The organism is Ammonicoccus luteus (assembly GCF_050880385.1).
Taxonomy (GTDB): Bacteria; Actinomycetota; Actinomycetes; order Propionibacteriales; family Propionibacteriaceae; genus Enemella.
Genome location: NZ_JBNZCI010000002.1, coordinates 225,461 through 281,906, shown reverse-complemented (window position 1 = coordinate 281,906; position 56,446 = coordinate 225,461). Strand labels below are relative to the sequence as shown.

Annotated in this window: 56 protein-coding genes (2 of these 56 cut by a window edge); 35 read left to right on the top strand and 21 right to left on the bottom strand. The window is 67.4% G+C overall.

Translation table 11 applies throughout. The annotated features are described in order from the left end of the window. Positions 1-1,869, bottom strand: partial view of a toll/interleukin-1 receptor domain-containing protein gene (locus ACQ260_RS06660; protein ID WP_432558635.1) — the 5' portion only. The gene continues 1,002 nt to the left of window position 1, outside the view; 1,869 of the gene's 2,871 nt are visible here — the first part of the coding sequence; it begins with the start codon at positions 1,867-1,869; its stop codon lies off the left edge, out of view. 173 nt (positions 1,870-2,042) lie between these two features. Here ACQ260_RS06660 and ACQ260_RS06655 point away from each other — a divergent pair, with 173 nt between their 5' ends. The 5 genes from ACQ260_RS06655 (at position 2,043) to ACQ260_RS06635 (ending at position 5,818) form a co-directional block, all read left to right on the top strand. Then, complete coding sequence (locus ACQ260_RS06655; RefSeq protein ID WP_432558634.1) at positions 2,043-3,185, top strand: acetoin utilization protein AcuC; 1,143 nt, start codon at positions 2,043-2,045, stop codon at positions 3,183-3,185. 122 nt (positions 3,186-3,307) lie between these two features. Then, positions 3,308-3,538, top strand: coding sequence for a helix-turn-helix domain-containing protein (locus tag ACQ260_RS06650; RefSeq protein ID WP_432558633.1), 231 nt, complete (start codon positions 3,308-3,310; stop codon positions 3,536-3,538). A 106-nt stretch (positions 3,539-3,644) separates the two neighbouring features. Continuing rightward, complete coding sequence (locus tag ACQ260_RS06645) at positions 3,645-3,746, top strand: 30S ribosomal protein bS22 (protein WP_142093922.1); 102 nt, start codon at positions 3,645-3,647, stop codon at positions 3,744-3,746. A 10-nt stretch (positions 3,747-3,756) separates the two neighbouring features. Next, positions 3,757-4,815, top strand: a complete 1,059-nt coding sequence (locus ACQ260_RS06640) for an NAD-dependent epimerase/dehydratase family protein (protein ID WP_432558632.1) — start codon at positions 3,757-3,759, stop codon at positions 4,813-4,815. Then, on the top strand, positions 4,808-5,818 hold the full coding sequence (locus ACQ260_RS06635) for a lysophospholipid acyltransferase family protein (protein ID WP_432558631.1): 1,011 nt from the start codon (positions 4,808-4,810) through the stop codon (positions 5,816-5,818). The genes ACQ260_RS06640 and ACQ260_RS06635 overlap by 8 nt, the downstream gene beginning before the upstream one ends. Positions 5,819-5,850: 32 nt before the next feature. Here the strand turns inward: ACQ260_RS06635 and ACQ260_RS06630 are convergent, their stop codons facing one another. Continuing rightward, positions 5,851-6,612: an HAD family hydrolase gene (locus tag ACQ260_RS06630; RefSeq protein WP_432558630.1), complete on the bottom strand. Its 762-nt coding sequence runs from the start codon at positions 6,610-6,612 to the stop codon at positions 5,851-5,853. Between the two features lie 78 nt (positions 6,613-6,690). Here ACQ260_RS06630 and ACQ260_RS06625 point away from each other — a divergent pair, with 78 nt between their 5' ends. From ACQ260_RS06625 to bfr, 9 genes are all read left to right on the top strand, one after another. Beyond that, positions 6,691-8,178: a class I adenylate-forming enzyme family protein gene (locus ACQ260_RS06625; protein ID WP_432558629.1), complete on the top strand. Its 1,488-nt coding sequence runs from the start codon at positions 6,691-6,693 to the stop codon at positions 8,176-8,178. 11 nt (positions 8,179-8,189) lie between these two features. Further along, the gene (locus ACQ260_RS06620) at positions 8,190-8,456 is read left to right on the top strand and encodes a glutaredoxin family protein (RefSeq protein WP_432558628.1); all 267 of its coding nucleotides are present in this window, start codon (positions 8,190-8,192) and stop codon (positions 8,454-8,456) included. A 117-nt stretch (positions 8,457-8,573) separates the two neighbouring features. Next, entirely contained in the window at positions 8,574-9,272 is a 699-nt protein-coding gene (locus tag ACQ260_RS06615; protein WP_432558627.1) for a redox-sensing transcriptional repressor Rex, read from the top strand. Positions 9,273-9,317: 45 nt separating this feature from the next. Further along, positions 9,318-10,613 (top strand): glutamyl-tRNA reductase, encoded by a 1,296-nt coding sequence (locus tag ACQ260_RS06610; protein ID WP_432558626.1) that lies wholly within the window; start codon positions 9,318-9,320, stop codon positions 10,611-10,613. Further along, positions 10,610-11,611 carry a hydroxymethylbilane synthase gene (gene hemC, locus ACQ260_RS06605; RefSeq protein WP_432558625.1) on the top strand — a complete coding sequence of 334 codons (1,002 nt, stop codon included), beginning with the start codon at positions 10,610-10,612 and terminating at the stop codon, positions 11,609-11,611. The genes ACQ260_RS06610 and hemC overlap by 4 nt, the downstream gene beginning before the upstream one ends. An 85-nt stretch (positions 11,612-11,696) precedes the next feature. Next, positions 11,697-13,283: a bifunctional uroporphyrinogen-III C-methyltransferase/uroporphyrinogen-III synthase gene (locus ACQ260_RS06600; protein WP_432558624.1), complete on the top strand. Its 1,587-nt coding sequence runs from the start codon at positions 11,697-11,699 to the stop codon at positions 13,281-13,283. Then, positions 13,280-14,257, top strand: coding sequence for a porphobilinogen synthase (hemB, locus tag ACQ260_RS06595; protein WP_432558623.1), 978 nt, complete (start codon positions 13,280-13,282; stop codon positions 14,255-14,257). The genes ACQ260_RS06600 and hemB overlap by 4 nt, the downstream gene beginning before the upstream one ends. A 122-nt stretch (positions 14,258-14,379) precedes the next feature. Then, on the top strand, positions 14,380-14,607 hold the full coding sequence (locus tag ACQ260_RS06590) for a (2Fe-2S)-binding protein (protein ID WP_432558622.1): 228 nt from the start codon (positions 14,380-14,382) through the stop codon (positions 14,605-14,607). Continuing rightward, positions 14,570-15,058 (top strand): bacterioferritin, encoded by a 489-nt coding sequence (bfr, locus tag ACQ260_RS06585; RefSeq protein ID WP_432558621.1) that lies wholly within the window; start codon positions 14,570-14,572, stop codon positions 15,056-15,058. The genes ACQ260_RS06590 and bfr overlap by 38 nt, the downstream gene beginning before the upstream one ends. Before the next feature lie 28 nt (positions 15,059-15,086). On the opposite strand, the gene ACQ260_RS06580 is transcribed toward bfr, so the two are convergent. Continuing rightward, positions 15,087-16,091: a DUF4272 domain-containing protein gene (locus ACQ260_RS06580; RefSeq protein WP_432558620.1), complete on the bottom strand. Its 1,005-nt coding sequence runs from the start codon at positions 16,089-16,091 to the stop codon at positions 15,087-15,089. Positions 16,092-16,224: 133 nt separating this feature from the next. On the opposite strand from ACQ260_RS06580, the gene hemL reads away from it, so the two are divergent. The 6 genes from hemL to ccsB are packed head-to-tail and all read left to right on the top strand — an operon-like array spanning position 16,225 to position 22,143. Continuing rightward, a complete protein-coding gene (gene hemL, locus ACQ260_RS06575; protein ID WP_432558619.1) occupies positions 16,225-17,535 on the top strand; it encodes a glutamate-1-semialdehyde 2,1-aminomutase in 1,311 nt (436 codons plus the stop codon). A gap of 33 nt (positions 17,536-17,568) precedes the next feature. Continuing rightward, positions 17,569-18,225 carry a histidine phosphatase family protein gene (locus ACQ260_RS06570; protein WP_432558618.1) on the top strand — a complete coding sequence of 219 codons (657 nt, stop codon included), beginning with the start codon at positions 17,569-17,571 and terminating at the stop codon, positions 18,223-18,225. Between the two features lie 5 nt (positions 18,226-18,230). After that, positions 18,231-18,803 carry a TlpA family protein disulfide reductase gene (locus ACQ260_RS06565; protein WP_432558617.1) on the top strand — a complete coding sequence of 191 codons (573 nt, stop codon included), beginning with the start codon at positions 18,231-18,233 and terminating at the stop codon, positions 18,801-18,803. Between the two features lie 6 nt (positions 18,804-18,809). After that, on the top strand, positions 18,810-19,574 hold the full coding sequence (locus ACQ260_RS06560) for a cytochrome c biogenesis CcdA family protein (protein ID WP_432558616.1): 765 nt from the start codon (positions 18,810-18,812) through the stop codon (positions 19,572-19,574). Between the two features lies 1 nt (position 19,575). Beyond that, positions 19,576-21,126, top strand: coding sequence for a cytochrome c biogenesis protein ResB (gene resB, locus ACQ260_RS06555; RefSeq protein WP_432558615.1), 1,551 nt, complete (start codon positions 19,576-19,578; stop codon positions 21,124-21,126). 39 nt (positions 21,127-21,165) lie between these two features. Further along, positions 21,166-22,143, top strand: coding sequence for a c-type cytochrome biogenesis protein CcsB (gene ccsB, locus ACQ260_RS06550; RefSeq protein ID WP_432558614.1), 978 nt, complete (start codon positions 21,166-21,168; stop codon positions 22,141-22,143). A 4-nt stretch (positions 22,144-22,147) separates the two neighbouring features. Here ccsB and ACQ260_RS06545 read toward each other — a convergent pair whose 3' ends face one another. After that, positions 22,148-22,945 (bottom strand): SDR family NAD(P)-dependent oxidoreductase, encoded by a 798-nt coding sequence (locus ACQ260_RS06545; RefSeq protein ID WP_432558613.1) that lies wholly within the window; start codon positions 22,943-22,945, stop codon positions 22,148-22,150. Positions 22,946-23,001: 56 nt separating this feature from the next. On the opposite strand from ACQ260_RS06545, the gene ACQ260_RS06540 reads away from it, so the two are divergent. Together ACQ260_RS06540 and ACQ260_RS06535 are read left to right on the top strand one after the other, a co-directional pair. Next, positions 23,002-24,417: a mycothione reductase gene (locus ACQ260_RS06540; RefSeq protein WP_432558852.1), complete on the top strand. Its 1,416-nt coding sequence runs from the start codon at positions 23,002-23,004 to the stop codon at positions 24,415-24,417. Between the two features lie 20 nt (positions 24,418-24,437). Further along, positions 24,438-25,655 carry a glycoside hydrolase family 3 N-terminal domain-containing protein gene (locus tag ACQ260_RS06535; protein WP_432558612.1) on the top strand — a complete coding sequence of 406 codons (1,218 nt, stop codon included), beginning with the start codon at positions 24,438-24,440 and terminating at the stop codon, positions 25,653-25,655. Between the two features lie 7 nt (positions 25,656-25,662). Here the strand turns inward: ACQ260_RS06535 and ACQ260_RS06530 are convergent, their stop codons facing one another. The 11 genes from ACQ260_RS06530 to ACQ260_RS06480 all read right to left on the bottom strand — a co-directional run bounded on the left by ACQ260_RS06530 (position 25,663) and on the right by ACQ260_RS06480 (position 37,606). Beyond that, complete coding sequence (locus ACQ260_RS06530) at positions 25,663-26,556, bottom strand: DUF2510 domain-containing protein (RefSeq protein WP_432558611.1); 894 nt, start codon at positions 26,554-26,556, stop codon at positions 25,663-25,665. A gap of 33 nt (positions 26,557-26,589) precedes the next feature. After that, the gene (locus ACQ260_RS06525) at positions 26,590-27,696 is read right to left on the bottom strand and encodes a substrate-binding domain-containing protein (protein WP_432558610.1); all 1,107 of its coding nucleotides are present in this window, start codon (positions 27,694-27,696) and stop codon (positions 26,590-26,592) included. Between the two features lie 62 nt (positions 27,697-27,758). Continuing rightward, the gene (locus ACQ260_RS06520) at positions 27,759-28,982 is read right to left on the bottom strand and encodes a substrate-binding domain-containing protein (RefSeq protein WP_432558609.1); all 1,224 of its coding nucleotides are present in this window, start codon (positions 28,980-28,982) and stop codon (positions 27,759-27,761) included. Between the two features lie 55 nt (positions 28,983-29,037). After that, the gene (gene pstB / locus ACQ260_RS06515) at positions 29,038-29,817 is read right to left on the bottom strand and encodes a phosphate ABC transporter ATP-binding protein PstB (RefSeq protein ID WP_432558608.1); all 780 of its coding nucleotides are present in this window, start codon (positions 29,815-29,817) and stop codon (positions 29,038-29,040) included. 21 nt (positions 29,818-29,838) lie between these two features. Next, entirely contained in the window at positions 29,839-30,939 is a 1,101-nt protein-coding gene (pstA, locus tag ACQ260_RS06510; protein ID WP_432558607.1) for a phosphate ABC transporter permease PstA, read from the bottom strand. Next, on the bottom strand, positions 30,936-31,937 hold the full coding sequence (pstC, locus tag ACQ260_RS06505) for a phosphate ABC transporter permease subunit PstC (RefSeq protein ID WP_432558606.1): 1,002 nt from the start codon (positions 31,935-31,937) through the stop codon (positions 30,936-30,938). The genes pstA and pstC overlap by 4 nt, the downstream gene beginning before the upstream one ends. 130 nt (positions 31,938-32,067) lie before the next feature. Further along, positions 32,068-33,180, bottom strand: coding sequence for a phosphate ABC transporter substrate-binding protein PstS (pstS, locus tag ACQ260_RS06500; RefSeq protein WP_432558605.1), 1,113 nt, complete (start codon positions 33,178-33,180; stop codon positions 32,068-32,070). Positions 33,181-33,316: 136 nt separating this feature from the next. Next, positions 33,317-34,204, bottom strand: a complete 888-nt coding sequence (locus ACQ260_RS06495) for an NUDIX hydrolase (RefSeq protein ID WP_432558604.1) — start codon at positions 34,202-34,204, stop codon at positions 33,317-33,319. Further along, positions 34,201-36,369: an RNA degradosome polyphosphate kinase gene (locus ACQ260_RS06490; RefSeq protein ID WP_432558603.1), complete on the bottom strand. Its 2,169-nt coding sequence runs from the start codon at positions 36,367-36,369 to the stop codon at positions 34,201-34,203. The genes ACQ260_RS06495 and ACQ260_RS06490 overlap by 4 nt, the downstream gene beginning before the upstream one ends. A gap of 4 nt (positions 36,370-36,373) precedes the next feature. Next, complete coding sequence (mshD, locus tag ACQ260_RS06485; RefSeq protein WP_432558602.1) at positions 36,374-37,312, bottom strand: mycothiol synthase; 939 nt, start codon at positions 37,310-37,312, stop codon at positions 36,374-36,376. A 42-nt stretch (positions 37,313-37,354) separates the two neighbouring features. Further along, the gene (locus ACQ260_RS06480) at positions 37,355-37,606 is read right to left on the bottom strand and encodes a MoaD/ThiS family protein (RefSeq protein WP_432558601.1); all 252 of its coding nucleotides are present in this window, start codon (positions 37,604-37,606) and stop codon (positions 37,355-37,357) included. Between the two features lie 28 nt (positions 37,607-37,634). Between ACQ260_RS06480 and ACQ260_RS06475 the strand changes: the two genes are divergently transcribed. Continuing rightward, positions 37,635-38,282 (top strand): response regulator transcription factor, encoded by a 648-nt coding sequence (locus ACQ260_RS06475; RefSeq protein ID WP_432558600.1) that lies wholly within the window; start codon positions 37,635-37,637, stop codon positions 38,280-38,282. A 14-nt stretch (positions 38,283-38,296) separates the two neighbouring features. Here ACQ260_RS06475 and dtd read toward each other — a convergent pair whose 3' ends face one another. Together dtd and ACQ260_RS06465 are read right to left on the bottom strand one after the other, a co-directional pair. After that, positions 38,297-38,725 (bottom strand): D-aminoacyl-tRNA deacylase, encoded by a 429-nt coding sequence (gene dtd / locus ACQ260_RS06470; RefSeq protein WP_432558599.1) that lies wholly within the window; start codon positions 38,723-38,725, stop codon positions 38,297-38,299. Continuing rightward, complete coding sequence (locus tag ACQ260_RS06465) at positions 38,722-39,585, bottom strand: CPBP family intramembrane glutamic endopeptidase (RefSeq protein WP_432558598.1); 864 nt, start codon at positions 39,583-39,585, stop codon at positions 38,722-38,724. The genes dtd and ACQ260_RS06465 overlap by 4 nt, the downstream gene beginning before the upstream one ends. 30 nt (positions 39,586-39,615) lie before the next feature. On the opposite strand from ACQ260_RS06465, the gene ACQ260_RS06460 reads away from it, so the two are divergent. The 7 genes from ACQ260_RS06460 to ACQ260_RS06430 all read left to right on the top strand — a co-directional run bounded on the left by ACQ260_RS06460 (position 39,616) and on the right by ACQ260_RS06430 (position 46,146). After that, complete coding sequence (locus tag ACQ260_RS06460; protein ID WP_432558597.1) at positions 39,616-39,822, top strand: hypothetical protein; 207 nt, start codon at positions 39,616-39,618, stop codon at positions 39,820-39,822. Next, positions 39,815-40,375, top strand: a complete 561-nt coding sequence (locus ACQ260_RS06455) for a heme-binding beta-barrel domain-containing protein (RefSeq protein ID WP_432558596.1) — start codon at positions 39,815-39,817, stop codon at positions 40,373-40,375. Before ACQ260_RS06460 ends, ACQ260_RS06455 begins: the two co-directional genes overlap by 8 nt. Then, complete coding sequence (ygfZ, locus tag ACQ260_RS06450; RefSeq protein ID WP_432558595.1) at positions 40,372-41,358, top strand: CAF17-like 4Fe-4S cluster assembly/insertion protein YgfZ; 987 nt, start codon at positions 40,372-40,374, stop codon at positions 41,356-41,358. The genes ACQ260_RS06455 and ygfZ overlap by 4 nt, the downstream gene beginning before the upstream one ends. 11 nt (positions 41,359-41,369) lie before the next feature. Next, positions 41,370-42,032 (top strand): FMN-binding negative transcriptional regulator, encoded by a 663-nt coding sequence (locus ACQ260_RS06445; protein WP_432558594.1) that lies wholly within the window; start codon positions 41,370-41,372, stop codon positions 42,030-42,032. A gap of 66 nt (positions 42,033-42,098) precedes the next feature. Beyond that, positions 42,099-42,806, top strand: a complete 708-nt coding sequence (locus tag ACQ260_RS06440) for an HAD family hydrolase (protein ID WP_432558593.1) — start codon at positions 42,099-42,101, stop codon at positions 42,804-42,806. Positions 42,807-42,821: 15 nt separating this feature from the next. Beyond that, positions 42,822-45,308, top strand: a complete 2,487-nt coding sequence (locus ACQ260_RS06435; RefSeq protein ID WP_432558592.1) for a glycoside hydrolase family 65 protein — start codon at positions 42,822-42,824, stop codon at positions 45,306-45,308. 61 nt (positions 45,309-45,369) lie between these two features. Further along, on the top strand, positions 45,370-46,146 hold the full coding sequence (locus ACQ260_RS06430) for a hypothetical protein (protein WP_432558591.1): 777 nt from the start codon (positions 45,370-45,372) through the stop codon (positions 46,144-46,146). 54 nt (positions 46,147-46,200) lie between these two features. Here the strand turns inward: ACQ260_RS06430 and ACQ260_RS06425 are convergent, their stop codons facing one another. Continuing rightward, complete coding sequence (locus tag ACQ260_RS06425) at positions 46,201-47,868, bottom strand: L,D-transpeptidase family protein (protein WP_432558590.1); 1,668 nt, start codon at positions 47,866-47,868, stop codon at positions 46,201-46,203. A 114-nt stretch (positions 47,869-47,982) separates the two neighbouring features. Next, positions 47,983-49,845 carry a translational GTPase TypA gene (gene typA / locus ACQ260_RS06420; RefSeq protein ID WP_432558589.1) on the bottom strand — a complete coding sequence of 621 codons (1,863 nt, stop codon included), beginning with the start codon at positions 49,843-49,845 and terminating at the stop codon, positions 47,983-47,985. A gap of 95 nt (positions 49,846-49,940) precedes the next feature. Here typA and ACQ260_RS06415 point away from each other — a divergent pair, with 95 nt between their 5' ends. The 4 genes from ACQ260_RS06415 to ACQ260_RS06400 are packed head-to-tail and all read left to right on the top strand — an operon-like array spanning position 49,941 to position 53,319. Then, a complete protein-coding gene (locus tag ACQ260_RS06415) occupies positions 49,941-50,321 on the top strand; it encodes a hypothetical protein (RefSeq protein WP_432558588.1) in 381 nt (126 codons plus the stop codon). Between the two features lie 42 nt (positions 50,322-50,363). After that, positions 50,364-51,530 carry a nucleotide sugar dehydrogenase gene (locus ACQ260_RS06410; protein WP_432558587.1) on the top strand — a complete coding sequence of 389 codons (1,167 nt, stop codon included), beginning with the start codon at positions 50,364-50,366 and terminating at the stop codon, positions 51,528-51,530. Further along, on the top strand, positions 51,517-52,155 hold the full coding sequence (locus ACQ260_RS06405) for a hypothetical protein (RefSeq protein WP_432558586.1): 639 nt from the start codon (positions 51,517-51,519) through the stop codon (positions 52,153-52,155). Before ACQ260_RS06410 ends, ACQ260_RS06405 begins: the two co-directional genes overlap by 14 nt. Before the next feature lie 42 nt (positions 52,156-52,197). Then, a complete protein-coding gene (locus tag ACQ260_RS06400; protein WP_432558585.1) occupies positions 52,198-53,319 on the top strand; it encodes a DUF697 domain-containing protein in 1,122 nt (373 codons plus the stop codon). 6 nt (positions 53,320-53,325) lie between these two features. Here ACQ260_RS06400 and ACQ260_RS06395 read toward each other — a convergent pair whose 3' ends face one another. Together ACQ260_RS06395 and ACQ260_RS06390 are read right to left on the bottom strand one after the other, a co-directional pair. Further along, entirely contained in the window at positions 53,326-53,892 is a 567-nt protein-coding gene (locus tag ACQ260_RS06395; RefSeq protein WP_432558584.1) for a YdcF family protein, read from the bottom strand. Then, positions 53,871-54,410, bottom strand: a complete 540-nt coding sequence (locus ACQ260_RS06390; RefSeq protein ID WP_432558583.1) for a YdcF family protein — start codon at positions 54,408-54,410, stop codon at positions 53,871-53,873. Before ACQ260_RS06390 ends, ACQ260_RS06395 begins: the two co-directional genes overlap by 22 nt. A gap of 69 nt (positions 54,411-54,479) precedes the next feature. On the opposite strand from ACQ260_RS06390, the gene ACQ260_RS06385 reads away from it, so the two are divergent. After that, on the top strand, positions 54,480-56,446 hold the 5' portion of the coding sequence (locus ACQ260_RS06385; protein WP_432558582.1) for a glycoside hydrolase family 65 protein. Its footprint extends 352 nt past the window's final position; 1,967 of the gene's 2,319 nt are visible here — the first part of the coding sequence; it begins with the start codon at positions 54,480-54,482; its stop codon lies beyond the right edge, outside the window.

Here is a 56,446-nt window from a genome sequence, read left to right as displayed (position 1 = left end):
CGGACCACTGGAGAAGCATCCGGCGATCGCCTCGGCGACGTCCCGCTCCTCGTACTGAAACAAGGTCTTGATGGCCTCGGCCAGCACGATATTGGCTGGGCCTCCCGCCGCGGCGTAACTCGCGAACAGTGGAACCAGGGATTCCTTGTCGTTCGTGCTCAGCATCTGCAGGAAGAACCGGGCCAGAAGGGGCCGGACCTCAGGATCGGAGCGAATCATGAGTTGGGCGATGGTCTCGTAGCGCTTCGCCTCCGCCAAGCGGCGCAGGCCGTATTCCGCAGTGAAATCGCTGACCCGATCCGGGGTGAGCAAGTCATGGGCGACATAATCGCAGACGCGTTCCAGGCCGCGCGCGAGGCTGATGTAATATCGGTCGGTGAGCTCGATGGAGCGCAGCCAATCATAGATGCTCTTGTGTCCGAGGGTAATGGCGTTCTCCCGAACATCGAGAAAGATGTCGAGGCGGCGGACGATCTTGCTCAATGCCAAGGTCTCCAGTCCAAGCATTTCGCACAGGACCTTCTGGCTCAGTGGAGTGCCCACGACCGAAATGATCTCCAGGAAAGGGGTGGCAACTTTCTCGTAGTATTCGGAGTCGCCGCCAAATATCCGGTCGAAATAGCTCTGGCACACCCCTTTCATGCCGATGGGGAACGCGACCTTGGTCACGTCATCGGTTCGCCGCATCTTGAGCTCGGCCAGGATGAACTTCGTGTACATGAAGTCGCCCTGACTCTGCTCGATGATGTTGGCCAGTGACTCAGCGTCCGAGGTGATGGCGTTGTGCGCCAGAAAGGTCTCGACATAACTCCGCATCGCCGGATCATTCACCGACTCGAACTGATCGACCACCTCAGCTCCGCTGGCATACAGATTGGGCACGGTCTCGGAGTCCTTGCGGGAGGTCACGACGAGTCGGCATGACTCGGCGATCTCCGTGAACCGGTGCAGCATGATCTGATTGAGGCTTCCGCGGGCGGCCGCGGGGCACTCGTCGAGCCCGTCCACGATCAGCAGGTAGGGATCAGCGAGCTCCAGTTCATCGAATGGGGCCAGAAAGAGAGCATCGAAGAGGTCGTCCGGCGCGAGCATGTCCAAGCCACGCTCGAAATCCACGGATCCGAGAACGAAGCTCCGATAGGCGGCGTTGGCCTGCGCTATCTGATTCGCCAGTGATTGCAGGATCAGGCGCGTGTCGGTCGACTTCTCGTTCGCATAGTTGCAGAAGTGGATGGCAGCCCGATCTGCATAGTGATCGTAGATCGCGGCCGCGGCCGTGCTCTTGCCGGATCCTGCGTTGCCCAGAATGGCAAGGTGCGGGGCCCAGCCGCGGAGCCATTCCTCCACGATCGGGAAGAGATGGTCGGTGGCTGCGCTGCCTCGGAGCAGAGTTCGCACGCGTGCGGAATTACGGAACGAATAGAGCGGCAGACCGGGTCCGTGCGAAGGAGCAGGGCGAGGCTCGCGCAGCGCCAATTGCCGGCGCAACTCGGCCACCGCCGGTTGGTATGTCTGCTCGATGACTTCGCCTGTTTCGGTCGCGCAGTGGACCATCGACAGCCGTTGCTCATGCGCGATGATGCTCGGAGCGGCCGCCTCGCCCACGGACACCACGAGGATGGGCTTGCCGACCTGGCGGGCATAGGCGAGTTCACCGAAACAGTAACTGTCCGGTCGGACCGAGTTCTTGCCGAGGAGGAATATCACGACATCCGCTCGGTCGAGTGCTTGATCGATCTGGGTCACCCAAGTCGCGCCGAGGGGGATCTGGTCGTCGACCCAGACCGTGTGGTCCTCTGCCAAATCATTGGTCAGTCGGGCCACGAGGGCAGGCTTGTCGTCGTGCCCATAGCTCAAGAAGATCTTCATATCGTGCGCGTGCTTCCCCCGAACTTGGCTGCAGTCTATCGGGAGCCGGCTCCCACGTTGATCCAACTGCGCCGGGGAGGTCCGCGGGGCTATTGTCAGCGGCGGGAGGCGGCGCCCCCGGAGTCGCGATCAAGAAGTAAGGTCTTCCTTGCGGCCAACCAATGGAGGTAAGCATGCGGGCGAGGCTGGTGCACTCCGATGAGCTGACTCATTACGACTTCGGAGAAGCTCATCCCATGGGGCCCGGGCGCGTGCGGATGGCCATCGAGCTGGCTCGCCAGCTGGGCGTGCTCGACCTGTTGGACCTGGTGCCCGCGCCGGCGGCGGACGACGACTTGGTGCGGTTGGTGCACTCGGAGGCGTACATTGCCGCGGTGAAGTCCGAAGAGCCTCAACTGCACTACGGGATCGGGACGCAGGACAATCCCGTCGTGCCCGGCATGCACGAAGTGGCCGCGCGGATCTGCGCTGCAACCACCGAGGCCACGCGGACCGTCTGGGCCGGGGAAACCAGCCGCGCTGCCAATATGTCCGGCGGGCTCCACCATGCCATGCCGGAGCTGACGAGTGGCTTCTGCGTCTACAACGACTGCGCCGTCGCCATCAAGTGGCTGCAGCAGCAGGGCGTCGAACGGATCGCCTATCTCGACATCGACGCCCATCACGGAGACGGCGTGCAGGCGATCTTCTATGACGATCCGAACGTGCTCACGATCAGCCTCCACGAGTCGCCCGTGCACCTGTTTCCCGGCACCGGGTTCGCGAGTGAGGTCGGGGGACGGGATGCGCCCGGCAGCGCCGTCAACGTCGCGCTGCCGCCCGGTCTCGACGACGCCGGCTGGCTGCGCGCCTTCGATGCCATCGTGCCGCCCATCCTGGAGGAGTTCCGGCCCCAGATCCTCATCAGCCAGCACGGTTGCGACGCGCATGCCGATGACCCCCTGACGGACCTCGACCTGTCGATCGACGGCCAGCGGGAGTCCTATGTGATGGTGGCGGATCTGGCGGAGAAATACTGCGAGAACCGGTGGGTCGCCACCGGTGGCGGTGGCTATGCCCTCGACACGGTTGTGCCGCGGGCTTGGGCGCATCTCCTCGCGGTCCTGGCCGGTCAGCCGATCCCGCTGGACACTCCGACGCCCACGGCTTGGCGGGAGCTCATGGGGCCCAGTGCGCCGGCGTCGATGGGAGACGGGCGGGGGGCGGACTTCGAGCCGGTCACCTGGGGCTACAACCCCTCCTCGCGTCTCGACCAGGCGATCATCGCCACGCGCCGCAGTGCTTTTCCGGAGTTCGGCCTCGACCCGGACTTCTGAATTCCGGGCCAGTCGCGCCGCTGCCCTTTCCAGCGGTCCCATTTACCACTACTGTCACTCCCAACTCGTGCAACACGCCGGAGGGGAAGCCGGCGGTTCGCGCGACTGGATAGGTGCGTGCAATGCCTGAGAACCAGGATGATCGGCGGAAGTTGGCGCCGGTGGAGGACTTGGCCGAGGTCAAGTTCCTGACGGTGGCCGAGGTCGCCGCCGTCATGCGGGTCTCCAAGATGTCGGTCTATCGCCTGATTCACTCGGGCAAACTCGAGGCCGTGCGGTTCGGCCGCAGTTTCCGGGTGCCGGAGAAGGCCGTCCACGACTATCTCCGCGGGTCGTTCTTCGACGTCGGCTGAACGTCCACCCCGCATCGCGTTTGGCGGCGCGTCGCGACGCGCACTAGACTGTGGTGCTTGGCTGGCTCCCGCCAGCGTTCACAATCATTTTCGAGAGGCACCACCTGTGGGTTCGGTCATCAAGAAGCGCCGCAAGCGCATGGCGAAGAAGAAGCACCGCAAGCTCCTGAAGCGGACGCGCATCCAGCGTCGCAAGGCTGGCAAGTAAAGGCCTCGCCATGTCACGCGTCGTCCTGGTCACCGGGGTGTCGCGTGACCTGGGTGCCCGGGTCGCCAGGTCACTGGCGGCGGACGGCCAGCATGAGGTGGTCGGCGTCGACCTGACACCCCCGAGACGTGATCTCGGCGGCGTCAGGTTTGTCCGGGCCGACCTGCGGGGGCCGACTCTTCTGGGTGTCCTCGCGCGACACGACATCCACACGGTCGTGCACTGCGGGTTGCAGATCGACGAAGTCATCACGAGCCCGGTGGCGGCCAAGGAGGCCAATATTCTCGGCACCATGCAGTTGGTTGCTGCATGCCAACAATCGGCGAGTGTGCGGCACGTCGTGCTCCGCAGTTCGGGCCAGGTCTATGGGGCATCGCCGCTGGACCCTGCCCGGTTCGCTGAGGACACGGTGCCGCGTCATCCTCCGCGTTCCGGTCCGGCACGGCACGCCTTGGAGATGGAGTCCTTCGTCGCCGGCCTCGCCCACCGGCGGGCCGATGTGGCCGTCACGATCCTGCGGCTCGCCAACATCCTGGGCGGCCATGTCGACAACTCGTTGTCCCGCTGGCTTTCGTTGCCCGTGGTGCCGCGCCCGATGGGCTTCAACGCCCGTCTGCAGTTCCTCCACCCGGCAGACGCGGTGCGGGCCGTGCAGGTGGTCGTGGACCGCGAGCTGCCCGGCACCTTCAATGTCGCCGCCGAGGATCCGCTCACGCTCACCCAGGTCCTGCGGATCATGGGGCGGCCCGGCATCGGGCTGACCGGCAGCAGCCCGGCGGTCCTGGCCGCGGGGCGCCGCGCCAAGTTCATCCGCTTCACCAGCGAGCAGGTTCGGGCGGTGACCTGGGGGCGACTGCTCGACACGCAGCGCTTCCAGGACGTCGCCGGATTCGTGCCGCACTATTCGTCGCGGCGGGCAGTTGAGGAGTTCGCTGCGTTCACGTCCCCGGGCATGCTCGACAGCGACCGGATCGATCGTGCGATCGCCCAGGCCAAGCGGGTGCTGAGCCCCGCCGTGGAGATGCCGGCCGTGCGCTGGCCGCGGGGGGTGCGGCAGGGGCATGGGTGACGAACGAGAACCCGGCCTGCTCGGTCCGGAAGCGCAGTCTGCGCTCGAGGACTTCCTGCGTGCCGGCGGGGTCCTGCTCGAGCGATTGAAGGATCTGCCGACCGACCAACTCGGGGACCTCCTCGCCGACCCGGTGGCGACCGCGGTCCGCGTGGGCAAGCGGCTCGGGGTGGAATGGCAGGGCTCGGTGGAGGAGCTGGCGGCGTACGCCCGTTCCCGGCTCACCGGCGACTATGCGGTTGACGAGTTCGGCTTCGACCCGGAGTTCACCGAGCAGATGTTCCTCCCGGTGCTGCGGCTGCTCGCCGACAAGTGGTTCCGGCTCGAGCTCCGGGGGATCGAGAACATCCCGCTGTCCGGCAGCGCCCTGCTGGTCTCCAACCATGCCGGAGCGCTCCCACTGGATGCCCTGGTGCTCCAGTCGGCGGTGTTCGACGCGACCGGCCGGCATTCCCGCATGCTGGGAGCCGATCTCGTGTTCACCACCCCGTTCTCCCACGACTTCGCCCGGCGCATCGGCGCGACGGTGGCGTGCGCGGAGGACGCAGCCCGGCTGCTCGAGGGTGACAACCTGGTGTCGGTGTTCCCGGAGGGGTTCAAGGGCCTGGGCAAGAAGTTCACCGATCGCTATCGGCTTCAGCGCTTCGGGCGCGGCGGATTCGTGTCGACGGCGGTCCGTTCGCAGGTGCCGATCGTCCCCGTGTCGATCGTCGGCTCCGAGGAGATCTATCCGCTCATCTCCGACGCCCCCAGCCTTGCGCGGGCTTTGGGATTCCCCTATTTCCCGGTGACGCCACTCTTTCCCTGGTTCGGCGTCCTCGGGATGATCCCGCTGCCGTCCAAGTGGATCATCGAGTTCGGTGAGGCGGTGACGACCGACGAGCTGCCTGCGGGAGCCGCCGACGACCCGGCGACGGTCCTGCAGATCACCGATCAGGTGCGGATCACGATCCAGAACACGCTTTACAAGCTGCTCGACGAGCGGCCGGGCATCTTCTTCTGAGCGCCGGGCTGCCAGGCCTCCGCCCGCGCGTGTCAGTTGTCCCGGCGGGCCAGAGCACGCGCGGCCAGCCGGAGGCTCGTGCCCACCTTGAGCCCACGCGCGACGCGGCTGCGCACCCCTCCGGGGTCGCGGAACTCGAGGGTGGGCCAGTCGTGGATGTCGGCGTGCCGGCGCAGGTGGGGGTCCGGGTTCACGGCGGTGGGGTGCCCGACGAGGCTCAGCATCGGCAGATCGTTGGACGAATCCGAATAGGCATGCGCGCGGGCCAGGTCATAGCCGTGTGTCTCCGCCAGCTTTCGGACCGCAACCGCCTTGGTCGCACCGTGCAGAAGTCCGTCCCGCAGGCGACCCGTGTAGCGTCCGTCGGCTCGCTCCGCGACTGTGCCCAACCCGCCGGTGAACCCCAAGTGCTGCGCGCACAACTCGGCGATCTCCACCGGTGACGCCGTCACGACCCACACAGCGTGGTTGAGGTCCAGGTGCTCCTGGGCGACCGCCACGGCCTCTGCGCAGAATCGACCGGCGATGTGCGCATCGAAAATCGCCGCGCAGTGCTGCCCGAACTCGACGACGTCTCGACCCTTGATCATCTCGAGCGCCGTGTCCCGCGCATCGCTGGTGTCGTCCAGGTGCTCGGAACCAGTGGCCCGGAACCGGGCCTCCATCAGCGCGGCGCGCAACATGGTCCGGCCGCTGACGAAACCCCGCTCGAAAAGTCCCCGGCCGAGCTGGATCATCGACGTGCCGCGCAGCAGCGTGTTGTCCAGGTCGAAGAACGCGGCGGTCCGGGTCATCGGGCCAGACTACCGGCCCGGCCCGGGTCCGCGGGGGCGACTGAAACCGCCGTGAGCTCCTGTGCCAAACTCGGGCGCATGCCCCAGACCGACCTTCCTCCGCCCCCACCACTGGCGGAACCCAACCTCGCTGCGGTCATCAGGCGTCATGCCGAGCAGCGTCCGGACGCGCCGGCCCTGGTCGAGGTCGGGGAACAAGGTCGGCGGTCGATGACCTGGGCCGAGTTCGACCAGGCTGTGACGGAAAGCGCGAGCGGGCTCGTCGAGCTCGGCTTGGTCGCGGGCCAGCGGGTGCTCATCCAGGCGAAGCCGACCCTGGACGCGGTCGCCACCTGGTTCGGGGCCCTCCGGGCCGGCATCGTCGCGGTGCCCGTCAATCCGGGCAAGACGCCGAACGAGTTGCGGAGGGTCGCCCTCCACTGCGGTGCCCGCGTCCTCGTCGGCGACCCGGAGACGGATCTGCCCGGCGTCCGGGCGGTGCCGCTCGACGAACTCCGCTCGCATGCCGGCTCGGCGCCCCTCGCCTCCCCCCAGGACCCCGAAGCGGTCGGGGCGATCATTTATACGTCGGGCACCTCGGGCAATCCCAAGGGCGCCATGCTCAGCCATCGTGCGTTGATCGCCCACTGCGTGGGCGCCTATCGTCGCGGCATCGCTCGCCGGGACGCGACCGTGCTGTGCTGCCTGCCGTTGTTCCATGTGTTCGGGCTCAACGCGGTGCTCGGCGCCGGTGTGTTCGTCGGTGCGACCACCGTGTTCGTCGAGGGCATCCCGGAGAACCTGGGCGAGATCCTGCGCGCCGAACAGATCACACACCTTCCGCTGATTCCATCTGTGCTCTATCGATTGACTCTCAACGAGGACCTCACCGATGCCTGCCGGTCGCTCCAGACCGTCACCAGCGGCGCCGCGCCCCTGCCGGCCGCGCTGGCCGCGCATTGGCTGCGGCTGACCGGGATCCCCGTGCATCAGGGCTACGGCCTCACCGAGGCGGCCCCCGGGGTGTCCAACACCATCGGCACGGACTGGCTCGGCAGCAATCACGTCGGCCGTGCGCTGCCCGGCGTGGAGATCCGCATCGGGGACGGCAGCGAGCCGACAGAACCGGGCGAGGTCATGATCCGCGGGGACAACCTGTTCTCCGGCTATTGGCCCGACGGCACCGACGGTGTCAGCGAGGACGGCTGGTTCGCGACCGGCGATGTCGGCTATCTGATGGGGGAGGACCTCTTCCTCGTCGACCGGTTGCGCGAGGTCATCATCGTGTCGGGGTTCAACGTCTATCCCGCCGAGATCGAGGACGTTCTCGAACAGCATCCGGACGTGGCTGCCGCCGCGGTCGTCGGTCAGGCCGACGAGAACACCGGCGAGCGCGTCGTGGCGTTCGTCACCGGTGACGCAGTGCAGGCCGCGGCTGTGCTGACATTCGCGTCGGCGCGCCTGGCGCGCTACAAATTGCCCTCCGAGATCCTCGTCATCAAGGCGATGCCGCGATCGGCGTCCGGCAAGATCCGCAAGAACATCCTGCGGGACATGCTGGATCGCACGGACGAGGACGATTTCTGAGTGGAGAACCCGTGACGACACACCCCGGCGTGCCGGATCAGCCGCGCGTGACGGTGCTGACTCGACAGGGCTGTCATCTGTGCGACCAGGTGCTGGTTGTCGTGCGCCAAGTGTGCGCCGATGCCGGCGTGGAGTTGGCGGAGATCGACATCGATCTGCCGGGGCAGGAGAGCCTGCACGTCGAATACACCGACCAGGTGCCCGTGACGTTCGTCGACGGTCGGCGGTTCGACTTCTGGCGGATCGATGAGGTACGCCTGCGCGCGGCTCTCGGCTGACGGCTCACGCCGGCCGTTGATGGCCCGGACTACTGTGAATGCAGGACAACGGTGTGCTTGTGCAGATATTCACAAGCACACTAGGGTGGCCTCCACGAACGTCAGGAGGGCCGGTCGATGGACGAGAACGAGTCCCGCGCGCCGCGCACGGGGCTGCCGTCGGCCACCGTCGAGCGTCTGGCGATCTATCTCGGGGTGCTCAACACGCTCGAGGAGCAGGGCGTCGCGACGATCTCATCCGGGGAACTTGCCGCCGCTGCCGATGTGAACCCGGCCCAACTGCGCAAGGACCTGTCGCACCTGGGCAGCTACGGCATCCGCGGAGTCGGTTACGACGTGCAGTCGCTCCGCTTCCACATCGACCAGAACATCGGCTCAGCAGAGGATTGGCCGGTGGTGATCGTCGGGGTCGGCAACCTCGGCCGCGCCCTGGTCAATCATTCGGGGTTCCTTTCCCGTGGGTTCCGGGTCGTTGCCCTGTTCGACGCAGATCCCGCGGTCATCGGCCGGACCGTCGAGGGGCACCGCATCCACCCGCTGACCGAGCTCGCCGCCGTGGTGACCGACCCGCAGGCGACGATCGCGGTGATCGCGACACCCGTGCATGCCGCCCAGCAGGTCGCCGACCAGTTGGTCGCGGCGGGGGTGGGGTGCCTGCTCAATTTCGCTGCGACCGGCCTCGACCTGCCTCCCCGGGTCACCGTCCGGAGGGTCGACCTGGGTTCGGAATTGCAAATTCTGGCGTACCATCGACTGCGGTCGCTCGCCGACACCGCAATGGCGTCGAACGTGACGGTGTCCGCGCTGGGCGACTGACGGCCGCCTCCGGCGGGCGAAAGCGCTATGGAGGTGGGCGGGTCCGTGAGCATCCTGGTCGTGAGCGTGTCCCACAAGACTGCTCCCATGGATTTGCTGGCCCGCCTGACCCTGCCGGCGGATGTGACGAGCAAGGTGCTGAGCTCCCTCCTCTCCTCCGAACACGTCGATGAGGCCGTGGTGCTCTCGACCTGCAACCGCACCGAACTCTATGCAGCGGTTACTCGCTTTCACGGCGGCCTCCAGGCCCTCACCGAGACGGTGGAGCAGATCGTCGGGATCAGCGTCGAGACGCTCCAGGACAACTGCGCCGTCTTCTATGACGAGGCCGCGGTGAGCCACTGCTTCTCGGTTACTTCGGGCCTCGATTCCATGGTGCGGGGCGAGCACCAGATTCTCGGCCAGGTCCGCCAGTCGCTCAACCATGCCCAGTCCGAGGGGGCGGTGGGCACTACCCTCAACGCCCTGTTCCAGCAGGCTCTCCGAGTCGCCAAGCGAGTCCAGACCGAGACCGCGGCAGGAACGGCCGGCAGGTCGCTCGTCACGGCGTCTCTCGCCGAACTCGCCGACCGTGGGATCGACGTCGGAGGTCTGCGCGCCCTCGTCGTGGGGGCCGGTTCGATGGCCGCGCTGGCGGCGCACACCCTCGATGACCGGGGTGCGGCGGTGACCCTGGTCAATCGAACGCTGGAGAAGGCCGACAGACTGGCGGACGCGGTGGGGGGCAGGGCCCGGCCGCTCGAGGAGCTCACCGATGCGCTTGATCACGCCGACGTTGTGGTCACCTGCACGGGCGCGCGCGGATTGCGCCTGACGGCCGACGATCTGCGTCACACCCCTGTGCGCGGGGTCGTGGACCTCGCGCTCCCCGCGGATGTCGCCGACGAGGTGGGGGAGTTGCCGGGCGTGGAACTCGTCAACCTCGACGTGCTCGCCCGCATCGCGCACGATGAATCGGGCGGCATCGCCGACGGACTTGGCGCGGGGGCCGGTGAGATCGCGGAGGCCGAAGCGGTCGTCGCTGAGGAGGTCAAGGATTTCCTCGGGCTGCGCAGAGCAGCGGCTGTCGCGCCCACTGTCGTCGCGCTGCGCTCCATGGCCCAGGACGTCATGACCGCCGAACTCGCTCGCCTGAACGCGCGCCTGCCTTATCTCGGGGACAAGGAGAGGGAGGAGATCCAGACTGCGGTCCGCCGCGTGGTGGAGAAGCTGCTCCACCAGCCGACGGTGCGGGTCAAGCAGTTGGCGGCGATGCCCGACACTCCGGACTATGCCGCTGCGCTGCGCGAGCTGTTCGCCCTTGATTCCGCCGCGATCGAGGCGGTGTCCCAGTCGAGATGAGTGCCTCGTCCCGCATCCGGATCGGCGCCCGCCGGTCGCCGCTCGCCGTCGTCCAGGCGCAGTGGGTGCTCAACCAGCTCACCGGCCTCGGCGCGGAGTGCGAGCTCGTGGGGATCGACACCCAGGGTGACACCGATCGCCGGCACCTCACCGAGATCGGTGGCACCGGCGTGTTCGCGATGGCCGTGCGAGCAGCGCTCCTGGACGGATCGATCGACGTCGCCGTCCATTCGATGAAGGACCTCCCGACTGCTCCGGCCCCGGGCCTCGAGATCGCCGCGGTGCCCGAACGCGAGGACCCGCGGGACGTGCTCGTCGGTTGCCGGGTCGCCGAGTTGGCCGATGGCATGGTGATCGGCACCGGGTCACCACGGCGCGAGGTCCAATTGGCGGCGTACGCGGCCGCACAGGGTATCCAGCTCGGGTTCCGGCCCATCCGAGGCAACGTCGACCGGCGGCTCGAGCTCGTCCGCACCGGCGAGATCGATGCGACCCTGCTGGCTGCCGCGGGCCTCTCCAGGCTGGGCCGCCTCGAAACACTGGACCTGCCACACGAGCTGCTCGGGCGCGAGATCATGCTCCCCGCAGCAGCCCAGGGCGCCCTTGCCGTCGAAATCGCCGACCCGGCCAGGCCGGGCGTACGCGACCTCGTCGCCCGGCTCGACCACGCGCCGACCCGGGCGCGCGTCTTGGCCGAACGCGAGTTCCTGCGCGTTCTGGAAGCCGGCTGTCTGGCCCCCGTAGGGGTGCTCGCGAGCGTCGACGAAGCGCATGATAAGGGCGCCGATTTGACTATGGCGGCCGTTATTGGGAAAACCTTAGTGAGCAGTTCTTTTGCAGATGGGTCGGGCGAGCGCCTGGTGCGGGTCTCCGGAGCCGTTGCGAGGGAACAGTCGGTCGAGTTGGGCGCGCAGTTGGCCCGGTCGGCACTGCTGAGCATCGATGACGATCAGACCTGTGGGCCCCGGCCGGGACCACGCGGAACAGAACGCGAGTGATCACGTGACCACAACCAGTTCCTCTCAGCCCGCCGAGAACGTTGATTCGCCGCCCATCGCGGCAGCGCGCGGTCGGGTGATCTTCGTGGGAACTGGACCGGGTGATCCCGATCTTCTGACGCTGGGTGCGGTGGCTGCGATCGGTGAGGCGACCGCCGTCATCCTGGATCGGGAGACCCTCCGCGGCATCATCGACCATCCGGCTGTCAGCATCCCCGAAAGTGCCGAGGTCCTCGATCTGCCTACCCAGGCCAACGGCAAGATGCTTCCGCCGTCTCAAAGGGCGAAACACGTTCTCAAATTCGCGGGAACCGGCGCGCGCGTCGTCCGACTGGTGATGGGCGACCCGTTCATGGACTCCGCGGTGGCGGACGAGGCGGCGGCCTGCGTGCGCGGCGGCATCGACTTCGAAATCGTGCCGGGGGTGTCGGCGCTGACCGCGGTGCCGGAGTACGCAGGCATCTCGCTCGCCAACGCAGGCGGTCTCCACTTCGTGTCCGCCACCGAGCGCATCGTGAAGTCCCAGGCTGCCCAGTGGGCCACCCAGGGGACCCTGGTGATCTCCACCCGCGCCGGGCTGCTGGTCGATGCGATCGAAGCGGCCCGCACGTCCGGCCGACCGGATGACGACTCGACGCTCGTGACCTATTTCGGTGGCTCCACCGAGCAGCACACGCTGGCCGCGGCGCTCGGTGACATGGCTGCTGCCGTCGAATCCCGTGCCGCCGACGGTGAGATCGACCCCGAGGAACCGGTCCACCTCATGATTGGCCCGGCGGTCGAGCAGCGCGACGATTTGTCCTGGTATGAAACGAAGCCCCTCTTCGGCTGGCGCGTGCTGGTGCCCCGGACCAAGGACCAAGCCGGTCCGATGACGAACCGGTTGCGGACCTATGGCGCCCACTCCGAGGAGGTCCCGACCATCTCGGTCGAGCCGCCGCGCAGCCCGCAGCAGATCGACAAGGCCATCCGCGGTCTGGTCGAAGGCAGGTTCGAATGGGTCGCGTTCACGTCCGTCAACGCGGTGAAGGCGGTGCGGGAGAAGCTCGAGGACTATGGCCTCGATGCGCGAGCCCTTTCGGGCCTCAAGGTCGCTGCCGTCGGCAAAGTGACTGCCGGTGCACTGCGCGACTGGGGCATCGAACCCGACCTCGTGCCCACCGGCGAGCAGTCCGCCGCCGGCCTCGCGGCCGAGTGGCCGCCCTATGACGACATGCTCGATCCGATCAACCGGGTCTTCCTGCCCCGCGCGGACATCGCGACCGAGACGTTGTCCGCGGGGCTGGCCAAGTTGGGGTGGATCGTGGAGGACGTCACCGCCTACCGCACCGTGCGGGCCGCCCCGCCGCCGGCGCCCACGCGCGAGGCGATCAAGACCGGACAGTTCGATGCGGTCGTGTTCACGTCGTCCTCCACCGTGCGCAACCTCGTCGGCATCGCCGGCAAACCGCACGCCTCCACGGTCATCGCCGTCATCGGCCCGGCCACCGCCCGCACCTGTGAGGAGCACGGGCTGCGCGTCGACGTGATGGCCCCCAGTCCCGGTGCCCTCGAGTTGGCAGATGCGCTGGCGACCTTCGCGGCCGAGCGGCGGGATGCCCTCGTGGCGGCCGGGGACAAGGTCCTGAAGCCCTCGCAGTTGCGGCGGACCGGCGGCAGGCGGCGTTCGTGACCTTCCCGGGGGTACGCCCCCGCCGGCTGCGTGCCCTGCCCGCCCTGCGGAGCATGGTCGCTGAGACGTCGGTGGCGCCCGGCCAGTTGATCCTGCCGGTGTTCGTCGGGGAAGGATTGAGCGAACCGAAGCCGATCACGAGCATGCCGGGCGTGGTCCAGCACACCATGGACTCGCTGAAGGCGACGGCCGTCGAAGCGGCTAGCGCCGGACTTGCCGGAGTGATGATCTTCGGGCTCCCCGAGCACAAGGACGCACAGGGCTCCCAGGCGCTCGCGCCCGACGGCATTCTCACTACCGCGCTCCGCGAGGTTCGCGCCGAGGTCGGTGACGCGTGCCTCGTCATGTCCGATGTGTGTCTCGACGAGTTCACCGATCACGGCCACTGTGGTGTGCTGACGGCCGACGGTCACGTCGACAACGACGCCACGCTCGAGATCTATGCCGAGATGGCGGTCCTCCATGCCGAGGCGGGAGCGCATGTCGTGGGCCCGAGCGGAATGATGGACGGCCAAGTCGGCGCCATCAGGTCCGCGCTCGACAGGGCCGGGCATCCGCAGACGGTGATCCTGGCCTACTCCGCGAAGTACGCCTCGGCGTTCTATGGGCCGTTCCGCGAGGCCGTCAACTCGTCGCTGTCCGGCGACCGCAGAACTTATCAGCAGGACTCCCGCAACCTGCGCGAGGCGCTGCGGGAGATCGAGCTCGACATCGCTGAGGGTGCCGACATCATCATGGTGAAACCGGCGCTGGCCTATCTGGACGTGATCGCGGCCGCTCGAGCTGCCTGCGACCTGCCGATTGCCGCCTACAACATCTCGGGGGAGTACGCCATGGTCGAGGCGGCGGCTGCCAACGGCTGGATCGACCGCGAGCGCGCGATCGAGGAGACGGTCACCGGCATCCGCCGCGCGGGTGCGGATGTTGTCCTGACCTATTGGGCCCTGGAACTGGCGCGCAGCGTCGGTCGCTGACCAGACTGCCGCTGCGTGCCCATGTTCCGGGGGGTGAGCGCTCCAGGAACAATGTGAGGAACGTCACGGACAGTTTTGGAGATCCCCTTTCCCCGGGAGCGAGGTAAGGCTAGCCTTATTTCATGATCGTGTGTCACTGCGAAGTGGTGAGTGACCGTCAGATCCGCAAGGCGATCGGCAATGGTGTCGCTTGCGCAGGTGCTGTCGGGCTCGTCACTGGTGCCGGAACCCAATGCGGCAACTGTCTGCCCTCCATCGAGGCGTTGCTGACCCAGTACGCTGGGGTCGCTCCGCCCGACCGAGAGGAACGCAATGAAGCCCCGCAGTGCTCGTGTTGTCGAGTTGCTTAATGACGCACTCACCTTCGAACTGACCGTCATCAACTCATATTTTCTGACGGCTCGCGTCCTGGACAACTGGGGTTTGCCGAAGCTCGGCAAAGTGTTCTATGACCTCTCGATCGGGGAGATGAAGGACGCGGACGAACTCGTGCAGCGGATCCTGTTCTTCGAGGGCCACCCCAACCTGCAGAAGCTCAATCCGCTTGCGGTGGGCGAGGATCCCAAGGAAATGCTGGAGCTCGCCCGCGATTCCGAATACGCCGCATCGAAGCAATTCAATGACTCCGCCGCCGAATGCCGTGAGATCGGCGATCATGCCACCGCAGAACTCTTCGAACGCATGGCCCTCGACGAGGAGGAGCACGCCGACTGGTTCGAGGCGCAACTCGATGCGATCAACCTCGTGGGTGCCGAGAACTACTTGGCGCAGCAGATCGACGCTGCGCAGGGTCTCGCCTGATCCGACTGCCCGCGAACGTCGCCGGATCTCACGCCCAGCTGGGGACGTCGTCCTCGACTTCGTCCCACGGCTGGTCGCCGGTGATCCATTCCATGGCGCGATAGCGCTGATGCACGATCTCCGGGTCGAGTTCAGCCGGTGGCCGCTCACCCTCTGCGCGCGCCACGCTGACCGTGTGGTGCAGGGCTCGCGCTGTTTCCCAGGCTTCGCACACCTCCGCGACGGGCAACAGTTCGAGGGTGCGCAGCAACTCCGGCTCCTCGATGCCGATGGAGGCGTTCCAGACCTGTCCCTGATCCGCGAAGTCACGAGGAAACGTCGGGGCCACCTGCCCGCACATCGCCAGCAACTGCGCGGCCGCCTCATAACCCCACTTCAACCGCGTCGCCACCGCCGGATCACGATCGCGGAACAGCGCGAGCTCGGTCGGCGTCCGCTCGGCGAGGGACCGGGGAAAGATGCGCTCCATATATTCGGAGTCCAGCGGCTCCCCGTCCAGCACCGACAGCGCGAAATCCGCGCTGACCACGAGCGCGACGGCGCGCTTTGCGATCTGGTCCGGTCGGCGGAGGAGGATCTCCTCGGTGCTGCGCACGGGGATCGCGCCGGCCGGGACGTGCACGTCGTGGGCGGTGAGCGCCCGGCGTACGCGCTCCGAACGCGCAAGCGACTCGTGATGGACGGGCACCGCGCCCGCCTCCGCCCCGTCGCCGATCAGGACCTGACCGGCCGGATTGACGATCTTGTCATCGACGACCAGCAGCGCCTGCGCGCCCCGGGCCCAGGGGCCATAGACCGAGAGGTCGGCGATGTCGGTCTCGATCGAATAATGCCACTGCACGTGGCGGAGGTGGTCCAGCACTCCGGGGAGTGCCGGGGAGCCCGCTCCCTGCTCAATGGCCCTGGCGCGCAAACTCACCAACTGCTGCCCCAGCACGTCGTTGCGCAAGCCGGCCGGGCCCACGAGCCGTTGCGCGGTCCCGCCGACCAGCGGGATCTCGCTCAGCAAGGTCGAATAGCCGTCCACCACCATGGGCCAAGGTTACGATGTCGCACGCACAGCACTCACCTCCGACCGCATGGTGTGTGAGGCCCCCCAGTGCGCAGCGCGCCCGCATGAACGCGATCTGCGCTGGGTGGTGGATGGAGCAACTACACTCACACGCGTGCAGACACGACGATCGACTGAGTTGTTCGACCGCGCCCAGAAGGTCATCCCGGGTGGGGTGAACTCGCCGGTCCGCGCTTTCCAGGCCGTCGGCGGCACCCCGCGGTTCATCGAGCGGGCCTCCGGGCCGCATCTTTATGACGTGGACGGGAACCGTTACGTGGATCTCGTTTGCTCCTGGGGGCCCATGCTGCTGGGTCACGCCCATCCCGAGGTGCTGGCGGCGGTCGGCCGGATCGCAGTCAGCGGGACGTCGTTCGGTGCCCCCACCGAACTCGAGGTCGAGTTGGCCGCCGAGATTGTCGACCGCACGCCGGTCGAACAGGTGCGGCTGGTCAACTCCGGCACCGAGGCGACGATGTCGGTGCTGCGGCTGGCCCGCGGCATCACCGGACGCGACAAGATCCTCAAGTTCGCCGGTTGTTATCACGGGCACGTCGATTCCCTGCTCGTCGCCGCCGGCTCCGGCGCCGCGACGCTCGCGATCCCGGGCTCCCCGGGAGTGACCGAAGCAACGACGACGGACACGATCGTCTGCGAATACAACGACCGAGCCGCGGTCGCGGCGGCGTTCGCCGAACACGGCGACGCCATCGCCTGCGTGATCACCGAGGCCGCGCCCGGCAACATGGGGGTGATCCCGCCCGCTGTCGGCCCGGACGGCGAGAACTTCAACGCCTTCCTTGCCCGGACGGCGCGCGCCCATGGCGCGCTCTTCATCTCCGACGAGGTCATGACCGGTTTCCGCGTCTCCCGGTCCGGCCAGTTCGGCCTCGACGGGGTCGAGCCGGACCTCATGACATTCGGCAAGGTGATGGGCGGCGGTTTCCCGGCCGCGGCGTTCGGGGGCTCCGCCGACCTGATGGGTCACCTCGCACCGGCCGGCGCCGTTTATCAGGCAGGCACCCTGTCGGGCAATCCCGTCGCCACCGTCGCGGGTCTCACCACCCTGCGGCTGGCGACCGACGAAGTCTATGCGCGCATCGACGCGACCGCCGAGCGGTTGCGTGGGGAAGTGGCGGCCGCCCTCACCGCGGCAGATGTGGCGCACGTCATCCAGCACTCCGGCAACCTGTTCTCGGTCTTCTTCACCGATCCGGGCGTCACGTCGGTCCCGGACTATGCGACGGCCAAGCAGCAGCACGTCGATCGATTCCGCGCGTTCTTCCATGCGATGCTCGACCAAGGCGTCTATCTGCCCCCGAGCGCGTTCGAGGCATGGTTCCTCTCCGCGACACATGACGAGGCCGCGTTGACACGTATTGTGGAGGCGCTGCCCGCTGCCGCCCGGGCCGCCGCCGACGCCTGAACCACCCCACGAGCACCCCAGGAGCCCGCCACCATGTCGAAGGCCATCGTCCACCTGCTGCGTCACGGTCATGTCGAGAACCCCAAGGGCGTTCTTTATGAGCGCCTGCCGGACTTTCACCTGTCCGAGGTCGGTCGGCAGATGGCCCTGCGGTTGGCGGAACACACGGCGGACATGGACCTGGTGCATCTGCGCTGCTCACCGCTGGAGCGGGCCCAGGAGACGATCGCCCCGATCGCGGAGCGGCACGGTCTCGAGGTCGTCACCGATGAGCGGGTGATCGAGGCCGGGAACAACCTGCGGGGCCGCGTGTTCACCGGCAAACTGACGCAACTCGCACACCCGATCGTGCTGTCGAAGCTGTGGAACCCCCTCCGGCCGAGCTGGGGCGAGGCCTATCGCGACATCGTGTCCCGAATGCGCGCCGCGATCGTCGATGCCGCCGCTGCCGCGGAGGGTCAGGAAGCCCTGATCGTCAGCCACCAGCTTCCGATCTGGATGGCCCGCCGTGACGCGGAAGGTCGGCCCCTCGTTCACGATCCCCGCAAGCGCCAGTGCACGCTGGCCTCACTCACGTCGTTCACCCTCATCGACGGCCGGGTGACCAAGGTCGACTATTCGGAGCCTGCGCTTGATCTCGTGCCCGCCAAGAACCGGGTGGGGCAGAAGAAGTTCGTCGCAGGAGCCTGATCGGGTTGCAGCGGTCCATTCCCCATCGCCTGGCCATCGCACTGGTCGGGATCTTCCTCGTCGTTACCCTCGCAGCCTGCAGCGCCGGATCGGGCGGCGCCGAGGGTTTCGTGGCCGGCAAGACCGGCCTCACCCGCGTGGCGGTCACGGACCGGGTCGAGGCGCCGATCACGACAGGTCCCGGTCTGGGCGGCGGCGAGGTCACGACCCACCACCCGGGCAAGGTCGTCGTCATCAACGTCTGGGGATCCTGGTGCGAGCCCTGCCGGGCCGAGGCGGCCGATCTCGAGGCCGCCTGGCAGGACACGAAGGATGTGGCGCAGTTCGTCGGCATCGACACGCGCGACCCCGACCCCGCCCCCGCCATCGCGTTCGTCCGCGCGTTCGGCATCACCTATCCGTCGATCTTCGACCCCCAGGGCCGCAGCTTGCTGGAGTTCTCGGGCACGCTGCCACCCTCGGGCATTCCGAGCACCCTGATCGTCGACGCCGACGGCCGGATCGCTGCCCGGATCATCGGTGAGGTCGACCGGACCACTCTCACCGGACTTGTCCGTGACACCGCCGAGGGGCGCTGACGGCCAATGATCCTGCTCGACATCGGCACGTGGGCCCAAGGCGCCGTCAGTGGCGGTCTGTTGCTGGCGCTGCCGGTGGCGCTGCTCGCCGGGCTGGTGTCGTTCTTCTCCCCGTGCGTGGTGCCGCTGCTGCCGGGTTATCTGTCCTATGCCACCGGGCTCAGCGCGACCGACGTCATGGAGGGTCGAGGCCCACGGCTGCGACTGCTCGCCGGATCGGCGCTGTTCGTCTTCGGATTCGCGTTGGTGTTCGTCCTCCAGGGGGTGGCCGCCGGCTCCATCGGTCGGGCGCTCCTCCAGCACCAGCGTGCGCTCACAATCGTGCTCGGCATTCTCGCAATCCTGCTGGGGCTGATCTTCGCGGGCCTCGTCCCGCTCGGCCAGCGTGACCTGCGGTTCCACCGGGTCCCGAAGGTCGGAGTGGCAGCTGCGCCCCTGCTCGGGCTGTTGTTCGGGCTCGGGTGGACCCCCTGCATCGGCCCGACCCTGGCCGTGGTCCTCAGCCTCGCCATGACCGAGGGGTCCGCCGTGCGGGGTGGGGTCCTCGCCTTCGTCTATGCCCTCGGACTCGGCATCCCGTTCGTCCTGGCAGGGCTGGCGTTCGCCCGGATGAACAAGGTGGTCCGGTTCGTCCGGCGGCACCAGCGGCTGCTGATGCGCATCGGCGGCGGGTTGATGGTCGCGGTCGGCGTGCTGTTGCTCAGCGGTGGGTGGGAGGTGCTCATGGCCGAGGTCCGCCAATGGGCCACGGGATTCGACGTGGTGATCTGACATGAAGAAGAATGCCGATGCCTCCGCGCTCTCGCCGCGCGAATTGTTGCGCTTCGCGTGGACCCAGCTGACGTCCATGCGGACGGCGCTGACGCTGCTGTTCGTGGCCGCGCTGGCGGCGATCCCCGGGTCCCTGATTCCACAGCGACCGGTGTCCCCGGTGCAGGTGACCGACTTCATCAACAACAACCCGACCCTGGGCCGGCTCTATGACGCCCTGGGACTGTTCGAGGTCTATACCTCGCCTTGGTTCTCCGCGATCTATCTGCTGCTGCTGGTTTCCCTGCTGGGCTGCATCATTCCCCGCATCGCCGTCTATTGGCGGGCCGTCCGGGCCGAGCCGGTCCAGACCCCGCGCAACCTGTCGCGCCTGCCGGCGTACGCGAAAGTCCCTGCCCGCGACGACGCGGTCGACGCGGCGGAAGCGCATCTCAAGGGTCGCCGTTTCCGCGTACGCCGCATCGACGAACCCGACGCCACCAGCCTCTCCGCCGAACGCGGCTATCTCCGGGAGGCCGGGAACCTCGTGTTCCACCTCTCGCTGGTCGTGCTCCTGATCGGCGTCGCGATCGGCGTGCTCTTCGGCTATCGCGGGACAGCGATCGTGCCCGTGGGTGGTGGTTTCGCCAACACGCTGTCGCAGTACGACGAACTGACCTCCGGAGCGGAGTTCACCGACCTCGATCTGGATCCCTTCAGCATCGTCATCGACGACTTCGTCGTCCGCTTCGAGACCGGGCGGGTCAACACCGGCCAGCCACGCGAGTTCACCGCCCGTGTCCGGGTCACCGACCGTCCCGGTGCGCCGGAGCGCGCGGAGACCATCGAGGTCAATCACCCGATCGAGGTCGGCGGTGCCCAGGTGCATCTGCTCGGGCACGGCTATGCGCCGCGGATCACGGTCCACGATGGCAACGGGGACGTCGCGTTCTCCGGGCCGGTGGTCTTCCTGCCCCAGGACGGCAGTTTCACCTCAAACGGTGTGATCAAGGCCCCTGACGCTCGCCCCGATCGGCTCGCGTTCGAGGGAATCTTCGTGCCCACGGCGCCTGTCGACGACCCGATGCCCCGGTCCCTGTTTCCCGATTCCTACAATCCGGAGCTGTTCCTCAACGCCTTCCACGGGCCACCACGGGAATCGACGGGGGCACCGGAGAACGTCTATTCGCTCAACAAGGACGGCCTGACCCAATATCTGCAGGACAACGGGGACCTGTTGCGCTTCCGGTTGAAGCCGGGGGAGCAGTACGCGCTGCCGGACGGTCGCGGCGCGGTCGTCTTCGAGGGCTGGCAGCGGTGGGTGCGGCTGCAGGTGAGCTATACGCCGGGATTGCCGCTTGCGCTCGGGGCGGTCCTGGTGGGGGTGGCCGGGCTGTGCCTGTCCCTGTTCATCCGGCCGCGACGGCTCTGGGTGCGGGTAAGGCCCGATGGGACCGCCGAGGTCGCCGGGCTCGACCGGGCCGAGGCCCGCACCGGATTGGCGGAAGCCGTCGGCGAACTGGGCGAATCGGTGCTGCAGCCGGATGCGACAACGACGAAAGCCCGCGGCTAAGCGCGCGGGGTGGCAGGATAGGCGCGCTAGGAGGACTCAATGGACGCACTGGGGCAATATTCGATGCTGGCGATGGTCACCGCGGCGGTGATCTATCTCTTCGCGGTGTTCGCGCACGCGGCCGAATGGGCCGCGGCCCGCAACGCCGGCGCGGTGGTGACGAAAACCAAGGGGCGCGTTCCGGTGCTGGTGGGCGGCGCACCCGCCGAGCTTTCGGACGCTGAGTTCGCCGAACCCGTGGACGAACCGGCCGAACCCGAGTCCGCGAAGCAACGCACGAACCTGTTCGGACGCATCGGGATCGCGCTGACCAGCGTGGCCCTCGCCTCCCAGATCGTCGCGGTCGTGCTGCGCGGCATGGCAGCCGATCGACTGCCGTGGGGGAACATGTATGAGTTCACCTCCACCTCCCTCGTCTTCGTCGTCGCCGTCTATCTCGTGATGGCCCTGAAGTTCGGCCAGCGGTGGCTCGGCCTGCCCGTGGCGATGCTGTCGACGATCGGGCTGGGCCTCGCGGTCACCGTGTTCTATGTCGACGTCGCTCCGCTGGTGCCATCGCTGCACTCGGCGTGGTTCCTGTTCCACATCCTCGCCGCGACGGTCGCGGGAGCGGCTTTCACGCTCAGCGGGCTGAGCGCGATCCTCTATCTGTTGCGGCGCCGGGCCGAGATGGGCGGGGTAGTGCGTGGCTATCTCGCCAAGGTGCCGTCGTCGGACGCACTCGACCGGTTTACCTATGTCATGTCGGCGTTCGCGTTTCCGTTGTTCACGTTCGTGATCGCGGCCGGTTCGATCTGGGCACAGTACGCATGGGGCCGCTATTGGGGCTGGGACCCCAAGGAGACCTGGTCCCTGGTGACTTGGGCGATCTATGCGGCGTATCTCCATGCCCGCTCGACCGCGGGTTGGAAGGGAAAGCCGGCTGCCATCATCGCGATTGTCGGCGCGGTGTCCTTCTGGTGGAACTTCGTCGGGATCAACCTGTTGGTGAGCGGGCTGCACTCCTACGCGAAGTAAGGCGTCAGCCCTTGGCCCACTGACGGGCGATGGGCAGCACGACGCGGGCCGGTGCAACCGCGGCGACGAAGGACGTAAGCCGATTGAGCGGGCCGTCCACGACCTCGAGGGCGTCGCGGTTGAGCGCCCGGAACGTGGACTGCACCACCTGCTCCGTCGTGCGGCGCCGCGGGAGCATCCCGGGGGAACCGGTGTTGGCCATCCACTCGGTGTCTGTCGCACCGGGACACACCGACAGCACACGCACCCCAGTGCCGCGGGTCTCGGACCACAGCGCCTGCGAGAAGCTGCGCACGTAGGCCTTGGTCGCCCCATACACACTCATCGTGGGCCAGGGCTGGAAACCGGCCGTGGAGGCGATGTTGATGATCGCACCGTGTCTGCGTTCGATCATGCCCGGGAGGAAATGGCGCGCCAGCTCCGTGAGCGCCACACAATTGAGCTCGATCTCGCGGATGATTCGGTCCGGTTCGAGCTCGGCAAAATTGCCCTTGGTGCCGAACCCGGCATTGTTGACCAGGACGTCCACCTGCACGCCCCGGTCCGTCACCTCGGCCATCAGGGCGCGGCGGGCGGCGCGGTCGGTCAGATCGGTCGGCAGCACGGTTGCGGCTCGCCCGTGCCGCTGCAGCACGCCCTCTGCCAGTTCCTTAAGTTCGTCGGCCCGGCGGGCGACGAGGATGAGATCGAGGCCTGCGCGGGCCAGAAACTCCGCGTAGTGCCTCCCCAACCCGCTCGAGGCACCGGTCACCAGGGCAGTGCCCTGCAGGGAGAACGAATGGTCGGGTCGCTTTTCGGCCATGGCCCATACCCTAGCCACCACGAATCACTGCCTAGGATGACTCCATGGCTTCACCACTGCCGCACTATGACCTGTGCGTGATCGGTTCCGGGTCGGGCAACTCCCTTCTCGATGAACGCTTCTCCTCGATGAAGGTTGCGCTGGTCGACAAGGGCATCAACGGCGCGTTCGGCGGGACCTGCCTCAACGTGGGGTGCATCCCCACCAAGATGTTCGTTCGTCCGGCCGACTTGGCGACCGCGCACGCCGAAGCAGCGCGCGTGGATGTCGCGCTGGCGCCGGGCAAGCCGGACTGGCCGGCCATCCGCGACCGGATCTTCGGCCGGATCGATGCCATCTCGAACTCCGGCAAGGACTGGCGGATCGAGAACGAGCACATCACCCTGCTGGAGGGTGAGGCCCGTTTCACCGGCGAGAAGACCCTGGGGGTTGCGGGCGGCAAGCTCACTGCGGACCGGTTCGTGATCGCGGCCGGTTCGCGACCCCGCCCGTTCGACGTCGAGATCCCCGAAGGGGTCACCGTGCACACGTCGGACACGGTGATGCGGCTCGAGAAATTGCCGCGCTCGATGGTGATCGTCGGAGGTGGTTTCATCGCGGCCGAGTTCGCTCACGTGTTCTCCGCCTATGGCACCCGCGTCACGATCATCAACCGCTCGGGCACCCTGCTGCGCCGGGAGGACGAAGATGTCGCGCGGCGCTTCACCCGGCTGATGTCCCGCCGCGTCGCAGTCCGGCTGAACCAGAAGCTCGCCAGTTTCGAGCCGGACGAGGATGGGCAGATCCTGGTCGTGACGACCGATGCCTCCGGGATCGAATACGAGTACGCAGCCGAGGTCGTCCTCAACGCCACCGGTCGGATCCCCAACGGGGACACGATGAACCTCGCGGCGGCCGGGGTGGAGATGGATGACGGGGGCCTGATCGTCGTCGACGAGTTCCAGCGGACCACGGCCGACGGCATCTTCGCCCTGGGTGATGTGTCGTCCCCGGCGCAGCTCAAGCACGTCGCCAACCACGAGATGCGCATCGTCCAGCACAACCTGCTGCATCCCGACGACCTGATCCCGGCCAATCACGATGCCATCCCGCATGCGGTGTTCAGTCAGCCCCAGATCGCCGCGGTCGGCGCCACCGAGCAGGAATTGCGGGAATCGGGACGGCGTTACGTCAAGGCCGTCCAGGACTACGGCTCGGTTGCCTATGGCTGGGCCATGGAGGACCGCGAGTCTTTCTGCAAGCTCCTGGCCGACCCGGAGACCGGTCAACTTCTGGGTGCGCACATCCTGGGTGAGCAGGCCCCCGTGCTGATCCAGCCGCTTATCCAGGCGATGAGTTTCGGCCTCGGGGTGCGGGAAATGGCACGCGGACAGTATTGGATTCACCCCGCGCTGGCCGAAGTGGTCGAGAATGCGCTGCTGTCGTTGGCGGTTCCGGGCTATGAGCGCGAAGCGAACGCGGTGGATGAATGAGGGCGGTTCGACTGATACCCGTGCTCGCTGCCGCGGTGCTCGGTTTCGTGGGCTGCACCACCCCGGTCGCGACAACTGACGCGCCGACCCCTACTGCTACGCCTCCGGCCGCTTCGCCGTCGGTTGGCGAGGAGACCGCATTGCCCACACCGACCTCTGTCGAGTCCCCACCCGCCGTCGGTCAAGAGGTCTGCAGCGCGCTGGTCGACCGGCTGACTCCCGAGGACCGGATCGGTCAACTCTTCATGGTGGGCAAGACCAGCACCGAACCCGTGGGCGAGGACTATCGCCGGATGCTCACGGAGTCCCGCGCCGGGCATGTGGTCCTGCTCGGCAACTCCCGCGACGGCACCGCCGGGATCAAGGAGTTGACGGACAACCTGCGGAGGGCTGCGACCGAGACCGAGGGCATTGGCCTGTTCGTCGCGGTGGACCAGGAGGGCGGAGCGGTCCAACGACTGAAGGGCCCCGGTTTCGACAACATGCCCGCCGCCCGCGTGCAGGCCAATCGACCGCTCCCGGAGTTGCAGCGCTCGGCGCAACACTGGGCACGGCAACTCAGTGCTGCCGGCGTGGACGTCAACCTCGCGCCCGTGGCCGATATCGTCCCCGCGGACCATGTCGCCGACAACGCCCCGATCGGTCAGCTGGAACGCCACTACGGAGAGACACTGGACGAGGTCGGCCCACGGGTCGAGGCGGTGGTGCGCGGCCTGGACGAAGCGGGTCTTGCGAGCAGCCTCAAGCACTTCCCGGGTCTGGGGCGCGTCGCAGGGAACACCGACTTCACGGGCAATGTCGCCGACAACGCGATCGGTCGCAGGGACGCCGGACTGGCGGCCTTCAGGGTTGGCATCGACGCAGGTGCGGACATGGTGATGATCGCCACGGCGAGCTATGAGCGCATCGATCCCGGAGTCCCAGCGGCGTTCTCAGCGGTAGTTATCGACCGCATGCTGCGCGGCGACATGGGGTTCACCGGGGTGGTGATCTCCGACGACCTCGGGGCGGCCCAGCAGGTCGCGGACATCCCACCGGGCGAGCGTGCCGTCAGGTTCCTGGCTGCCGGTGGCGACATCGTCATCAATGGGGATGCCGGTCTGCAGTCGGAGATGACCCAAGCGGTCCGGGACCGGGCCGCAGCAGATCCGGAGTTCAACGAGGAGATCAAAGCCAAGGCCACGCGGGTGCTGATTATGAAGGCGAACCGCGGAGCCGTGAGCTGCCTGCCGTCCTGACGAGACGTCAGGGACCGACCCGGAGGTCGGCCATGGCCTGACGGGCCGGAGCCTCCCATTCGGGGCTGACGTTCGGGATCGACGCGGAGAAGATGCTCGACCGGCCGTCGCCGGTGTCGACGATCAGCACCGCGAGCCACTCGCCGTCGGTGCGGAGCCCGGGGATCCGGAACGACAGGTTCGTTTCGAGGAGCCAACCGTTGTGGCCATCGACCTGCACCGCTTTGCTGACCCGGTCGTCGCGGGTCACTTTGGCGTCCCCGTAGAACCCGCCGATGATGCACGTGGCGACGATCGCCGAACCATCCTGCGGGTTGAAGAAGCCGTCGCCGGCCCGGAGTTCACCGACCATCACCGATGCGACCCAGCCCTGTCGCTGTCCGTTGACGTCATAGCCATCGACCAGGATGTCCTGTTTCGCAGCGTTGAAGCCGAACGGAATCCGCACCTCCTGGGAGGGTGGGCTCCAAGGTGCGGGCAACTCCGGATAGGAGAGCAGCCCGCCATAGACACGGCCGTTCCGGCTGGCTTCCTCGGTGGGCGGCTGGAGATCGAGGTCCGGACAGATGGGCTGCTCGACCGTCGGCCGGTCTCCAGCAGCCGGCGACGACTGGTTGGTGACGCCGCGAACGATGAAGCCCACGACCACGACGAGCACCACGACGATCACCGCGGCCGCAATCACCCAGCCTCTGCCACCGCGCCGCGACTCCTCGGGTGCCGCCGTGGGCTGCAAGCCGGTTCGGGGCTCCTCGACCGGATCTCCGGGACTGCCCACCGACGAGGACGGCGGCGGTGACTGTGGGCTAGGGGACAGGACAGCCGACCAGGCCGAGCCGTCCCAATAGCGGAACATCCCCGGTTGGCCGCCGGGATCCGGATACCACCCTGCTGCGCTCACAGATCAATCCTAGGAAGACGACAAGGCCATGTCTCAGCGCAGTTGGGCGATCGCATCCCGCACGGGTCCGCGCGCGGACTCCGGCAGCGGCGTATAACCGAGCTCGCCCAACGCGGCCTGTTGCGGATCCGAGGCCAGAAAACCGAGGAAGTCCTTCAGGAGCAAGGTCTTCGCCCGAGGCGTGAGCCCGGTCGTGCAGACGATCTGATAGCTCACGATCTGCAACGGGTAGGCCCCAGCGGGCGCATCGACATAGTTCGGGGTGAGCCGGAGCTCTCCGTCCCGTTCGGACATCTCTGCCCGGGCCAAGCCCGCCGCTGCGGACTCAGCAGTCAACTCGACAGGGCCGGCGCCACTGTCGATCCGGGCAACGGTGAGGCCGTTGTCCCTGGCCGCCGAGAGTTCGACGTAACCGATCGAGTTCGGCGTCCCGCGCAGGGTGGCGAGCACTGCGGCACGGCCGAGACGCTCACCGGTGCCGGCCCACTCCTCGCCGACCTTGTCGGCCGGCCACGCACCGTTGTCCGCGAGATAGCGGGTGAGTCCCGCGGTCAGACCGCTTTGGTCCTCTCGGGCGACAACGTCGATCGCGCCGTCAGGAAGAGGCAGCCCCGGGTTGAGGTCGGCGATCGCCGGGTCGTTCCAGCGGGTGACCCCACCGTCGAAGATCTTGCCCAGAACGGGCGTCGACAGGGTCAGCTGGTCAACTCCCGGAAGGTTGACGACGATGGCCACCGATCCCGCCACCAACGGCAGGCTCCGGGCCTCCCCGGCCGTGCATCGGTCGGCTGCCGCGGCCTGCTGATCCTGCGTGAGGAGCGTCTCCGATCCGGCCCAGTCGACCGTGCCCGCCAGGAACGTGCTGATCGCCGCCTCGGAATCGGTTGCCTCGTAATGAATGCCGACCCGGTCGTCGCACACGGCTTCGTAGGTCGCGGCGACGTGGTCGATGGCGTTGTGCTGCGCGGTTGATCCTGCACCCTTCAATTCCTGGCCCCCGGGACACCGGGCCGGTCCTTGGTCGACCGTCTCGTCGTCAGTGAGGTTCGTCTGCGCGGTGCCACACCCTGCGATGAGCAGGCAACTGACCACTGCAGCGATCAGAGTTGCGGCTCGTCGGGTGCGGTGGTGGTTGAACATCGGGCTCCTTCACGCGTGTGACCGCCGGACACGGCCGGGACCGTGCCGCGACAGCCTACTGGTCAGCTGAGTGCGTCCACGGCTGCCCGGACCCGTTCGCGCACGGCCGGTGACAGGGCGACTCGGCCCGATTCGGCCAACTCGGCCTGGGTCTCGTCGGCGACGAGATAGGTCACCCAGTCGCGCTCGAGTGGTGCGAGGTCGGAGCGCGGGGCGGCCGAGCACACCACCTGATAACTGATCCGGGCGATGGGCCAGGCGTCTGCGGCGGTTTCCGGGGCGGGCAGCACCAAGTCGTGTCCGTCACCGGCAGGCAGCAGTGCTTCCACCCCCCGCTGGGCGGTATCGGCGGTGAGGGCCAGCGGTTCGTCCTGCAGCAGGCGAAGCAGCGACGGCTCGGTGGTCTCGTCGGGCTCCGGGGTCGGTGTCGCGGTCCGGGCGGTAGCGCCGGGGGACGAGACGGTGCCCGGCGACTCCGTGTCCGCCGGGGACGGCGTCGGCGTCGGGCTGGGCGAGGGTGTCGGCGTCGCCACGGGTTGGGGGAACTGGGATTGCTCGACATATCCGATCCCGTTCGCCGTGCTGCCCACGGCGTCGAAAACCTCCTTGGCGCTGCCCCGGGCTTGCCCGGCGCCGCGCCAGGACGGCGTGCCCCCAACGGGCCAGGCCTCCGGTGCTGCCCTGTTCAGATAGTCGCCCAAGGCCCGGGTGGCGCCGGTGCGCCCGGACCGGAAGAAGACTTCGATGCGTTCGTCGGGCAACGTCGCGCCCGGGTTGGCAGCGAGGATCTCCGGGTCGTTCCAATGGGTGATGACACCGGAAAAGACCTTCGCGAGAGTGCCCGGGCCGAGCGTGAGGGTGTCGACGCCGTCGATGCGATAGACGATTGCGATCGGGTCGGCCGCGACCGGGAGGTGCCAGGCTGGATGCCGCAGGCACCGCACCTCGGCCTGGCGCAGGCTCTCCTCGTCCAGCGGGGTATCTGTTCCCGCGATGTGCACAAGGCCGTTCACGAAGCTGGTCGTGCCGCCGTCCCTCGCCGAGCCGACTGTCAGCCGAGCCCGGTTCTGGCAGGACGCGCTGTAGTCGACCGACTGGGCGTCCAACAACGGCTGATCGCTCGTGGTGGTTTCGATGAGCAGGTCCCCGGGCGGGCAGGGTGCTGCTTCGTCCATCGTGGGGGAGGGGGCTGTCGGCAGCTCCTCGGGTTGCGGTGCTTGGCAGGCGGTGAGCGCCAGCGCGGCCACGAACAAGCCGGCCGCCACCCGGTAAGAACGGAACGGCATCACCCCAGTCTAGGACCGGGATGATGCCGTTCTGTGCATCGCTCGCTGAGCGTCGTCAGCCGAAGCGGCCGGAGATGTAGTTCTCGGTGTCCTGCTGCGAGGGGTTCGAGAAGATCGTCTCGGTGCGGTCGAACTCGATCAGCTTGCCGGGCTTGCCGGTGCCCTCGATGTTGAAGAAGCCCGTCTTGTCGGAGACACGAGCGGCCTGCTGCATGTTGTGGGTGACGATGACCACGGTGTAGTTCTGCTTGAGCTCCTGGATCAGATCCTCGATGGCGAGGGTCGAGATCGGGTCGAGAGCGGAGCAGGGCTCATCCATCAACAGCACCTCGGGCTTGACCGCGATCGCACGGGCGATGCAGAGACGCTGCTGCTGCCCACCGGACAGGCCGCCGCCGGGCCGGTCGAGGCGGTCCTTCACCTCTTCCCAGAGGTTCGCACCGCGCAGCGACTGCTCGACGAGGTCCTGCTGCTCCGAGCGCGGCATGCGCTTCGAGTTGAGCTTGACCCCCGCGAGCACGTTGTCGGCGATCGTCATGGTCGGGAACGGGTTCGGCTGCTGGAACACCATGCCGATGTGCCGGCGCACCCGCACCGGGTCGACGTTCTTGGCATAGAGGTTGTGGCCGTCCAGCAGCACCTCGCCCTCCACCCAGGCGCCCGGGGTGATCTCGTGCATGCGGTCGAGGCTGCGGAGCACGGTCGACTTGCCGCAGCCCGAGGGGCCGATGAACGCCGTCACGGCGTTCGGTTCGATGAGCATGTTGACGCTCTCGACTGCCTTGAACTTCCCGTAGTAGATCGACAGGTCCTTGAGTTCAAGTTGCTTTCCCATGTGTCTCTCCAGTCCGGGGGATTATTTCTTGGTCTTCGGGGCGAATCGTGCGGCGATGAACCGGCCGATGAGGTTCAGCGCCATCACGATGAGGATCAGCACCAGGGCGCCTGCCCACGCACGCGCGTAGTTCGCGTCGGGGTTGGTGCCGGGCTGCATGTATTGGTAATAGACGAACACCGGCAGGGTGGTCATCTGGTTGATCGTCGGATCCGGCAGCGGATTGGTCACCATGTTGGTGGCCAGGCCTGCGGTGACCAGCAACGGCGCGGTCTCGCCGATGATGCGGGCGATCGCCAGGATCACACCTGACACGATGCCGGAGATCGCGGTCGGGATGACGACCTTGAGGATGGTCCGCCACTTGGTCACACCAAGCGCGTAGGAGGCCTCGCGGAGACCACGCGGGACCAGACGGAGGACCTCCTCGGCATTGCGGACCACGTAGGGGATCATCAGGATGCAGAGCGCCACGGCGCCGGCGAGACCGGACTTGGTGCCGGGGCCGACGAACAGGACGAACATCGAGAAGGCGAACAGGCCCGCGACGATCGACGGGATGCCGGTCATGACATCGACAAGGAACGTGATGCCGCGGGCGAGCGCGTTCTTGCCGCCGTACTCCACCAGGTAGATCGCTGTGAACAGCCCGATCGGCACCGAAATGAGGGTGGCAATTCCGGTGATGATCAGGGTGCCCCAGATGGCGTGGACGGCGCCGCCCGCCATGTCGCCGTAGACGCCACTCATGGAGTTGGTGAAGTAGGTCGCATCGAAGCGGCCCACGCCACGACTGATCACCTGGAAGATCAGGGAGACGAGCGGGATGATCGCCAGGGCGAACGCCAGGAACACCACGTATTTGGCGATCCGGTTGGCCGCCTGACGGCCGCCCTCGACGCCGGCCGAGGCGGCGTACATCACGAGGAGGAACAGCACGAAGCCGACCACGACGAGCAGCGCGATGTTGAACGAATTGAGGAGGGCGAGCAGCGCCGCGGCGACGGCCAGCGCGACCACCCCGGCAGCCAGCTCCATCCACTTGGGCAGCTGACCGGAGGTCAGCGGGTTCTTTGCGACGCTCCGCTCCACGGGCTTCGGATCCTGGATCGAGGTGCTCATGCGCGCTTCTTCTTCCCCTTGGATTCCTCGACCTTGGCCTGCTGCAGGCTGACGATGTAGCGCGCGAGCATGTTCACGCCGAGGGTGATGGCGAACAGGATCAGACCGGTCGCGATCAGCTGATTGACGCCGACGCCGTACGCCTCCGGGAAGGCCAGAGCGATGTTGGCGGCGATGGTGTTCGGGTTCTCCGAGGTGAGCAGCTTGAACGTGATCGCCGCGCCACCGGACAGCACCATGGCGACGGCCATCGTCTCACCGAGCGCACGGCCCAGGCCGAGCATCGACGCGGACACGATGCCGGACCGGCCGAACGGGAACACAACCTGTCGGATCATCTCCCAACGAGTGGCGCCCAGGGCGAGCGATGCCTGCTCCTGCAGCGGCGGAGTCTGGAGGAAGACCTCGCGCGACAGCGAGGTGATGATCGGCAGGATCATCACCGCCAGCACGACCGCTGCGGTCAGCATGGTGCGGCCGGTGCCGGATGCGGGACCCGCGAACAGCGGGATCCACCCCAGGTTGGCGGTCAGCCAGCCGTAGAGAGGGGTGATGGCCGGGGCGAGGGTATTGATGCCCCACAGACCGAAGACGACGGAGGGCACGGCAGCCAGGAGGTCGATGGTGTAACCGAGGCCGGCGGCCAGCTTGCGCGGTGCATAGTGCGAGATGAACAGGGCGATGCCGATGCTCACCGGCACGGCGATCAGCAGCGCAAGCGCCGACGACCACAGGGTGCCGAAGACGAAGGGCGCCACATAGGGCCAGAAATGGCCGTTGCCGTAGGGGAGCGACCCCGGTTCGGCGGTAAAGGCCGGGAGGGCCTGGAGGATCAGAAAGAGGGCGACCAGACCGAGGATGACGAAGATCATGATGCCGGAACCCAACGAAAGGCCCTTGAAGACCTTGTCGCCAACTTCGCGCCTGTTCGTCGCCAGTCCGACTTCTACGGCTGACTCATCCTCGACCTGCGGTGCCCGCGTGGGTGCAGTCGTCACGGTTGGAGTCTCCAATACAAACGAAAAAAATAGAACCGTGTTCAGAAAATCGGAACGCTCGCCCCGTGTTGGAGCCGGGGCGAGCGTTGCCGAGTGGGGTCCCGGGCCGTGCCGGCCCGGGGCTTTCAAATCACTTGATGGAGTCGACCGAGGTCTTCACCTTGGCAGCGAGATCGCTGGCGAGCGGGGCGCTGCCGGCGGCCTCTTCCGCGTGCTTCTGGCCCTCCTCGGAGGTGATGTAACCGATGTAGTCCTTGACCAGGTTGGCCTCGGTCTCGTCCTGGTAGTCCTCGCAGACGATGGCATAGGCGACCAGAACGAACGGGTAACCGGCGGCGGTGCGGTCCAGGTTGAGGGCGTGGTCGTTGTCCGCGCGGCCATCGACCTTGGGGGAGGCGGCAACGACCTGGGCAGCGGCCTCGGCGGTCGGGCCGACGAACTCGCCACCGGCCTCACGGGCGTACTGCACCGTGTTCATGCCCTTGGTCTGAGACTCGTCGGCGTAACCGATGGTGCCGTTGCCGTTGCGGACCGCGGCGACGACACCGGAGGTGCCCTTGGCGGCCTCGCCACCGAAGGCGGCCGGCCAGTCACCGGAAGCCTTCTCGCCCCACGCGTCACCGGCAGCCTTTTCCAGGGTGTCGGTGAAGTTCTCCGTGGTGCCCGAGTTGTCGGACCGGTGAACCGGGGTGATGGCCTGGTCCGGGAAGGTGACGCCCTCGTTGAGCGCGGCGATCTTCGGGTCGTTCCAGTTCTTGATCTCGCCCTTGAAGATGGCGGCCAGCGTGGCGGCGTCCAGCTTCAGCTCGTCGACGCCCTCGACGTTGTAGACCACGGCGATCGGCGAGACATAGACGGGGAGGTTCATCGCGTTGGACTCGGGGGTGCACTTGGCGAACTTGCCGGCGCCCATCTCGTCGTCCTTCAGCGCACGGTCGGAACCGGCGAACGCGGCGCCACCGTTGATGAACGCGGTGCGGCCGGCGCCGGAGCCCTCGGGCGCATAGTTGACGGTGACACCGGGCTGCTGCTCGCGGTACTTCGCGATCCAGGCCTCCTGGGCGGCCTGCATCGAGCTGGCGCCGGTGCCCTGGATCTGGCCCTGGAGCTGCTCGCCGGTCTGGCCCTGCTGCTGGCCATTGCCCTGGCCGGCGGGGGTGGTCGGGGTCTCGTTGGCAGCGCAGCCGGTGACGACAAGTGCGAATGCGGCGGCGAGAGATGCGCCGACGGGGAGGATCTTCACGGTTTTCCCTTCACGGGTGACGGGTTTTCGAGCCGGAAATCCCCGGCTTCCGTGTTCGCACGGTAGGCACGACGAGTGACCGATCCAGACTGTTTTGGTTAACGGAAGGTGAACGACAAGCGGGTATGCGGAATCGTTATCGGCCAATTCTCTGGACCAGGCTGCGACTTGTGACCGGGGTGCCGTCATTTGTGAGGGCAACGACGAGGGCCTCGGCCGTCGCGAACGGTTGGGGCGGTGCGCCGACCCCTTCGAGCATGGCGGGCAGGACTGGGCGATGACCGCAGACCACCGTGGCAGTCGCATTCCGGGCGGTGTGCACAGCCAACTCGGCAGCCACGACGCGAGCCACATCGGGATCCCGCGCGCTCGTCTCCTCGGTGAGCTCCCGCCAGCCCTCGAGCGGGAGTGCCAGGGCCCGCGCATAGGGATTCACGGTCTGGAGGCAGCGGGTCGCCGACGAAGAGACCACGCGGCGGATCCCGAATGCCGTCAGGAACGGAATCAGAGCCCGCGACTGCCGGCGGCCCCAGTCGGTGATCGGCCGCTCCGAGTCGAGAGCGGCCCACAGCTTGCGAGGCAACGCCTTCGCGTGCCGGACGATCACCAGGGGAGTGACCGGCGGCAACGCAACGGCCTCCATCAGTCGGTCCCGCTCATCGGAATACGACAACCACTCGATCGCCTCCGACACTGGCAACCACTCGGTCTGATCCACTTCGTGGACGTCCTGGATATCACCGGGCTCGCCGTAGGCCTCGGCGAGCCACCAGTCGACCTGCTTGAGACCGGCTTGGACCCGATAGCGATGCGGGGACAGGGGTGCGGTGAGGCGGACCCGAACCCCGGTCTCCTCGGCGACCTCCCGAGCTGCGCACGCGGCGTCCGTTTCGCCCTTGTCCAACTTCCCCTTCGGGAGCGACCAGTCGTCATAGCGAGGTCGGTGGACGACGAGCACCTCGGTCTCGTCGGCCTCGCGGCGGAGGACCACCGCGCCGGCTGCGCGCACGTCCGGCTGTTTCATTTCCCTGGCTCCTTGGCGCGACGACGGCCGGCGGTGACGTGGATGAGGTGTTCCTGCAGGTCACGGAGCGGGCTGCCGTCGGGCCCCCGAGTGTGTTCGACCCACCCGTCCGCGGTGAGCCACCAGCCGACGGTCCCGTCGTCGAAGGCGAGATCGAAGAGCTCCCCGATCTGAGCGACATGGCCCGGGTTGGTGATCCCGACCAGCACCTCCACCCGGCGGTCGAGGTTGCGGTGCATCAAATCGGACGAGCCGAGGCCCACCACGGGCCGACCGCCGTTGTTGAACCAGAACAGACGTGAGTGTTCGAGGAAGCGACCCAGGATCGACCGCACCCGGATGTTCTCGCTCAGCCCGGGGACTCCCGCGCGTACGCCACAGATCCCACGCACCCACAGATCGACCGGAACGCCCGCCTGGGACGCCGCATAGAGCGCGTCAGTGATCGTCTCGTCGACGATCGAGTTCACCTTGATCCGGATGCGCGCCTCCCGGCCTGCACGGTGATGGGCGATCTCGGCCTCGATGAGATCCAGCAGGCCCTGCCGGATCGAGTGCGGCGCCACGAGCAAACGCCGATAGCGCGTCTCCGCGGTGCCACCGGACAGGTGGTTGAACACTCGCGCCACGTCGTCGGTGATGACGGGGTTGGAGGTGAGGAGGCCCATGTCCTCATACATCCGCGCGGTCTTCGGGTTGTAGTTCCCGGTCCCGATATGGGCATATCGGCGGAGGCCCTCCGCCTCGTCCCGGACCACCAGGGACAGCTTGCAGTGGGTCTTGAGGCCGACCATGCCGTAGATGACGTGGACGCCGTACTGCTCCAGTTTCCGTGCCCAAGCGATGTTCGCCTTCTCGTCGAAGCGGGCCTTGATCTCGACCACGGCCAGGACCTGCTTGCCGGCCTGGGCGGCCTCGATCAGCGCATCGATGATCGGGGAGTCGCCGGACGTTCGATAGAGCGTCTGCTTGATCGCGAGCACCTGCGGATCAGCGGCGGCCTGCTCGATGAACCGCTGCACGGAGGTCGCGAAGGAGTCATAGGGGTGCTGCAGCAGCACGTCCCGCTTGCGCAGGGAGGTGAACAGGTCGGCGGGCTGGGCGGTCTCGACCTCGGCGAGATGGGTGTGGGTGATTGGCAGGAAGGCGGGATAGGAAAGATCCTCGCGGTCGATGGACACCAAGGAGAACAGGCCGGTCAGGTCGAGGGGATTCGAGACGCGGAAGGCTTCCCGTTCGTCGATGTCGAGTTCGTCCAGCAGCAGGTCGAGGGTCTGCTCGTCGATGTCGTCCTCGACCTCGAGCCGCACCGGCGGCCGCCCCACCTTGAGGCGCAGCAGTTCCTTCTCGAGAGCGAAAAGCAAATTCTCCGCGTCGTCCTCCTCGACCTCGAGGTCTTCGTTGCGGGTGACCCGGAACACGTGGTGGGCGAGCACCTGCATCCCGGAGAACAGTTGGTCGAGATGGTGGGCGATGACGTCCTCGAGGGCGACGAACCGGCCGTTGCCGAGGGTGATGAAGCGGCTGAGCACGTTCGGCACCTTGACGCGGGCGAACTGCCGGAGCCCGGTCTGGGGATTGCGCAGGAACACGGCCAGGTTGAGGGAGAGGCCGGAGATATAGGGGAACGGATGGGACGGGTCGACGGCGAGCGGTGTGAGCACGGGAAAGATGCGCTCCGCGAAGAGCGTGCGCATCTGGTCCTTCTCGGTCCCGGTCAGCTGGGCCCAGGGCAGGATGTGGATGCCCTCGGCCGCCAGGGCCGGGCGGACATCGTCGCTGAAGACTCGCGACTGTTCCTCGACGAGCTCGCGGGTCCGCCGCAGGATCGCCTCGTGCAGGTCGCGGGGGAGAAGGCCGGAAGCGCTCGGGGTGGCCACGCCGGCTGCGATGCGGCGCTTGAGCCCGGCCACTCGCACCATGAAGAACTCGTCCAGGTTGGACGAGAAGATCGCGAGGAATTTCGCTCGCTCCAGCAGCGGGATGCGGCCGGCGTCCTTGGCCAGGGCGAGAACCCGCTCGTTGAACGACAGCCAGGACAGCTCGCGTTCGGCGAAGCGGTCCTCCGGCAACCAGGCCTCCTCGTCGGTCAGGTCGCCCGGCTGGGTCTCCAGCGGGTCGGCCTCGGCGCGGTCGGCCAGGCCGGTAGTGACAGGGATGTCCATGGGCTCAGGCGGTTTCTGGGGTGGGCGACGAATACATAATGTCGCGGTTGGCAATCTCGAATCCGGTGGACTCATAGAGATCGACAACATAGCGCTGATCGCCCTCCACATAGAGGATCACCCGCTCCGCACCCCCGTCCGCGAGGTGCGCAAGGCCGAGGTGGAGCAGTGCACGGCCCACTCCGCCACCGGCCGCCGCAGGATCGACGCCGATCACATAGACCTCACCGGTCGCTGCATCATGCCGCTTCGTCCAGTGGAAGCCGACCACCTTGTCCTCCCGGGTGGCGATCAACAAGCCGGTCGGGTCGAACCAGGGCTCGGCCATGCGCTCGCGGAAGTCCTGGTCGGTCATCGCGCCCTGTTCGGGATGGTGGGCGAAGGCTCGGGCATTCACCCGGACGAGGTCCGGCAGATCCTCCGGTGCAAAGGCGCGGACCTTCACGCCGTCCGGGAGCGTCGCCGCGGACAGGTCCGTCAGAGCCCGCGCCATGACCAACAGTTCCCGGACCGGTTGATAGCCGAGTGCGGTCGTCAGAGCCCGGGCAGCAGGCAGGTCACCGAACGACCACATCCGCAACGCGAAACCCTGCGCGAGCCGGTGAGCGCCGTCCGGATCCCGGGGATCGAAACCCAGGGCGCGAATCATCGCCGTCGCCACCCCACGGCGGCGATGCTCGGGATCCACCACCAACTGCGCGACCGGATCGTCGGTGGTGTGGTCGAGAAAGCAATAGCCGGCGAGCTCGTCACCGACACGGCAGAGCTGATGGGCGGTGCCCGGATCGCAGGTGGTGCGCCCGATCTCCAGCATCGCTGCCTCGTTGCACGGTGCGACGCCGTCCGACTCCTGGGCCTTGGCTATGAGGGACTGCACCCGGAGACGTTGGTCGGCACTGAGGGTCGAAACGGTCTCCGGAATCGGAGTGGCGGTCGCGGTCATGCGGCGTACGTTATCCGATCGTGATGTCCGGGTGGCCTCGCCTCACCCGCCCGCGAACGGCGGAAGAACCTCGACCTGAATCGGCGCGGTCAGCTGCGCGTCGCGTTCGTCGGTGGCGATCCGGCGCCCTTCCACGAGTATGCTGCTGATCCCGATCACTCGCTGGAGGTCCGGTCCCCGCCGGTCACCGGCCTGCGCGAGGGCCTCGGCGACCGTCGCTGCCTCGACGGTTTCCTGGTCCACGCCGGCAGCTGCAGCTGCGCCGGCCCAATAGCGGATCGAAACGGGAACCATGGCCGCATCCTCGCACGGGAGATCTTTGATGGCGCAACTGCTCCTGCTCACCCGGGACACCGCCACCTCCGCAGAGATTCTCCCCGCGCTGGGTCTGTTGTCGCACCAGCTGTCCGTCGCGGCGATGGAGAGTGCCAGCCTGCTCAACGCGGAACCGGACGTGGTCGTCATCGACGCGCGGCTGGATCTGGTGGGTGCGCGGAATCTGTGTCGTACGCTCCAAGCCGCCGGCAACGGACTGCCCATTCTGCTGATCGTCACCGAGGGCGGACTGGCCGCGCTGTCCCCCGAGTGGGCACCGCAGGACTTCGTCCTGGTCACGGCCGGCCCTGCGGAGGTCGAGGCCCGCATCCGGCTGCTGGCGGCGACCGATGCCTCCGACGACGTGATTCGTGCGGGACGGGTCGAGATCGACGAGTCCGCCTACACGGCTCGGCTGGACGGCCGCAGCCTCGACCTGACCTACACGGAGTTCGAGCTCCTCAAGTTCTTCGCCGCCCATCCGGGGCGAGTGTTCAGCCGCGAGCAATTGCTCAGTGAGGTGTGGGGCTATGACTACTACGGGGGCACCCGGACCGTGGACGTCCACGTCCGCCGACTGCGGGCGAAGCTCGGAGACGCGGAGTCCCTGATCGGGACGGTTCGCAACGTCGGCTATCGGTTCGACCCGCGCTGAGCCGGGCCGTCGATTCAGTCGGCGTCCAGCACCAGCGTCACCGGGCCGTCGTTGACGAGCGCGATCTGCATGTCCGCACCGAAAACCCCGGTCTCCACGTGCGCACCCCGCGTACGCAACGCCGCGACGAACGACTCGACCAAAGGCTCACTCACCGCTCCGGGCGCTGCCGCGCTCCACGACGGGCGCCGGCCCTTGCGGGTGTCCGCATAGAGCGTGAACTGGGACACGACGAGGATGGGCGCGCCGATGTCGGAGGCCGACTTCTCATCGGCGAGGATCCGCAGCTTCCAGACCTTGTCCGCGAGCCGGTCCGCGATGGCCGCGGTGTCGGTGTGGGTCGCCCCGACCAGGACGACCAGCCCGGGCGCGGGGAGGCGGCCGACCACGTCACCGGCGACGCGCACCTCAGCCTCCGCCGCCCGCTGCACCACGACCCTCACGGCGACACCAGAAAGAACGGGAGCAGTCCGGGGTTGTGGGCATGCACGATCGCGAGAAACACGACGACGTCGAACAACAGGTGCACGATCAGCACATACAACAACGACCCGGTCTTGCCGAAGATATAGCCCTGCAGCAGTGCGAACGGCGCGGTGATGAACGGTCCCCAGGCGCGATAGCCCAGTTCCCACAGGAACGACACGAAGATCACGGTTTGCAGGATGTTCGCCAGCCACACCGGGAAATGGCGGCGCAGCAGCGCGAAGCAGGTGCAGATGAAGAACAGCTCGTCCCAGGTGCCGACGAAGTTGACGCCGATGAAGAAACGGACGATCTCGCTGGTGTCGGTGATGTGCGGCCAGTTCTGGTAGGCGCCCGACCGGATGAAATAGAAGGGCAGGATCAGCCAGCCCAGGAACGGCACGAGGAACAGATAGCTCTTCTCGAGCCGCGACCATTTCCGGCCGGTGATCAGTGGGAATCTGATCGCGCGGCGCTTGAACACCAGCCGGTCGATGAGCACCGGGGTCAGCACGGCCGCGAGCAGCACCGACCCGATCCGGAAGAACGACGGCCAGCTGACGTCCGCCTCGACCGAAGTCAGCGAGACGATGAAGATGCCGATCCCGATCAGCCCGAGATCCTTGAGCAGTTCCCGGTCGAGCCGCCACGCGAGACCCAGCCCGGTGGCCAGCAGTGCGTACCCGACCAGCAACCACCACAGCGACCACTGGGGGAAGGCGAACCGCAGACCGAACATGAAAAGGGCCGCGAGTGCGACCAGCGCGGCAGCCGCCGCGTGCGCCTTCGGCGGGGACGTCACCTGCTCCGTCGCCGCCGTCTCCATGCGCCTCAGCATGCCATCTTTTTTCTCAACTAGTCTTGCGGGGTGCTCCTTCAGACCACCGCGGGCGAGATCCACACCTGGCTGCTGGTCGCCTTGGCGGTCGCGGCCGGGATCGGGGCGTTGATCGCCGCCGTGCGAGTGCTGCGGGGTCGGCCCCCGCGCACCGATCGCATAGCGCTGACGGCCGCAGCCCCGGGGCGGGACGCATCCGGGCAGGACGACGACGAAGAACGGGACGACGATGAATGACAACGAGCAGGGGAGCCTGGACTTCTCCTTCCCCGACGGCATGCACCCGGATCTGCGGGGGCTGTCCTGGCTCATCGGGCACTGGGAGGGCCACGGTCACACCCAGTGGCCGGGCGCCGGCGACCGCAAGGTGCTGCAGCAGATCGATTTCGCTCACAACGGTCAGCCCTATCTCCACTATCTCCTGCAGGTCTTCGTCGACGAGGACGGCAAACCGGGCGACCCGGTGGTCATGGAGTCGGGATTCTGGATCCCGGGCGAGAAGAACACGGTCATGGCGGTGATCTGCAATCCGGAGGGGGTCGCGGCGACGTGGCACGGCACCATCACGGGGCTGCAGTCGAAGCCCGGTGGTGAGCTGGCCACCAAGATCGAACTCACCACCGACGCGGTTCTCAGCCAGGGCACCCACACGGCCGGCAGCCGGATCTACGGCTACATCGGAGGCAAGATGATGTTCGCGGTCGACCGCGCCGACCACGAGGTGCCGATGCAGCCCTGGCTGTCGGGTGAGCTGGAGCGTCGCGACGGACCGCGCGGGGCCTCGCGATGAGCCGGGTCGAGGTCGAGACGGGGCCCGACGCGGGCGCTGCCTGGCACTACGGCGACCCCATCGGTGAGCAGCGACTTCTGAGCGAGGGCCGGGGTGCGGTGCTCCTCGATCATCGCGATGTCATCTCGATCTCCGGACCGGACCGCCTGGATTGGTTGCATTCGTTGACCACCCAGCACCTCACCGGACTCGCCCCCGGGGTCGGCACGACCGCGCTCGTCCTGTCTCCGCAGGGACATGTCGAGCACGTGCTGTACGGCGTCGACGACGGCGACGTCTTCTGGGCGCACACCGAGCCGGGCCGGGGGGCGGCGCTCGTCGAGTGGTTGCAGCGCATGGTGTTCATGCGGCGGGTCGAGGTCGCGTTGCGTACGCCGGAGTTGGCGGTCGTCTGGCAACCGGGCCCGGCGCCCGCCGGTCACCGGATCGTCAGAGCCGGCGCGGACTCGCTCGGTGGCCACGAGTCGTTCATCCCGCGCGACCACGTGACCGAATTCCTCGGACTGCTCGGTGACGGCGAGAAGCCGCCGCTGGCGGGTCTGTGGGCGTTCGAGGCCCTGCGCATCGCCGCCGGCGTTCCTCGGATCTTCGTCGACACCGATGCACGGACGATTCCCAACGAACTCGGCGTGATCGAGGTCGCGGTGCATCTCGACAAGGGCTGTTATCGAGGGCAGGAGACGGTCGCGCGGGTCCACACGCTCGGGCGGCCGCCGCGCCGGCTCGTGCTGCTGCATCTCGACGGGTCGATGGAGGAACTGCCGGCAGTGGGCGCCGAACTGCGGCCCGCGGGCCAGCCGGACGGGCGAGCCCTGGGCTTCGTCGGCAGCTCGTCGCGGCACCACGAACTCGGCCCGATCGCGCTCGGGCTCGTGAAACGCAACACTCCGGTCGACGCGACTCTCGAGGTCGCCGGAATCGCGGCCGCGCAGGAGCCCCTGGTGGATCCCGAGGTCGGTCTCCACATCCGGCCCAAGCTCTGAGCAGCCCGCCCATGTGGATTCCCGAGCGGTTCGCCATGAGCCGCGACGAGACGCTCGAGCTCCTCAACGGCATCGCTGCTGCGGACCTGATCACCCCGCACGGCGACGGGGTCGAGATCACCTATCTGCCCTGGACGTTCGACGCGTCCGTCGGGGAGCAGGGCTCGTTGCGGGCGCATCTGGCGCGGCAGAACCCGCACGCCGATGCGCTGGCTGCGGGCCATGCCGAATCGGTCGTCGTCGTCCACGGGGTGGACTGCTATGTCTCGCCGAAGTGGTATGTCGGTGGCGGCGTCCACCAGGTCCCCACCTGGGACTATGTCGTCGCGCACGTGCACGGTCACGTGACCGTGCACACCGACCCTGACTGGCTGCTCGCCCACGTGCGGGAACAGGCGGAGAAGTTCGAAGCCGGTTTCGCCGAGCCGTGGACGATCGAGGACGCCCCGGCCGACTTCGTCGCGGGCATGTGCCGGGCCATCGTCGGGGTGGAACTGACGATCACCCGCATCGAGGCCAAGGCCAAGCTGTCGCAGAACAAGTCGCCCGAGATCGTCAGCGGCATCGTCGCCGGCCTGCGCGGGCTCGGGGACCACGCGGCCGCGGATGCGGTCGAACGGGCCAACCGCGGGAAACAGTGGCCCCCGCTGCGCACGCGCTATCGCACCGATTGAGCTGCCTCGGTGCCGGGCGAACGTGGGGGTTCGGTCTCGGTGGGCGGGGGTAATAGGGTCACCTGTGTGATCTGGGACAACTTCCGTGCTGCTCTGCTCGATCTCGACGGGGTGGTCACACCGACCGCTGATGTGCACATGGCGGCGTGGGCACACCTGTTCACGGCCTATCTGGCCGAGCGCGGGGCGCCTGCGTACGCGGACTCCGACTACTACGACTATCTCGACGGCAAACCGCGTTATGCCGGCGTCCAGGCGCTGCTCGCGTCGCGCGGGATCGAACTGCCCTATGGCGATCCGACCGACGATCCGGCCCTCGAGACCGTCTGCGGGCTCGGGAACCGCAAGGACGCCGTGTTCAACGACACCCTGTCCGGAGAGGGCCTCGAGGCCTATCCCGGATCGTTGCGGTTGCTGGACTTCCTGGACGAGCGCGGCATCGCGAAAGCCATCGTGTCGTCGTCGAAGAACGCGCGTGGGGTGCTGACCGCTGCGGGCATCGTCGATCGCTTCCCGGTCATCGTGGACGGGCTCGTCGCCGCGGAGCAGGGGATCCCCGGCAAGCCGGCACCGGACATGTTCTGGTTCGCCGCCGACCAGCTCGGCGTTCCGCACGAACAGGCGGTGGTGTTCGAGGACGCGCTGTCCGGCGTGCGCGCGGGTGCCGCGGGCGGGTTCGGCCTCGTGGTCGGCGTGGACCGCGGCACCGGCGCGGATCGGCTCCGCGAGGCGGGCGCCGGGCTGGTCGTTGCTGAACTCGACGAACTGATCTGAGCACGGAGAACAGCGATGAACGCACAGGTCCCACCGGCAGTGGATCCCATGGACAGGACGCGATTCCCGCTCGATGAGTGGCGGCTGATCGAGACCGACTACGACGAGAACGACCTCGGCACCACGGAAACGTTGTTCGCCGTGGGCAACGGTTACATCGGCATGCGGGGCAACCCGGAGGAGGGCCGGCCGGCGTACGCCCACGGCACCTTCGTCAACGGCTTCCACGAGACGTGGCCCATCCGCCATGCGGAGGACGCCCACGGGTTCGCTCGCATCGGGCAGACGATCGTCAATGTGCCCGACGCGAAAGTGCTCAAGATCTATGTCGACGACGAGCCGTTGTTGCTGCCGCTCGCCGATCTGGACGCCTATGAACGGACGCTCGACTTCAAACAGGGCGTGTTGCGCCGCCGGATCATCTGGCGCACCTCGGCCGGCAAGCGGGTGCAGATCAACACCACACGATTGGTCTCGTTCACCCAACGCCATCTGGCGATCATGACCGTGACGATCACGATGCTGTCCGGTGAGGCGCCGATCGTGGTGTCATCCCAGGTCGTCAACCGGCAGGACGGCCGCGACGACTATTCGGTGATGACCAAGACCGCCGAGGGCAGCGACCCGCGCCGGGCGGAGGCGGTGGAGCGCCGGATCCTGGAACCGCAATCGCAGTGGTGCGGCGACGGCCGGCTGATGCTGACCTATCGGTGTGCGGACTCGCGGATGACCTTGGCGGTCGGTGCCGATCACACGATGATCACCGACAACTCCTACACCGAGACGAGCTCGGCGGAAGCCGACCACGCCAAGCACGTCTACAAGATCAACGCCCAGCCGGGCGTGCCGATTCACATCGAGAAGCTCGTCGCCTATCACACGTCTCGCGGGGCGCCCGTCCGGGAACTCGCCGACCGCTGCCAGCGGACCCTCGACCGGGCACGGGAAGTCGGGGTCGAGGCCATCCACGACGATCAGATCGCCTGGCTGGAGCGCTTCTGGGACGAGTGCGACGTCGAGATCCCGGGTCAGTCCGCGGTCCAGCAGGCCGTCCGGTGGAACCTGTTCCAGCTTGCCCAGGCCGCCGCCCGGGCCGAGGGACAGGGCATCGCGGCGAAGGGGGTCACCGGTTCCGGCTATTCCGGGCACTACTTCTGGGACACGGAGATCTATGTGATCCCGTTCCTGACCTACACGATGCCACAGGCGGCCCGCTGCGCCCTGCGCTTCCGCTACACGATGCTCGACGCCGCCCGGAAGCGGGCGACGGAGATGGCGGCGCTCGGGGCGCTGTTCCCGTGGCGGACGATCAACGGCGAGGAAGCATCCGCCTACTACGCCGCGGGCACGGCGCAATATCACATCGATGCCGATATCGCGTACGCCCTGATGAAGTATGTGCGGGCCGCCGACGATCAGGACTTCCTCCACCACGAGGGGGCGGACATCCTCGTGGAGACCGCTCGGTTCTGGGCCGACCTGGGCTTCTGGCGGAACAACGGTGGGGACGAGTTCCACATCCACTCGGTGACGGGACCGGACGAATACACCACCGTCGTGAACGACAACCTGTTCACCAACATCATGGCGCGCGACAACCTCGCGACGGCCGCCCAGACCGTGCGTGAGCTGAAGGAGAAGCAGCCGGAGGTGTACGCGCGGATGGCCACTCGGCTCGACTTCGACTGCGCGGAGGTCGAGGAGTGGGAGCGGTGCGCCGCCGCGATGTTCATCCCCTATGACGAACGCATCAAGGTCCACCCGCAGGACACTCACTTCCTGGATCGGGAGGTGTGGGACCTCGCGAAGACACCGCCGGAGAAGCGGCCGCTGATGCTGCACTATCACCCGCTCGTGCTCTATCGGTTCCAGGTGCTCAAGCAGGCCGATGTCGTGGTGGCCATGTTCCTCCAGGGCGATGACTTCACGCTCGAAGAAAAGCGTGCGAATTTCGAGTACTACGACCCGATCACCACCGGCGACTCCACGCTTTCGGCGGTCGTCCAGTCGATCGTGGCGGCGGAAACCGGCTATCCGGAGCTCGCTCTCCGGTATTTCTATTCCGGTCTTTTCGTCGACCTCGATGACAGGCACCGCAACACCGCCGACGGGGTGCATGTCGCCTCGACGGGTGGTGTGTGGTCGGCGCTGGCCTATGGCTTCGGTGGGATGCGCGATCACGACGGGCACATCACATTCGATCCGCGTCTGCCCAAGAGCTGGTCGGAGCTCAAGTTCCGCATCCGCCTCCGCGACTCCCGGCTGCATGTCCGGGTCACCCCGGGGCAGCTTCGGTTGGAGGTCGTGAGCGGCGCGGCGGTGACCGTCGGTGTCCGGGGCGAGCAGGTCACGGTTGTCCCGGGGGAACCCGTGGAGGTCGCGGTGGTGCGGGGCGCGGACGAGGAGGCCGAGGACGAACGTCGGACGCTGCCCATGGTGGGTGGCCGCCGGGCCGATGGCTCCGTGATCACGGCCAGCGTCCCCCGCTCGCGGGAAGGCTGACCGGGCGACTACGGTGGGGGTGTCGACACGCCGCCGAGCATGGTGGAGATCAGGAGGCTTGATGTCCAAGAAGAAGGAAACCAATCCCGCCCAGCCGTTGCTGGACACCAGCTTGAAGGCGCTTTATGCAGCCGCAGGTCTGACCGATGTGCTCACGGAGCGGTTCAAGGAGTACGCGGAGTCGTACCAGGAGGAGGCCCGCAACCGTCGCGCCAAGACGCTCGAGCAGATCAACCAGGCCACCGAACGTGCGCAGGAGCAGTTCACCAACGCGACGAAGCAGGCGCAGGAGATGATGCGCCAGACGCAGGAGATGGCGCTCAGCGCCCCGACCATGGCGCGCAACCTGCCGGAGCAGGTTCAGGAGCAGCTCGAGGAGTTGCTGAAGGACCTCAACCTCACGTTCGAGGAAATGGTCCGACGGGGCGAGGCGCGTCTCGCGGCGTTCCGCCACGGTGCGGCCGACGCCGTGCGCGAGACCGCGGAGACCGTTGAGGACGCCGTGAGCGAAGCTGCCGACGATGCGGCCGATGCCGCGAAGTCCGCGGCGGACAAGCTCGACCCCGAGGGCGCACCCGCACCCGACGACAGCACGTCCGCGGTCAGCCCCGAGGCGGTTGCTTCGGCGCAGGGTGAGACCGTCGACAATGCCGCCGCGGATGCCTCGGACGCGACGAAGGCGCAGGCCGAGTCGTCCGAGGCAGCGCTCGAGGATTCGAAGCCCGCTGCGAAGAAGGCGCCTGCCAAGAAGGCTGCGAAGAAGGCCCCGGCAAAGAAGGCGTCGACCGCCAAGAAGACGGCGTCGGCTCCCGATGTGGAGGACACCGTCGATCAGTGACAAAGAATGACGAAGGGGCGGGATCCGATCGGATCCCGCCCCTTCGTCATGTCCTCACCAATAGACGACCACGCGGTCGCCCACCCGGACCTGGGTGTCATACAGCCACTGGATGCCGGCGTAGTCGCGGATGTTCACACACCCACCGGAGGCTCCGGAATAGCCGCGCGCGGCGAAGTCGGCCGAATAGTGCACGGCCTGTCCGCCCGAGAAGTACATCGAGAACGGCATCGGGACGTTGTAGATGTAGGACCACTCGTTGCGCACCTTGCGGAACACGGTGAACGAGCCTTCGCGGGTCGGCGTGGCGGTGGAGCCGAACCGTGCGTCGAATTCACGGATCACCTGGCCGTCGATCATCCACCGGAGCTTGCGGTCGGACTTGGAGATGCACAGGACGCGACCGGTGCGGCAACGGGCGTCCACGGACGGGCCCGGACGCACGATGCTGAAGCGACCGTTCACGAGGCTGATGCGGCCCCGCTCGAAGTCCTGGGTCCAGCCGCCGTCGACCGGGGTCTCGTCGCCGATCGGAGCGCCGAGGGTGCCGCCCTCGTAGCCCTGGCGCGCGTACTCCCCGAGAATCGCACCGCGCACTCCGAACGCTCCGGTGGTTGCCTTCCAGATGATGATGCCGTTCTGGAACCGGTTGACCCGCGCTCCACCACGGCCGGCGAACTCGCTGGTGGTCGGCAGTCCCATGACGCCGCCCTCCCAGCCGAGGCTGGCGTACGCGGCCCCGATCGAGCCATACACCGCATGGGCGCCGGTGCTGGGGGACCAGATGATCTGGCCGTTCTCGTAGTTCTGGACACGCGCACCGCGGGCGCCGGTGAACTCCGGTGTCCGCGGCAGGCCGAGCACACCGCGCTCGAATCCGTGGGCCCGATAGGTCGAGAAGATCGCGCCATAGACCGGGTTCGCGCCCGTAGCAGGGGTCCACAGGATCACGCCGCGCTGGAAGTTGACCGCGCGGGCGCCGCGACCGGCGGTGAATTCGCTGCTGGTCGGGAGGCCGAGCACCCCGGATTCGGCCCCGAGCGCGCGATAGGTCGCGAGAATCGCGCCATAGACGGCCCGCGCTCCGGTCGAGGGGCTCCACACGATGATGCCGTTCTCGAACCGGGTGATCCGCGAACCGGCAACCCCGCCGGCTTCCTCGCTGGACGTCGGCCGGCCCAGGACGCCACCCTCCCAACCCAGCGAGCCATAGGTCGCATAGATCGCGCCATAGACCGCGTAGGCACGGTTGGTCTCGTTGTTCATGATGATGACGCCGCCCGCGAAGCGGACGACCGTCGTGTTGTTCTGTCCCGGGAATTCGACGCTCAGCGCCTCACCCAGCACACCCCGGTGCGCCTGATAGACAGCCTCGATCGGGGCACGATAGGTGGCAGCGGGCGCGGGGGCCTCCGCGACCTCGGGCTCTTCGGCGACCGTGGGCTCCTCCGCGACTCTGGCCCGCTGCTGCGGCGCCGGCTCCTCGGTCGGTGCCGACTCGGTCGCTGCCGGCTCGGTCGGCGCGGGCTCCGTCTGCTCGGCCCCGGCCGTCGGCTGTGGCTCGCCGGTCGACGCTTGCGAGGTCGGGGTGGGCGAAGCCGTCGCTGTGACCGTCGCGTTCGGTTCGGGGTCGGGGGTCGGTGCGGCGTTCGCCAGCCCCGGCGTTGCCAGGAGCAGTGCCGTGATCGCGCCCGCGACAGTGGCCTTGAGGGGGATTGTCATCTCGGTTCCTTGCTCGGTGTCAGTGGCAACATTCGCCTAACACAAGGAGTCCGGTCACCATGTCTCAGTTCCAACGTTATTGAACCGTGACGCCCAATGCCCCGACCGCGGCGCTCAGCCCTGTTTGGCCCGGTTCCGGGTCTTGCTGCGGTCGTTCGCCGAGAGCTGGACCTTGCGGATGCGCACGGCGACAGGGGTGACTTCGAGGCACTCGTCCTCCCGGCAGAACTCGAGCGCCTGTTCCATGTTGAGCAGCCGTGGGGGGATGAGCCGTTCGAGTTCCTCACCGGTGGAGGACCGGACGTTCGAGAGCTTCTTCTCCTTGGTCGGGTTCACGTCCATGTCGTCCGGGCGCGAGTTCTCGCCCACGATCATGCCCTCGTAGACCTCGGCGCCCGGGCCCACGAACATGGAACCGCGTTCCTGGAGGTTGAACAGGGCGTACGACGTCACGACGCCGGAGCGGTCCGCCACCAGGGAACCGGTCGGGCGGGTCCGCAACTCGCCCACCCACGGCTCGTAACGTTCGAAGACGTGATGCATCAGACCGGTGCCACGGGTCTCGGTCAGGAACTCAGTCCGGAAGCCGATCAGCCCGCGGGCAGGCACGATGTATTCCATCCGGACCCAGCCCGTCCCGTGGTTCACCATCTGCTCCAGCCGGGACTTGCGCGTCCCCATCATCTGGGTGACGGTGCCGACGAACTCCTCGGGAATGTCGATCGTGAGCCGCTCGACCGGCTCCTGCAGCTTGCCGTCGATCTCCTTCGTGACCACCTGCGGCTTGCCGACCGTGAGCTCGAAGGACTCGCGGCGCATCATCTCGACCAGGATCGCCAGCTGCAGCTCGCCGCGGCCCTGGACCTCCCAGGTGTCGGGCCGCTCGGTCTGGTGCACGCGGAGGGACACGTTGCCGATGAGTTCGTTGTCCAGGCGTGCCTTCACCAGGCGAGCGGTGAGATTCTTGCCGGCCTTGCCCGCCATCGGTGAGGTGTTGATGCCGATCGTCATCGAGATCGACGGCTCGTCGACGGTGATCAATGGCAGGGGCTTGGGGTTCTCCGGGTCGGACAGCGTCTCACCGATGGTGATCTCGGGGATGCCCGCTATGGCGACGATGTCACCCGGCCCGGCCGACTCGGCGGGTTTCCGCTCGAGCGCCTCGGTCATGAGCAGCTCCGAGAGCTTCACGGTCTGGACCGTGCCGTCCGCCCGGCACCAGGCCACGCTCTGGCCGCGGCGCAGTTCGCCCGCGACGATGCGGCAGAGCGCCAGCCGGCCCAGATAGGGCGAGGCATCCAGGTTCGTCACGTGGGCCTGGAGGGGGGCGCCCTCCTCGTACGCAGGCGCGGGGATCGTCTCCATCAGGGTCTCGAACAGCGGCTCGAGGTCCGGTGAATCCGGCAGTTCTCCGCCTGCCGGCTTGTTCAGTGAGGCTCGGCCGGCCTTGCCGGAGGCGTACACCACCGGGAAATCGAGCACCGAGTCATCGAACGTGTCGTCGAGGAGATCCATGAAGAGGTCGTAGGTCTCCTCGACCACCTCGTCGATCCGCGCATCCGGTCGGTCGACCTTGTTGACCACGAGGATGAGCGGCAGCTTCTTCTGCAGCGCTTTGCGGAGCACGAACCGGGTCTGGGGCAGCGGGCCCTCCGACGCGTCCACGAGCAGGATGACGCCGTCCACCATCTCCAGACCGCGTTCGACCTCACCGCCGAAGTCGGCGTGGCCCGGGGTGTCGATGATGTTGATGGTCACCGGCTGTCCGCCGATCACGTGCTGGACCGCCGTGTTCTTGGCGAGGATCGTGATGCCCTTCTCGCGCTCCAGGTCCATGGAGTCCATGACACGGTTATCGACCGCGGACCCTTCCCGGAATGCGCCGGACTGCCACAGCATGGCATCGACGAGGGTGGTCTTGCCGTGATCGACGTGGGCGACGATGGCGACATTCCGCAGGTCCGAACGGACGGGCATAGGCGTTTCTTCCTGTTGGACGACGTGCGGAGTCTAGGGCGAATTCTGCGATCTTCTAGGATTGACCGAACAGACAGGACGGGAGCGTGGGCTCGATGAGCAGCGATCGACCGGAACAGGATCCCCAGGAGTGGCCGACCTACCCGGGCATGCCCAGCGGGCAGGGACCGCGTCCCGGGCAGCCGCAGCGACCATATGCGAACCCGGACCCGCAAGCGGATGAGGCATTTCAGGCCTATCAGGACTATGCGCGCACGCGGCCGGACCAGCAGCATCAGCAGATGCAGCCGCAGGCGCCCTATCAACAACGGCCGACGGGTCAGGGTTCGACCTGGATGCAGAACAAGTGGACCTGGATCATCGCCGGCATCATCGGTGTGTTCATAATCACAGGCTTGGCCCAGGGCGACTTTCCCTTCCTCCCGGTGATCTTCGCGATCGTCATCTGGCAGGTCCTGCGGCACCGACGCCGCTGAGATCTCCGGCCCCGCGACTGACCGGGGGCCTAGTCTCGGGGTGTGCGAATAGCAGTTGTGGGATTGGGCTATGTCGGCATGGCGAGTGCTGTCCTCCTCGCCCAGCGACATGAAGTGGTGGCCGTCGACATCGACGCGGAGCGGGCGGCGGCGGTCCAGGCGCGGCGGTCACCGATCGCGGATCCGGACATCGAGGCCTATCTGGCGACGATGGACCTCAACCTGACGGCGACGACGGACTTGGTCGAGGCGCTGCCGGGCACGGATTTCGTGGTCATCTCGACACCCACCGACTATGACGCCGACACCCAGTTCTTCAACACCGCCAGCGTGGAGGCGGTGCTCACGACGATCGCCGAGCACGGTCCGCATGCGGTCGCGGTGGTCAAGTCGACGATCCCGGTGGGGTTCACCGACCGCGTACGCAAGCAGTTCCCGCAGCTCACGATTCTCTTCTCGCCCGAGTTCCTGCGTGAGGGCCGGGCGCTGCACGACAACCTGCACCCGTCGCGGATCATCGTCGCGGACCCGGGTGAGGCGGCCGAGACGTTCGCCGGGCTGCTCGCGGAGGCCTCCCTCGATGCCGAGACCCCCGTCGTGTTCACCGGTGCCGCCGAGGCGGAGGCGATCAAGCTGTTCGCCAACACCTATCTGGCGATGCGGGTGGCGTACTTCAACGAGCTCGACACCTACGCCGCCACCCACGGTCTCGATACCCGGCAGATCATCACCGGCGTGGGCCTTGATCCCCGGATCGGCGACTTCTACAACAACCCATCCTTCGGCTATGGCGGCTATTGCCTGCCGAAGGACACCAAGCAGTTGTTGGCGAACTATCGCAACGTCCCGCAGACGCTGATCCAGGCGATCGTCGACTCGAACACCACCCGCAAGGACTTCATCGCGTTCGACGTGATCGCGAAGGAACCCCGGGTCGTCGGCATCTATCGGCTCGCCATGAAGGCGGGCTCGGACAACTTCCGGGCCTCGTCGATCCAGGGGATCATGAAGCGGATCAAGGCCAAGGGCATCCCGGTCGTGCTGTTCGAGCCCCTGTTGGAGGTCGACCAGTTCTACAACTCCGAGGTCGTGCGGGACTTCGAGGAGTTCAAGTCGCGGTGTGATGTCATTCTCGCCAACCGGATGACCGAGGAGTTGGCCGACGTGGCGGACAAGGTGTACACGAGGGATCTCTATGGCCAGGACTGATGCGAGCGCCGCGGACCTCCCCGCGGACGAGTTCCGGGTCCTGCACACGCTGCGGTGCATTGGTGCCTCCTCCGCCGGTCGCATCGCCGACCGGGCACGGCTGTCCGAAGGTGAGGCCGAGTCGGTCCTGATCGACCTCGGCGCCCGGGGCCTGGTCACGAAGTCCAGCGGCCCGTTCGGCGGCTGGAGCATCACCCCCGCCGGCCGGAGCGCCGACGATGCCGCGGTGACCGCGGAGCTGGCGGCAACCGGCTGCCGGGCCGGTGTGGAGGCCGCGTTCGGTCGGTTCAGCGGTCTCAACGAGGTCGCGCTCGAAGCTTGCACCGACTTCCAGATGCGGATGGTCGACGGGGTGCGGCGGGTCAACGACCACACCGACCGGCGCCATGACACGCGGGTGCTGCGTCAGCTCGCCTCCGTCGAACGCCGTGGTCAGGAGGTCTGCAATGACCTCGAGGCGGTCCTGGACAGGTTCGAAGGCTATGGCGACCGGCTTTCGGACGCGATGCAGCGCGCGCTGGCAGGGGAGTGGGAGTTCGTCGTGGACCACCCGGACTCCTTCCACAACGTGTGGTTCCAGCTCCATGAGGACCTGCTCGTGACCCTGGGCCGACCGCGGCACTGACGCGGACGCGACGCCCGGCAGACCGCGCGTACTCTTGAGCGCGTGTCCCAGTGGTTCACCGACTCCTTCCGCGCCGAATTCGACCGGCAGTCCGATCTGCTCGGGCGGTTCAACCTGGCCCTGTTCGGCAAGACGGGGGTGGGCAAGTCAACCCTCGTGAACGCCATCTTCGGGGAGAACGTCGCGGCCACCGGCATCGGTGAACCGGTCACCAAGGGCAGTCATCTCTATCTCGACCGTCGGGGGCGGCTCGGCATCGTCGATACCCAGGGCCTGGAGGTCGGGCGCGACGACAAGGTGCTGCTGCAGGACCTCGACAAGATGGTCAAGGAGATGCGCAAAAAGCCGCTCCCGGACCAGGTTCACGTGGCGTGGTATTGCGTGCGGGGTCTCGATCGCCGCTTCGAGGAGGCCGAGGCGGAGTTCATCCGCCGGATCGACGACCTCGGACTGCCGGTGATCTGCGTGTTCACCCAGGTCCCGAAGCGCGGGGAGCAATATCACCCCGACGCGGTTGCCCTGGCCCGGCACGTGGAGTCACTCGACCTGCCGATCGTCGGCGGCCGTCCGTTCATGACCAACGCACTGAGGGATCAGTTCTCTGATCAGCCGGAGCACGGCTTGATCGACCTCATGAGGGCGACGTTTCACGTTGCACCCGAGGCTGTCCACGGAGCCCTCGCCGCCGCGCAGAAGGTCGATCTTGCCGCGAAGGCCAAAGAAGCGAACAAGGCGATAGCCACTGCGGCGACCGGTGCCGCGGCTGCGGCGGCCACTCCGATCCCCTTCTCCGACGCCGCGATGCTCGTGCCGATCCAGTTGTCGATGATGGCGCGCATCGCGCACCTCTATGGCATCCGTTTCGACCGCGCGGCGATGATGGCGGTGGCGTCCACGTCGGCCGCCACCGTCGGCGGTCGCGCGCTGTTCACCAACCTGCTCAAGCTGATCCCGGGCGCGGGAACGGTTGCGGGCGGAGTGGTGTCGGCGGGGGTCGCCACCAGCTTCACCTTCGCGATGGGCCAGGCCTGGCTCGCGGTGTGCCAGAAGGCCGCTGCCGGCAAGCTGCGCACGCTCGACGGCGCTCTGGACTCACAAGCCGTCCAGGATCTCTTCCAGCAGGAATTCCGCCGGCGGATGCCGACGGTGCGTCGCCAGGGCTGAGCGGGCTCAGCATTCGGCGACGAGCCACGCCTTCGCCATGGCGCCGGACTCATAGACGAGCACCCTGGCCGAGCCGATGATGCCGCGGTTGACGTCGCGGGGGAACATCCGGATCTCGCCGTCATAGCAGCGTTCCATGAGCAGCCGGGCGCGCGTCATGTGGGAGCGCTGGGAGATGACGGTCACCGACTGCCAGCCACGCTCGCGGGCTATTCGGCCCAGGTTGCGCGCCTCGCCCCGGGTGCTCTCGGGGTGGGGTGCCACACAGATCACGTTGAGGGCGGGGTCGCCACAGACGCTGCCATAGGGATCCGCCTGGAGTTCGTCATCGGGGACCGACACGAGCAGCGGCTTGCCGGGCGGGAGCCACTGCTCGACCCTGTTCACGGCACCGACCCCGCCGCCGGAGTGGAGGGTGTAGTAGGCGTCCGTGTCCGCCCACGCGTCCACCTCGGGATAGTGGAACGCCTTGATCGCGACCACCGCCCAGGCCGTCACCGCGACCAGGGCGAGAACAGCCAGTGCCTTGACGATCCCCCGAGCCACAGTGATCAGCACCCCGGCGTGAGCCACGCCTTGACCATGGCGGCGGACTCATAGACGAGCACCCTGGCCGAGCCGATGACACCGCGCTCGACGTCGCGGGGGAGCATCCGGATCTCGCCGTCATAGCAGCGTTCCATGAGCAGCCGGGCGCGCGTCATGTGGGAGCGCTGGGAGATGACGGTCACCGACTGCCAGCCACGCTCGCGCGCCACCCGGCCCAGGTTTCGCGCCTCCCCCCGGGTGTTGACGGGGTCCGGCGTGACGCACGTGGCGTTGAAGTCCGGGTGGGTGCAGATCACGCGATAGCGCGACCTCAGCACCGGGTCGTCGGGGACCGACACCAGCAGGGGCCGGTCCCACGGGAACCAGTCCTGGATGTGGTTGAGTGCGTCGACGCCGCCGCCGGAGTGCAGGACGTAGTAGGCATCCGTTTTCTGCAACGGGTCCACGCGGGGATAGTGGAACGCACTGACGGCCACGAACGCCCAGGCGGAGACGGCAACCACCGCCAGGACGACACCTGTTTTGACGATTCCCCGAGCCACAGGCTGAGTTTAGGCGGCCTCGGCAAGGGAGTACGCTGGCCGCCCACCGCCTCCCGTGAAGGTCACCACATGCTCGATCGTCTGTTCGACCTCGACCCCTGGGCACTGCGGCATCGGGGTCTGTCCACAGAACACACGGGGGTCCTGGAATCCCTGCTGGCACTCGGCAACGGTGCGCTCGGAATCCGCGGCAGCCTGGACGAGGGCGACCCGGGGCATGCGCGGGGCACGTTCATCGCCGGGGTCCACGAGGAGCATCCCTTGTCCTATCCGGAGGACGGCTATGGGAATCCGGACACCGGGCAGGCCATCATCCCGGTGGCCGACGGCAGCCTGATCCGGGCGCTCGTCGACGGCTCACCGCTGCGACTTGGCCGCGGGTGTCTGGACCACTCCCGCACGCTGGATCTGCGGGCGGGCACGCTCCAGCGGGAAACGAAGTGGCGCACCAGGTCCGGCGGGACCGTGAGCCTGACCAGCACCCGGCTCGTGGCCCTCGACCGACCGGGTGTCGCGGCCATCCGCTATCGGCTGGCGGCCGGGGACAAGCCGGCGCGGGTCGTGCTCCGCTCGGAGCTCGTGGTGAACGGGACCGACTCCGAGGTCGACAACGACGACCCACGGGTCGGCGATCGTCTGGGCAAGCCGTTCGAGGCGCACATCGACCGTGTCACCGACTGCGGTGGGCTCCTCGTGCACCGCACCCGCAACTCGGCCATCACCGTCGCCGCGTCGGTGCACCATGAGGTGAGCGACAACGCGACGTGCCTCGTCGAACACAGCGATGATCTCGTCGCCGTCGACATCGTGGCCGACCTCGAGCCGGGGGAGTCGGTCGAGGTGATCAAGTTTCTGGGGTACGCGTGGCTCGCCTGTGCTCCCGGCGAGCAGATGGCTGCGGTCTCCGCAGCGACCCTGGCCGATGCGCGCGAGCGCGGATGGGATGGTCTGGTCGCGGATCAGCGCGCTGCTCTGGACGGTTTCTGGGAGCACGCGCTCGTGGAGATCGAAGGGGATCCCGAGCTCGAACAAGCACTCCGCTTCGACCTCTTCCAGCTGCTCCAGGCGTCCGCGATGATCGACGACGCGCCCATGGGCGCCAAGGGGCTCACGGGCTCCGGTTATGCGGGCCACACGTTCTGGGACATCGAGGGCTTCGTGCTGCCCGCGCTCAGCTGTCTTCGGCCGGATGCGGCCGACCGGCTGCTCGCCTGGCGCGCCGGAACGCTGCCCCAGGCGCGCGGGCGGGCCGAGATCCTCGGCCTGGACGGTGCCGCGTTCGCCTGGCGCACGATCAACGGCCACGAGGCCTCCGGCTATTGGCCGGCGAGCTCGGCCGCCCAACATCTCAACGCCGCGATCGCCCGAGCGATTGTCCTGCACGCCCACATCACTGGCCGGGACCTGCACGGCGCCGGGCTGACCGTGCTGTTCGAGACCGCGCGGGCGTGGGCGGGCATGGGGCACTACGACCATCAGGGACGCTGGCATCTGTTCGGGATGACGGGGCCGGACGAATACACGGGCGTCGTGGATGACAACACGTTCACCAACCTGATGGCCGCCCAACACCTGCGCTGGGCCGTCACGGCCGCCACCACCGTGCCCGAGGCCGCGGAGGCGTCCGCGGTCACCGAGGACGAAACGGCCGCCTGGGCCCAAGCCGCCCGATCGGTCTATGTGCCCTGGGACGAGGTGCGGCGAGTGCACCCGGCCTGTGAGAACTTCACCACCTTTGGTGAGTGGGACTTCGAGAACGGGCCACACGTCAACGTCCAGGGGCAGGCGCACTACGCGAAGATCTATCGCCGGCAGGTCGTCAAACAGGCCGACCTGGTCCAGGCGCTCTGGTGGTGCGAGGACGCGTTCACCGACGAGGAGATCGCGCGGGACTTCGATTACTACGAGCGCCGGACGGTCCGGGACTCGTCCCTGTCCGCGGGTGTTCAGGGCGTGGTCGCGGCGCGGACGGGGCACCTGGACCTTGCGTACTCCTATCTCCGCACCGCCGCCCTCGTCGACCTGCGTGACATCCA

What these genes read in the sequence shown, in the direction of transcription:
- ACQ260_RS06455 (WP_432558596.1), top strand. Translation starts at nt 39,815, where the DNA reads ATGAATGACAACGAGCAGGGGAGCCTGGACTTCTCCTTCCCCGACGGC.
- ACQ260_RS06520 (WP_432558609.1), bottom strand. Translation starts at nt 28,982, where the DNA reads ATGCCGTTCCGTTCTTACCGGGTGGCGGCCGGCTTGTTCGTGGCCGCG.
- ACQ260_RS06405 (WP_432558586.1), top strand. Translation starts at nt 51,517, where the DNA reads ATGGCCAGGACTGATGCGAGCGCCGCGGACCTCCCCGCGGACGAGTTC.
- ACQ260_RS06480 (WP_432558601.1), bottom strand. Translation starts at nt 37,606, where the DNA reads ATGGTTCCCGTTTCGATCCGCTATTGGGCCGGCGCAGCTGCAGCTGCC.
- ACQ260_RS06635 (WP_432558631.1), top strand. Translation starts at nt 4,808, where the DNA reads ATGGGTGACGAACGAGAACCCGGCCTGCTCGGTCCGGAAGCGCAGTCT.
- bfr (WP_432558621.1), top strand. Translation starts at nt 14,570, where the DNA reads ATGAAGCCCCGCAGTGCTCGTGTTGTCGAGTTGCTTAATGACGCACTC.
- ACQ260_RS06630 (WP_432558630.1), bottom strand. Translation starts at nt 6,612, where the DNA reads ATGACCCGGACCGCCGCGTTCTTCGACCTGGACAACACGCTGCTGCGC.
- ACQ260_RS06430 (WP_432558591.1), top strand. Translation starts at nt 45,370, where the DNA reads ATGTCCAAGAAGAAGGAAACCAATCCCGCCCAGCCGTTGCTGGACACC.
- ACQ260_RS06475 (WP_432558600.1), top strand. Translation starts at nt 37,635, where the DNA reads ATGGCGCAACTGCTCCTGCTCACCCGGGACACCGCCACCTCCGCAGAG.
- ACQ260_RS06570 (WP_432558618.1), top strand. Translation starts at nt 17,569, where the DNA reads ATGTCGAAGGCCATCGTCCACCTGCTGCGTCACGGTCATGTCGAGAAC.
- ccsB (WP_432558614.1), top strand. Translation starts at nt 21,166, where the DNA reads ATGGACGCACTGGGGCAATATTCGATGCTGGCGATGGTCACCGCGGCG.
- mshD (WP_432558602.1), bottom strand. Translation starts at nt 37,312, where the DNA reads ATGACCGCGACCGCCACTCCGATTCCGGAGACCGTTTCGACCCTCAGT.
- ygfZ (WP_432558595.1), top strand. Translation starts at nt 40,372, where the DNA reads ATGAGCCGGGTCGAGGTCGAGACGGGGCCCGACGCGGGCGCTGCCTGG.
- ACQ260_RS06490 (WP_432558603.1), bottom strand. Translation starts at nt 36,369, where the DNA reads ATGGACATCCCTGTCACTACCGGCCTGGCCGACCGCGCCGAGGCCGAC.
- ACQ260_RS06495 (WP_432558604.1), bottom strand. Translation starts at nt 34,204, where the DNA reads ATGAAACAGCCGGACGTGCGCGCAGCCGGCGCGGTGGTCCTCCGCCGC.
- hemC (WP_432558625.1), top strand. Translation starts at nt 10,610, where the DNA reads ATGAGTGCCTCGTCCCGCATCCGGATCGGCGCCCGCCGGTCGCCGCTC.
- ACQ260_RS06580 (WP_432558620.1), bottom strand. Translation starts at nt 16,091, where the DNA reads ATGGTGGTGGACGGCTATTCGACCTTGCTGAGCGAGATCCCGCTGGTC.
- ACQ260_RS06625 (WP_432558629.1), top strand. Translation starts at nt 6,691, where the DNA reads ATGCCCCAGACCGACCTTCCTCCGCCCCCACCACTGGCGGAACCCAAC.
- ACQ260_RS06525 (WP_432558610.1), bottom strand. Translation starts at nt 27,696, where the DNA reads ATGTTCAACCACCACCGCACCCGACGAGCCGCAACTCTGATCGCTGCA.
- ACQ260_RS06545 (WP_432558613.1), bottom strand. Translation starts at nt 22,945, where the DNA reads ATGGCCGAAAAGCGACCCGACCATTCGTTCTCCCTGCAGGGCACTGCC.
- ACQ260_RS06560 (WP_432558616.1), top strand. Translation starts at nt 18,810, where the DNA reads ATGATCCTGCTCGACATCGGCACGTGGGCCCAAGGCGCCGTCAGTGGC.
- resB (WP_432558615.1), top strand. Translation starts at nt 19,576, where the DNA reads ATGAAGAAGAATGCCGATGCCTCCGCGCTCTCGCCGCGCGAATTGTTG.
- ACQ260_RS06435 (WP_432558592.1), top strand. Translation starts at nt 42,822, where the DNA reads ATGAACGCACAGGTCCCACCGGCAGTGGATCCCATGGACAGGACGCGA.
- ACQ260_RS06465 (WP_432558598.1), bottom strand. Translation starts at nt 39,585, where the DNA reads ATGCTGAGGCGCATGGAGACGGCGGCGACGGAGCAGGTGACGTCCCCG.
- ACQ260_RS06415 (WP_432558588.1), top strand. Translation starts at nt 49,941, where the DNA reads ATGAGCAGCGATCGACCGGAACAGGATCCCCAGGAGTGGCCGACCTAC.
- ACQ260_RS06590 (WP_432558622.1), top strand. Translation starts at nt 14,380, where the DNA reads ATGATCGTGTGTCACTGCGAAGTGGTGAGTGACCGTCAGATCCGCAAG.
- ACQ260_RS06640 (WP_432558632.1), top strand. Translation starts at nt 3,757, where the DNA reads ATGTCACGCGTCGTCCTGGTCACCGGGGTGTCGCGTGACCTGGGTGCC.
- pstA (WP_432558607.1), bottom strand. Translation starts at nt 30,939, where the DNA reads ATGAGCACCTCGATCCAGGATCCGAAGCCCGTGGAGCGGAGCGTCGCA.
- ACQ260_RS06655 (WP_432558634.1), top strand. Translation starts at nt 2,043, where the DNA reads ATGCGGGCGAGGCTGGTGCACTCCGATGAGCTGACTCATTACGACTTC.
- pstB (WP_432558608.1), bottom strand. Translation starts at nt 29,817, where the DNA reads ATGGGAAAGCAACTTGAACTCAAGGACCTGTCGATCTACTACGGGAAG.
- ACQ260_RS06650 (WP_432558633.1), top strand. Translation starts at nt 3,308, where the DNA reads ATGCCTGAGAACCAGGATGATCGGCGGAAGTTGGCGCCGGTGGAGGAC.
- ACQ260_RS06425 (WP_432558590.1), bottom strand. Translation starts at nt 47,868, where the DNA reads ATGACAATCCCCCTCAAGGCCACTGTCGCGGGCGCGATCACGGCACTG.
- ACQ260_RS06445 (WP_432558594.1), top strand. Translation starts at nt 41,370, where the DNA reads ATGTGGATTCCCGAGCGGTTCGCCATGAGCCGCGACGAGACGCTCGAG.
- typA (WP_432558589.1), bottom strand. Translation starts at nt 49,845, where the DNA reads ATGCCCGTCCGTTCGGACCTGCGGAATGTCGCCATCGTCGCCCACGTC.
- ACQ260_RS06615 (WP_432558627.1), top strand. Translation starts at nt 8,574, where the DNA reads ATGGACGAGAACGAGTCCCGCGCGCCGCGCACGGGGCTGCCGTCGGCC.